Annotated in this window: 63 protein-coding genes (2 of these 63 running past the window's edge); 42 read left to right on the top strand and 21 right to left on the bottom strand. The window is 67.7% G+C overall.

What is annotated here, in order from left to right:
- From WG923_RS14580 to WG923_RS14540, 9 genes are all read left to right on the top strand, one after another.
- Positions 1-1,071, top strand: partial view of a GNAT family N-acetyltransferase gene (locus tag WG923_RS14580; RefSeq protein WP_340351710.1) — the final stretch only. It extends 9,402 nt beyond the left edge of the window; the window shows 1,071 of its 10,473 coding nt (coding positions 9,403-10,473); its start codon lies off the left edge, out of view; it ends in the stop codon at positions 1,069-1,071.
- Positions 1,072-1,178: 107 nt separating this feature from the next.
- Positions 1,179-1,982, top strand: coding sequence for a Mom family adenine methylcarbamoylation protein (locus WG923_RS14575; RefSeq protein WP_340351709.1), 804 nt, complete (start codon positions 1,179-1,181; stop codon positions 1,980-1,982).
- Positions 1,979-2,881, top strand: a complete 903-nt coding sequence (locus WG923_RS14570) for a hypothetical protein (protein ID WP_340351708.1) — start codon at positions 1,979-1,981, stop codon at positions 2,879-2,881. The genes WG923_RS14575 and WG923_RS14570 overlap by 4 nt, the downstream gene beginning before the upstream one ends.
- Positions 2,878-3,414, top strand: coding sequence for a hypothetical protein (locus tag WG923_RS14565; protein WP_340351707.1), 537 nt, complete (start codon positions 2,878-2,880; stop codon positions 3,412-3,414). Before WG923_RS14570 ends, WG923_RS14565 begins: the two co-directional genes overlap by 4 nt.
- Positions 3,411-4,733 carry a hypothetical protein gene (locus WG923_RS14560; RefSeq protein ID WP_340351706.1) on the top strand — a complete coding sequence of 441 codons (1,323 nt, stop codon included), beginning with the start codon at positions 3,411-3,413 and terminating at the stop codon, positions 4,731-4,733. Before WG923_RS14565 ends, WG923_RS14560 begins: the two co-directional genes overlap by 4 nt.
- Positions 4,730-5,218, top strand: a complete 489-nt coding sequence (locus tag WG923_RS14555) for a hypothetical protein (protein WP_340351705.1) — start codon at positions 4,730-4,732, stop codon at positions 5,216-5,218. Before WG923_RS14560 ends, WG923_RS14555 begins: the two co-directional genes overlap by 4 nt.
- Positions 5,219-5,228: 10 nt before the next feature.
- Complete coding sequence (locus WG923_RS14550) at positions 5,229-5,522, top strand: hypothetical protein (RefSeq protein ID WP_340351704.1); 294 nt, start codon at positions 5,229-5,231, stop codon at positions 5,520-5,522.
- Between the two features lie 80 nt (positions 5,523-5,602).
- The gene (locus WG923_RS14545; RefSeq protein WP_340351703.1) at positions 5,603-6,196 is read left to right on the top strand and encodes a hypothetical protein; all 594 of its coding nucleotides are present in this window, start codon (positions 5,603-5,605) and stop codon (positions 6,194-6,196) included.
- Positions 6,181-7,164: a hypothetical protein gene (locus WG923_RS14540; RefSeq protein ID WP_340351702.1), complete on the top strand. Its 984-nt coding sequence runs from the start codon at positions 6,181-6,183 to the stop codon at positions 7,162-7,164. The genes WG923_RS14545 and WG923_RS14540 overlap by 16 nt, the downstream gene beginning before the upstream one ends.
- Positions 7,165-7,216: 52 nt before the next feature.
- Here the strand turns inward: WG923_RS14540 and WG923_RS14535 are convergent, their stop codons facing one another.
- Both WG923_RS14535 and WG923_RS14530 read right to left on the bottom strand, forming a co-directional pair.
- Positions 7,217-8,230 (bottom strand): hypothetical protein, encoded by a 1,014-nt coding sequence (locus tag WG923_RS14535; RefSeq protein WP_340351701.1) that lies wholly within the window; start codon positions 8,228-8,230, stop codon positions 7,217-7,219.
- A 274-nt stretch (positions 8,231-8,504) separates the two neighbouring features.
- The gene (locus WG923_RS14530) at positions 8,505-9,797 is read right to left on the bottom strand and encodes a replication initiation protein (RefSeq protein ID WP_340351700.1); all 1,293 of its coding nucleotides are present in this window, start codon (positions 9,795-9,797) and stop codon (positions 8,505-8,507) included.
- A gap of 1,037 nt (positions 9,798-10,834) precedes the next feature.
- On the opposite strand from WG923_RS14530, the gene WG923_RS14525 reads away from it, so the two are divergent.
- The 3 genes from WG923_RS14525 (at position 10,835) to WG923_RS14515 (ending at position 13,145) form a co-directional block, all read left to right on the top strand.
- Positions 10,835-11,809: a hypothetical protein gene (locus WG923_RS14525; RefSeq protein WP_340351699.1), complete on the top strand. Its 975-nt coding sequence runs from the start codon at positions 10,835-10,837 to the stop codon at positions 11,807-11,809.
- An 80-nt stretch (positions 11,810-11,889) separates the two neighbouring features.
- Positions 11,890-12,714, top strand: a complete 825-nt coding sequence (locus WG923_RS14520; RefSeq protein WP_340351698.1) for a hypothetical protein — start codon at positions 11,890-11,892, stop codon at positions 12,712-12,714.
- Between the two features lie 2 nt (positions 12,715-12,716).
- A complete protein-coding gene (locus tag WG923_RS14515) occupies positions 12,717-13,145 on the top strand; it encodes a hypothetical protein (protein WP_340351697.1) in 429 nt (142 codons plus the stop codon).
- A 20-nt stretch (positions 13,146-13,165) separates the two neighbouring features.
- On the opposite strand, the gene WG923_RS14510 is transcribed toward WG923_RS14515, so the two are convergent.
- The 4 genes from WG923_RS14510 to WG923_RS14495 all read right to left on the bottom strand — a co-directional run bounded on the left by WG923_RS14510 (position 13,166) and on the right by WG923_RS14495 (position 15,206).
- On the bottom strand, positions 13,166-13,651 hold the full coding sequence (locus WG923_RS14510) for a hypothetical protein (protein ID WP_340351696.1): 486 nt from the start codon (positions 13,649-13,651) through the stop codon (positions 13,166-13,168).
- A gap of 7 nt (positions 13,652-13,658) precedes the next feature.
- Entirely contained in the window at positions 13,659-13,916 is a 258-nt protein-coding gene (locus WG923_RS14505) for a hypothetical protein (RefSeq protein WP_340351695.1), read from the bottom strand.
- Between the two features lie 89 nt (positions 13,917-14,005).
- The gene (locus WG923_RS14500) at positions 14,006-14,491 is read right to left on the bottom strand and encodes a helix-turn-helix domain-containing protein (protein WP_340351694.1); all 486 of its coding nucleotides are present in this window, start codon (positions 14,489-14,491) and stop codon (positions 14,006-14,008) included.
- A 193-nt stretch (positions 14,492-14,684) separates the two neighbouring features.
- Entirely contained in the window at positions 14,685-15,206 is a 522-nt protein-coding gene (locus tag WG923_RS14495; RefSeq protein WP_340351693.1) for a hypothetical protein, read from the bottom strand.
- 314 nt (positions 15,207-15,520) lie between these two features.
- Between WG923_RS14495 and WG923_RS14490 the strand changes: the two genes are divergently transcribed.
- Positions 15,521-16,192, top strand: a complete 672-nt coding sequence (locus WG923_RS14490) for a hypothetical protein (RefSeq protein ID WP_340351692.1) — start codon at positions 15,521-15,523, stop codon at positions 16,190-16,192.
- A 634-nt stretch (positions 16,193-16,826) separates the two neighbouring features.
- Here the strand turns inward: WG923_RS14490 and WG923_RS14485 are convergent.
- The 10 genes from WG923_RS14485 to WG923_RS14440 form a co-directional block, all read right to left on the bottom strand.
- Entirely contained in the window at positions 16,827-18,068 is a 1,242-nt protein-coding gene (locus tag WG923_RS14485; RefSeq protein ID WP_340351691.1) for a hypothetical protein, read from the bottom strand.
- The gene (locus WG923_RS14480; protein ID WP_340351690.1) at positions 18,061-18,687 is read right to left on the bottom strand and encodes a hypothetical protein; all 627 of its coding nucleotides are present in this window, start codon (positions 18,685-18,687) and stop codon (positions 18,061-18,063) included. The genes WG923_RS14485 and WG923_RS14480 overlap by 8 nt, the downstream gene beginning before the upstream one ends.
- Entirely contained in the window at positions 18,680-19,525 is an 846-nt protein-coding gene (locus WG923_RS14475; RefSeq protein ID WP_340351689.1) for a hypothetical protein, read from the bottom strand. Before WG923_RS14475 ends, WG923_RS14480 begins: the two co-directional genes overlap by 8 nt.
- Positions 19,518-20,780, bottom strand: coding sequence for a hypothetical protein (locus tag WG923_RS14470; protein ID WP_340351688.1), 1,263 nt, complete (start codon positions 20,778-20,780; stop codon positions 19,518-19,520). The genes WG923_RS14475 and WG923_RS14470 overlap by 8 nt, the downstream gene beginning before the upstream one ends.
- A complete protein-coding gene (locus WG923_RS14465; protein ID WP_340351687.1) occupies positions 20,777-21,070 on the bottom strand; it encodes a hypothetical protein in 294 nt (97 codons plus the stop codon). The genes WG923_RS14470 and WG923_RS14465 overlap by 4 nt, the downstream gene beginning before the upstream one ends.
- Positions 21,063-21,284, bottom strand: coding sequence for a hypothetical protein (locus WG923_RS14460; protein WP_340351686.1), 222 nt, complete (start codon positions 21,282-21,284; stop codon positions 21,063-21,065). The genes WG923_RS14465 and WG923_RS14460 overlap by 8 nt, the downstream gene beginning before the upstream one ends.
- Complete coding sequence (locus WG923_RS14455) at positions 21,284-21,703, bottom strand: hypothetical protein (RefSeq protein ID WP_340351685.1); 420 nt, start codon at positions 21,701-21,703, stop codon at positions 21,284-21,286. Before WG923_RS14455 ends, WG923_RS14460 begins: the two co-directional genes overlap by 1 nt.
- Positions 21,690-22,391 (bottom strand): hypothetical protein, encoded by a 702-nt coding sequence (locus WG923_RS14450; RefSeq protein WP_340351684.1) that lies wholly within the window; start codon positions 22,389-22,391, stop codon positions 21,690-21,692. Before WG923_RS14450 ends, WG923_RS14455 begins: the two co-directional genes overlap by 14 nt.
- An 11-nt stretch (positions 22,392-22,402) precedes the next feature.
- Positions 22,403-22,579: a hypothetical protein gene (locus tag WG923_RS14445; RefSeq protein ID WP_340351683.1), complete on the bottom strand. Its 177-nt coding sequence runs from the start codon at positions 22,577-22,579 to the stop codon at positions 22,403-22,405.
- Between the two features lie 73 nt (positions 22,580-22,652).
- Positions 22,653-23,351 (bottom strand): hypothetical protein, encoded by a 699-nt coding sequence (locus WG923_RS14440; RefSeq protein ID WP_340351682.1) that lies wholly within the window; start codon positions 23,349-23,351, stop codon positions 22,653-22,655.
- Between the two features lie 111 nt (positions 23,352-23,462).
- Between WG923_RS14440 and WG923_RS14435 the strand changes: the two genes are divergently transcribed.
- The 15 genes from WG923_RS14435 (at position 23,463) to WG923_RS14365 (ending at position 35,599) form a co-directional block, all read left to right on the top strand.
- Positions 23,463-24,362, top strand: a complete 900-nt coding sequence (locus tag WG923_RS14435; RefSeq protein WP_340351681.1) for a hypothetical protein — start codon at positions 23,463-23,465, stop codon at positions 24,360-24,362.
- Positions 24,359-25,027: a hypothetical protein gene (locus WG923_RS14430; protein ID WP_340351680.1), complete on the top strand. Its 669-nt coding sequence runs from the start codon at positions 24,359-24,361 to the stop codon at positions 25,025-25,027. Before WG923_RS14435 ends, WG923_RS14430 begins: the two co-directional genes overlap by 4 nt.
- A gap of 232 nt (positions 25,028-25,259) precedes the next feature.
- Entirely contained in the window at positions 25,260-26,114 is an 855-nt protein-coding gene (locus tag WG923_RS14425) for a hypothetical protein (RefSeq protein ID WP_340351679.1), read from the top strand.
- Between the two features lie 23 nt (positions 26,115-26,137).
- Entirely contained in the window at positions 26,138-26,887 is a 750-nt protein-coding gene (locus tag WG923_RS14420) for a hypothetical protein (RefSeq protein WP_340351678.1), read from the top strand.
- Positions 26,887-27,264, top strand: coding sequence for a hypothetical protein (locus tag WG923_RS14415; RefSeq protein WP_340351677.1), 378 nt, complete (start codon positions 26,887-26,889; stop codon positions 27,262-27,264). The genes WG923_RS14420 and WG923_RS14415 overlap by 1 nt, the downstream gene beginning before the upstream one ends.
- Positions 27,240-29,366: a phosphoadenosine phosphosulfate reductase domain-containing protein gene (locus WG923_RS14410; protein WP_340351676.1), complete on the top strand. Its 2,127-nt coding sequence runs from the start codon at positions 27,240-27,242 to the stop codon at positions 29,364-29,366. The genes WG923_RS14415 and WG923_RS14410 overlap by 25 nt, the downstream gene beginning before the upstream one ends.
- 254 nt (positions 29,367-29,620) lie before the next feature.
- Positions 29,621-30,340 (top strand): hypothetical protein, encoded by a 720-nt coding sequence (locus WG923_RS14405; protein ID WP_340351675.1) that lies wholly within the window; start codon positions 29,621-29,623, stop codon positions 30,338-30,340.
- Positions 30,337-31,794, top strand: coding sequence for a hypothetical protein (locus tag WG923_RS14400; RefSeq protein ID WP_340351674.1), 1,458 nt, complete (start codon positions 30,337-30,339; stop codon positions 31,792-31,794). Before WG923_RS14405 ends, WG923_RS14400 begins: the two co-directional genes overlap by 4 nt.
- Positions 31,795-31,807: 13 nt before the next feature.
- Complete coding sequence (locus tag WG923_RS14395; protein ID WP_340351673.1) at positions 31,808-32,413, top strand: hypothetical protein; 606 nt, start codon at positions 31,808-31,810, stop codon at positions 32,411-32,413.
- Positions 32,414-32,415: 2 nt separating this feature from the next.
- Positions 32,416-32,781: a hypothetical protein gene (locus WG923_RS14390; RefSeq protein WP_340351672.1), complete on the top strand. Its 366-nt coding sequence runs from the start codon at positions 32,416-32,418 to the stop codon at positions 32,779-32,781.
- 8 nt (positions 32,782-32,789) lie between these two features.
- Entirely contained in the window at positions 32,790-33,206 is a 417-nt protein-coding gene (locus tag WG923_RS14385) for a hypothetical protein (protein WP_340351671.1), read from the top strand.
- Entirely contained in the window at positions 33,199-33,651 is a 453-nt protein-coding gene (locus tag WG923_RS14380) for a hypothetical protein (protein ID WP_340351670.1), read from the top strand. Before WG923_RS14385 ends, WG923_RS14380 begins: the two co-directional genes overlap by 8 nt.
- A gap of 194 nt (positions 33,652-33,845) precedes the next feature.
- The gene (locus WG923_RS14375) at positions 33,846-34,448 is read left to right on the top strand and encodes a hypothetical protein (protein WP_340351669.1); all 603 of its coding nucleotides are present in this window, start codon (positions 33,846-33,848) and stop codon (positions 34,446-34,448) included.
- Between the two features lie 211 nt (positions 34,449-34,659).
- Positions 34,660-35,187, top strand: coding sequence for a hypothetical protein (locus WG923_RS14370; RefSeq protein ID WP_340351668.1), 528 nt, complete (start codon positions 34,660-34,662; stop codon positions 35,185-35,187).
- Positions 35,180-35,599 carry a hypothetical protein gene (locus WG923_RS14365; RefSeq protein WP_340351667.1) on the top strand — a complete coding sequence of 140 codons (420 nt, stop codon included), beginning with the start codon at positions 35,180-35,182 and terminating at the stop codon, positions 35,597-35,599. The genes WG923_RS14370 and WG923_RS14365 overlap by 8 nt, the downstream gene beginning before the upstream one ends.
- Positions 35,600-35,641: 42 nt before the next feature.
- Here the strand turns inward: WG923_RS14365 and WG923_RS14360 are convergent, their stop codons facing one another.
- Entirely contained in the window at positions 35,642-36,220 is a 579-nt protein-coding gene (locus WG923_RS14360; protein WP_340351666.1) for a hypothetical protein, read from the bottom strand.
- 134 nt (positions 36,221-36,354) lie between these two features.
- Between WG923_RS14360 and WG923_RS14355 the strand changes: the two genes are divergently transcribed.
- Positions 36,355-37,767 carry a hypothetical protein gene (locus WG923_RS14355; RefSeq protein WP_340351665.1) on the top strand — a complete coding sequence of 471 codons (1,413 nt, stop codon included), beginning with the start codon at positions 36,355-36,357 and terminating at the stop codon, positions 37,765-37,767.
- Positions 37,768-38,006: 239 nt separating this feature from the next.
- On the opposite strand, the gene WG923_RS14350 is transcribed toward WG923_RS14355, so the two are convergent.
- Together WG923_RS14350 and WG923_RS14345 are read right to left on the bottom strand one after the other, a co-directional pair.
- Positions 38,007-40,079 (bottom strand): helicase-related protein, encoded by a 2,073-nt coding sequence (locus WG923_RS14350; RefSeq protein WP_340351664.1) that lies wholly within the window; start codon positions 40,077-40,079, stop codon positions 38,007-38,009.
- 145 nt (positions 40,080-40,224) lie between these two features.
- Entirely contained in the window at positions 40,225-40,989 is a 765-nt protein-coding gene (locus WG923_RS14345) for a hypothetical protein (protein WP_340351663.1), read from the bottom strand.
- A 162-nt stretch (positions 40,990-41,151) separates the two neighbouring features.
- Here WG923_RS14345 and WG923_RS14340 point away from each other — a divergent pair, with 162 nt between their 5' ends.
- On the top strand, positions 41,152-42,801 hold the full coding sequence (locus WG923_RS14340) for a hypothetical protein (RefSeq protein WP_340351662.1): 1,650 nt from the start codon (positions 41,152-41,154) through the stop codon (positions 42,799-42,801).
- A gap of 26 nt (positions 42,802-42,827) precedes the next feature.
- Here WG923_RS14340 and WG923_RS14335 read toward each other — a convergent pair whose 3' ends face one another.
- Both WG923_RS14335 and WG923_RS14330 read right to left on the bottom strand, forming a co-directional pair.
- Positions 42,828-43,031 carry a hypothetical protein gene (locus WG923_RS14335; protein WP_340351661.1) on the bottom strand — a complete coding sequence of 68 codons (204 nt, stop codon included), beginning with the start codon at positions 43,029-43,031 and terminating at the stop codon, positions 42,828-42,830.
- 79 nt (positions 43,032-43,110) lie between these two features.
- Positions 43,111-45,588 (bottom strand): DnaB-like helicase C-terminal domain-containing protein, encoded by a 2,478-nt coding sequence (locus WG923_RS14330; RefSeq protein WP_340351660.1) that lies wholly within the window; start codon positions 45,586-45,588, stop codon positions 43,111-43,113.
- Positions 45,589-46,373: 785 nt separating this feature from the next.
- On the opposite strand from WG923_RS14330, the gene WG923_RS14325 reads away from it, so the two are divergent.
- The 12 genes from WG923_RS14325 to WG923_RS14270 form a co-directional block, all read left to right on the top strand.
- The gene (locus WG923_RS14325) at positions 46,374-47,147 is read left to right on the top strand and encodes a hypothetical protein (RefSeq protein ID WP_340351659.1); all 774 of its coding nucleotides are present in this window, start codon (positions 46,374-46,376) and stop codon (positions 47,145-47,147) included.
- 25 nt (positions 47,148-47,172) lie between these two features.
- Positions 47,173-47,775 (top strand): hypothetical protein, encoded by a 603-nt coding sequence (locus WG923_RS14320; RefSeq protein WP_340351658.1) that lies wholly within the window; start codon positions 47,173-47,175, stop codon positions 47,773-47,775.
- A gap of 62 nt (positions 47,776-47,837) precedes the next feature.
- A complete protein-coding gene (locus WG923_RS14315; protein WP_340351657.1) occupies positions 47,838-48,395 on the top strand; it encodes a DotI/IcmL family type IV secretion protein in 558 nt (185 codons plus the stop codon).
- Between the two features lie 20 nt (positions 48,396-48,415).
- Entirely contained in the window at positions 48,416-48,697 is a 282-nt protein-coding gene (locus tag WG923_RS14310; RefSeq protein ID WP_340351656.1) for a hypothetical protein, read from the top strand.
- A complete protein-coding gene (locus tag WG923_RS14305) occupies positions 48,697-49,755 on the top strand; it encodes a DotH/IcmK family type IV secretion protein (RefSeq protein ID WP_340351655.1) in 1,059 nt (352 codons plus the stop codon). Before WG923_RS14310 ends, WG923_RS14305 begins: the two co-directional genes overlap by 1 nt.
- Positions 49,755-50,957, top strand: coding sequence for a hypothetical protein (locus WG923_RS14300; protein WP_340351654.1), 1,203 nt, complete (start codon positions 49,755-49,757; stop codon positions 50,955-50,957). Before WG923_RS14305 ends, WG923_RS14300 begins: the two co-directional genes overlap by 1 nt.
- Positions 50,954-51,922, top strand: a complete 969-nt coding sequence (locus WG923_RS14295; RefSeq protein ID WP_340351653.1) for a hypothetical protein — start codon at positions 50,954-50,956, stop codon at positions 51,920-51,922. The genes WG923_RS14300 and WG923_RS14295 overlap by 4 nt, the downstream gene beginning before the upstream one ends.
- Positions 51,922-52,455, top strand: a complete 534-nt coding sequence (locus WG923_RS14290) for a hypothetical protein (RefSeq protein WP_340351652.1) — start codon at positions 51,922-51,924, stop codon at positions 52,453-52,455. Before WG923_RS14295 ends, WG923_RS14290 begins: the two co-directional genes overlap by 1 nt.
- 33 nt (positions 52,456-52,488) lie before the next feature.
- On the top strand, positions 52,489-52,914 hold the full coding sequence (locus WG923_RS14285; RefSeq protein WP_340351651.1) for a hypothetical protein: 426 nt from the start codon (positions 52,489-52,491) through the stop codon (positions 52,912-52,914).
- A 263-nt stretch (positions 52,915-53,177) separates the two neighbouring features.
- The gene (locus tag WG923_RS14280) at positions 53,178-53,864 is read left to right on the top strand and encodes a hypothetical protein (RefSeq protein WP_340351650.1); all 687 of its coding nucleotides are present in this window, start codon (positions 53,178-53,180) and stop codon (positions 53,862-53,864) included.
- Positions 53,830-55,104: a hypothetical protein gene (locus tag WG923_RS14275; protein WP_340351649.1), complete on the top strand. Its 1,275-nt coding sequence runs from the start codon at positions 53,830-53,832 to the stop codon at positions 55,102-55,104. The genes WG923_RS14280 and WG923_RS14275 overlap by 35 nt, the downstream gene beginning before the upstream one ends.
- 10 nt (positions 55,105-55,114) lie before the next feature.
- Positions 55,115-55,382: the 5' portion of a hypothetical protein gene (locus tag WG923_RS14270; protein WP_340351648.1), read on the top strand. The gene runs 50 nt beyond the window's last position; 268 of the gene's 318 nt are visible here — the first part of the coding sequence; it begins with the start codon at positions 55,115-55,117; the stop codon falls past the right edge of the window.

The raw sequence follows: 55,382 nt of genomic DNA, 5'->3' as shown, positions 1-55,382 counted from the left end.
GCGTCCGGACGGGAGCACCGGGTGCGGGACGTCGCCCAGGGGCTCCGCGCCGGGGAGGCGGCCGCCATCGAGCAGGCCGCGCAGGAAATGGCAGCCATCGTGCCGCCAGGCGTCACGTTGATCCCGGTGCCGGGATCGACGGGCGACACGCACCGCACCGCGGCGCTGGCCCTTCGGATCTCGGAGCTGTGCGGCGCGGCATTCTCCGACATCCTGATCGGTGTTCCTCGCCCGTCGCAGTACGCGTGCAAGAAGGCAGGCGTGCCGCTGTCGGCCGAGCAAATGCCCATGCGGCTGCGCGATGGCCAGACGGTTCCCACGGGTGCTGTGCTCGTGGACAGTGTGGCGGGCACCGGCGAGACGCTGCGCGCCGCGCGACTGGCCCTGCGCTTCAACGCGCCGGCGCTGGTGTACGCCGCGGTGCCCACGCTGCAGGGCGCCTGCCGCGTGCATTACGGCCCCCTGCCGGCGCGCCGGCCGGCTCCGGCTTCCACGGGTGGTCCGACCGATCCGTACGACTTCGCGGCGGACCCCGCGTTCCACCACCTGTTCTTCGGCACGCCGTCGGCGCAGGACATTGCGGAGTTCGCGCGCTGGCTGCGCGAACGGCCAGACTGTTTCGTGCGCCTGTACCACGGGACCGCTGCCAAGCATCCGGTGCAGGAGCAGGGGCTGCTTCCAACGTCCATGCGCCGTCGCAACAGCTACCAGTCGGCCAACGGCTACGTGTGCGCGAGTGTCTACCCCTCCCACGCGCACCAGTTCGGCGTGATGTCCGCCCTCAACAGCGGCGGCGACGTTTCCGGCTACCGAGTGGCGGTGTACCCGGTGACGGTGACGCTACGGCGCCTGTGCGCCGACCTGGACCAGCTTCGAAACAGGCGAATGGGAGGCGTGGACTGCGGCAACTCCCTGGCTGAGAGCCTCATCTTCGGGCATGGCGCGCGCATGCGCGGTCGCGTGGAGCCTTATGCACTCGGCGCGCCCCGGCTGTACCGCACCTGCTCGCACAACGAGGAGGGCGACGCTGCCTCGCTGAACGCCCGGCCGCGCGAGCGCTTGGCCGCCTGACTCTTACCTGGAGCCTTCCATGCAACCAACCACCTACCTGCCTCGGCAGATCCCGCCCGGGGCCCCGACTGTTTGACGCTGTGCAGCTGCTCCGTATCTTGGTTCGTATGAAGGCGAACCTCCAATCGATCGCAAGCTCCCAGGAGGCGCTGCTGTCGTCGCTCACCCAGCGGTGTCTGCGCTGGAACGGCCGGCGCCACAGCTACCGGCCTGCGGGCGAGCCGCTGAAGACGGACAGCTACGGCGTGGAGCCGATTGACGAGGAGCAGGCGAAGGCGTTCGTGACGCGCCACCACTACTCGGGCAGCTATCCGGCGGCGCGCTTTCGTGCGGGCCTGTTCGAGCACCGTGCCTTCCAGGGAGGGCGCCTGGTTGGCGTGGCGGTCTTCTCCGTCCCCATGACGCAGGCGGTGATCCCGAAGTACCTGGGCGTGGGCGCCGATGCCGGGGTCGAGCTGGGTCGCTTCGTCCTGCTCGATGATGTGCCTGCCAACGCCGAGACCTGGTTCCTGGCGCGCGCCTTCAAGGCTATGCGCAGGCACCTCAGCGTCGACGGCGTCGTGTCATTCTGCGACCCGGTCGCCCGCTTCGACACGGAAGGCCGCGAAGTAAAGCGCACCCACACCGGCGTCATCTACCGCGCCCACAACGCGACGCCGGCGGGCCGCACGCTGGCGCGCACGCTGCTGCTCATGCCCAACGGGCTATGCGCTTCCGACCGCACCCTCTCGAAGATCCGCAACGAGGAAGTCGGCATGGACTACGCCATGCGGCAGCTCCTGTCCGCCGGCGCGCCGACCCGCTGGGTGGGCGAGACCGGCTGCGATTGGGTGCGCAGGCTGCGCCGGGACGGCTTCTTCCGCTCCGTGCGCCACCCCGGCAACCTCGCCTTCACTTGGAAATGGAAGTGAGCACACCGCCGCCCGCCCGGCAATCGGCCGACCTGGCGCACGCCGAGAAGCTGCACTCCCTCTACTGCGACTGGCTCCAGCGGGAGAGCAAGGACGTGTTGCGCATGGTGCAGTTGGGGCACCCGGGTGCGGCTGGGTACCGTCGGCTGCGCGACTTCTTCGAGTCGCTGAAGTACGCGTGCAACGGCGGCGCGCGCCTTTTCACCTGCGCGGGTCCCACGGAGAAGAGCGAATACTGGACGCCGGACTTGCAACTGAGCTGGTACCCCAGCGGGAGGTCCCTCCGGGAATTTGGCCATGTCTACCCGGCCCACGCATCGTGGACGAAGTACGTCGAGGCCGCCGCGCACGCGCACTGGCCCTCTGGCTGTGAGCCGCGCCTGTGGGTGGGCTCGTGGCTGGTGCACACGCAAGACCTCGAGCTGATCGCGGCGCTCACGCGCGTGAACCCCGACGCGGTACGGGTCCACTCGTCCCAAGGCTGCCAGCAACTCACGTTCAACGGGCTGCATCAGGGAGTGAGCCCTGAGCAGATCGAGGCCTGCGCGCAGGTGCTGCGCGAATTCCACCGCGAGGCCTTGCTTCCCAAGCGCACCTTCGAGGACGACGCGCTGGACCGCGCCGCGGTGCCGCTGGCCCACAAGACCTTTCACTACGCCAACGTGACGCAAGTGACCGTTACCGACCGGCACGTGCTCATGCCGCTGCTTGTGCTCGGCGGGGGTGACCCGGCGGCGCACGCCAGCCTGGCCAACCGCCTGGCGCAGCTGATCGACCAAGGCTTTCCCTTCGAGCAAGCGCGGGACTGGCTGGAAAAGTTTGCTCCGCCCGATGTGCTTCGCCGACTCACCTTCCAAGCCGACACGCCGCGCGATCGCGGCCAAGGAGAACGTCCATGATGACCCGGCTCACGTCCGACCAGCGCATCCACCTGCTGGCCCTGGGCTTGCGCGAGCTCTACCCGTACGTCCTGAAGTACGACGGGCCGGGCGAGCGCTGGCCACGCCTGTGCATCGCGCAGACGCTGCAGGCCGCGGGCCTGGCCCTGCAGCACAACGACCCCGAGCCGCCGGCGCCGGGGGCGCCGGCGCTGGCAGGCTGGCTCCGCCAGGAGATGGGGGAGACCTCGTTTCGAGCGCACGGCGAGGAGGCCCCCGGCTGGGAGCCGGTCTTCAAGGGCACGCCCGACCAGCTGGAACTCCTGCGCGAGTTCGCTCGCCTGGCACACACCTGTCAGGCGCTGAAGACAGCCCTCGTGCAGTCCGACGACTACCTGCGCTCCATCCGCTCGGAGGAACTGGATGGCAGCGAGCCGGCGCTCGGGGAGATGCTGCACGAGAACCTGGTGCTGTTGCACAAGCGCGGACTCGGTGCAGACCCGGGCGAACCACAGGATGACACGCGACGGAGCAGCGAAGGAGTACGGGCATGAGCGCCAGGGGAATGATGCAGTCGGTCTTGGCCACGCAGCTGGCAGAGGCGATCGCGAAGGACGCTGCCAAGGGGCAAATCGGCCTGGTGGCCAAGGAGTTCGGGCCGGCAGTGCGCAACTGGCTCAAGGAAGTGGCAGATGCGGCGGTCACGGCCACGCAAGAGGCCGCGGGGGGCCGGGACAACGCGCGCACCCTCGCCGAGGGCATCGCCGCGGCCGCCCAGAAGGCGGGGGTCTACAACGGCCAGGCCGCGCTTTCCGGGCCTCACCTGCTCATGCTCCTGGACAACATGGCGGCAGCGACGCTGCCGCGCGGCAAGGCCCACGCGGACCTGCAGTCGCTGCTGGAGCACCACTACCAGCGTGCCCTGGCCACCACGAGCCCGCTCGCCCCGGAGCACGTGATGCGCTGGTGGTTCTCGCTGGGGTACCGGGCAGCGACGCAGGAAAGCCCCGATGTCTACCACGACGGCGACGAGCTATCGGCCGCCCATGAGGCCCTGGAGCAGGCGCGCTGCCTGGCGCAGGCCGTGCAGCAGGCCTGCGAAGCCGATGCGCCGGGCGCCGCCGCGCGCAAAGCGTTGCAGCTGCAGGCCGCCCGTGTGCAGCAGGCCGTTCAGACGGCCGCGCAAGCCAAGGCGGCCGCCCTGGCGAAGCTGGGCCCCTGGCGCGCCGCCACCGAAGACGACGTGAGCCGCCTGCAGGGCAAGACGGTGCTCACCCCGGCGGGCGAGCGCCGCGTGGCGTGGGTGAACACCGAGGGCGTGGTGCTCATGACCGACGACTCCACCTTCCTTCTCTCGCAGGTGCAGGTGCGGGGCAGCCATGTCATCGACCTGCACGAGCGCTGCTGGAAGCAGGTCCTGGAGGCGGCCGGCCGCTCGACCTGGATGCCGCCCGAATACGTGATGAACGACTGGCTGCTCGACGTGTGCCGCTGGCTGGAGCACGGCCCGCGCGAGGACATCGAGAGCCTGGTCGAGGAGGTGGCCAAGGAGTGGGACGGCTGCCTGTACGACGCGCCCGGCGGTGACATCGACGTCGGGGAAGCGATCCGCCGTGTAGTGCAAAAGAGGCTGCAGCCGCAGGAGGCCTCCGCGATGCCGAGTCTGGAGCTGCGCGAGCTGGAGGCGGCCGACGTGCGCGAAGGCGCCAAGGTGCGCACCCCCCGCGGCAGCGAAGTGGAGATCTGGAACATCAGCGCCGACCAGGGAGTGCGCTGCTCCGATGGCCAGTGGTACTGCGCGTCTCAGCTGCGGGTCGCCACGGGCCTGCCCGCGCCGCAGAAGCCCACCCGCGCGACGGAGCGCCAGTCGTGAGCCGCGGACCCGCCGAACTGGCGCTCGAACATGCCGAGCACCTGTCCCAGGCGGCCGAGGGCCTCCTGGGCGCCCTGCGCGAGGTCCTGCGTGCGCGGGACCGGTGCGAGCAGGACGACAGCGAAGACGCTGCGCGCGCGCTGGACCTGGCCGTCGAGGTCGCAGGCGAGCACGAGGTGGCACTGCGGGAGCGCATCCACGAGTTCCGGGAGCGGCGGGACCGCTGCGGTCCCCCGGGCGAGGACACCGGCGCGGCGGCGGAGCCGGGCTTCCGGCCTTGCTCGCCGTCGGACTTCCAGACCCTCAAGGGCAAGACGGTACGGACCGCCCGCGGAGAGATCACGACCGTCCGCGTGGTCGACTTTGCCTACAGGGTGCACTGCGAGAACGGCCAGACCTATCCGCTGGGCCGGCTGGCGGTCGCCGTGGACCAGGATCCGCCGGCTCCCGCACCGGCACCGGCGCGCGCGCGCTTTCGCGCCTGAGGGGGAGACGATGGCGCCTGAACAACGCACCCGGCAGCAGGAGCTCGCGGCCAAGCGAGCCGCCCTTCTGGACACGGTGGAGGATGCCGAACGTGAGTGGGACGAGGCGCGCGATTGGCTCTTCGATGCGCGCGGCACCCGAGGCGAGGGCAACGCCCAGGGCGAAGCTGCGAGGGCCGAGAGCGCCTACAACGCCGCCAACGACGCGCTCACCGACTGGGAGGCCAGTGCAGAGGGCGAGGAATGGAAGCGCCTGGAGCAGATGGAGCAGCGCGAGCGGCGAGCCGGAGGGCCGGCACGGTGACCCACTCCCCCGGAGCTGCTCTTCTCAGCGGCCGTCGCCTCGCGGTCATCGGCACCGCCGGGCGCGACAAGACCCGCGTCATGGACAGGCCGCTGTGGGATGCCATGTGCGCCGACCTGCAGGCCAGCATCCACCCGAGCGACGAGGCCGTCTCTGGCGGCGCCGCCTGGTCGGATCACCTGGCGGTGCACGCCTTCCTGCAAGGATGGTGCGGCACGCTGCGCCTGTTCCTGCCGGCCCCCCTCGTGCAGGGGAGTGGCTGGCACTTCCAGGAGGCCGGCAAAAGCGCCGGCTCCGCCGCCAACTGGTACCACCAGCGCTTTTCCGCGGCGTGCGGCTTCGATTCCATCGCCCAGATCCGGGAAGCCATCGCGCGCGGCGCCGTGATCGACTTCGAACCGGCCCGGCCGGGCTTTGGCGGCATGTTCGCCCGCAACGCCAAGGTGGCGGGCTACTGCACCGCCGTGCGGGCCTACACCTTCAATGCCGGCGACGAGCCGGCCGACGGCGGGACGATGGACACCTGGCGCAAGGTCGCGGCCGCCGATCGCACCCACGTCGATCTGGGCGCCCTGCAGCAGGCGTGGCTGCAGCAGCACGCCCCCGCCGCACCCGGCGCCGCCGCGCCGCGCCAGATGACGCGGGCAGAGAGATTCCGGTGGCGCAGCCCCTGAACCTCACGACGCAGTGCCTGGACAACTGGGCTGAAAAGCTGCCGCAGATCAGCGATCCCGAGCTGACCCTAGCGATGGTTCGGTTCGCAGAGGTCCTGCAGCGCGTGCCTAAGTTCCTGCTGCCGGAGGGCGGACGGCCCATCGACGATCCGGCCAGTGTCGCCAGGCTGTACCCGGAGCTGCACCTGCCGTTTCCTGCTGTCGCGCTGGAGTACCTGGCCGACGGGCCCATCGGCGAGCACGAGGTGGCCAGCCGCAAACGCATCTCGCTCGCCTGGAGCCTCGATCGCGGCGCGCCGCCGCTCTTTGGCGAGCTGACGGGCGTGGAGCTCGCTCCAAGTCGAGGCATCCTGGTGCAGTCCATCTCGTACATCAACCAGGTGGACATGTGGATGCCGATCTTCGGGATGATCGTGGTGCACTTGGAGCAATACCCCGGGAAGATGCGCGTGCAGGAGTTGCGGCCTCAGATGGCCGAACTGACCCGCCATCGCATGCGGTCTACCAAGGGCAGCACGGAAACCTACTCGGCCACCGCGTACGCCACGGTGAGCCGCATCGTGCAGCAGTACGGCCCCGAGATGGCCGCGGACCTCGTGGCAGCGGATTCCGGCGACGAAGTCCTGGCGGCACTGTCCTTCGCCGCGCTCAGCGCGTGTGCCAACGTCAGCACCGAGGTCCTGCCGGCGCCGGCGGCGCTGAACAAGAAGCGCGAGGCCCGCGGGCGGCCTCCCATCTTCGACACGCGGGTGCTGATGGTCACCTCGAACGGGTACCGCGGCCGCGCGCGTGCGAACGCGGCCGAAGCGGCGACAGGCATTACCTTGCGGGAGCACCTGCGTCGAGGGCACGTTCGGCGCCTGGAGGACAAGATCGTGCTGATTCCGAACGCGGTGGTGAACCCGGGGGTTGCCGACGCGCCGGTACCGCGGTATGCGCTGCAGAGGGAGCGACCGCGCGGAGCTTAGGGACGCGAGGTCTTCGCCCTCGCGTCGCTGGCAGCCGGCCCCTGCGATCGCCCTACAAGGACTGCGTCGGAGCTGGCAGCACCCTGCCGGGCCAGACCGGCACAGAGAGCCCTGGCGGCGGGTAAGGATCTAGGCAGCCGCAAGCAGCGCCGGCGACATCTTTCCACGGCAGGGGGCACGTGCCCCAGGAGACGCGGCAGCTCTGCCCATACGGGCGCGTCACCGCGACGCCAGGGCGCGCGGGTGCGCCGTTGGGATACGACATCGCGCACGCGCGGCCCGGAACCGTGTACGGAATGGAGCGCGCCAACTTGGTCTCGTTGCTCCAGCACGCATTGGCAATGGGCAGCGGTCGGATCTGTTGATACGCGGCGAGTGCCGGCGAGGGTTCCGGGATTCGGATCGGCGAGTCCTTGCGGTCGTACCGCAGCAGCAATTCAACCACCGCGGCTGCATCACCGGAAACGACGTTAGCCCCAGCGACCAAAGCGAGCTCCGGTCGGGTCAGCGTTCTCTTGCCAGGGTCCTGCGCGTCCGGAATCTTCCCGCCCTCCTTCTCCATCTTCTCGCGAGCCTTTTTCGCCTCGATGTCGAGTTCCTGGCGAAGCCGCAGCACCCGCTCATTCCGGTATGCATCGAACTTGTACGTGTCGGGATCTTCCACCGGATGCGCCGGCCCCATCTCTGTCGGCTGGAGCGCGCGCTTTCCCACCTCCCACAGCAGCCACACGAGGCCACTTCCACTCTGCAGCTCGCCCGTCAGCATGTCGACGTTGAAGTAATCGGCGAGGTCGTTGAATTTGCGCAGCCCGTCAGCTGCCTGCTTCGCTTGATCCGCTGCGATCTGCTGCGGCGTGGGGCCCTTGAGTTTCCCCTCCGGTAGGCCATCCGGACCGTTCGGCACCTTTTTCGGCCCCGGGCTGGGCGTCGGGCCGGGAAACAAGTCGATAGGGTCCAGCACCAGTGGATCGCCGGGTGCCCCCGACCCCTTGTACGGCGGTGCCGCCCACGACATCGTTGCCACGAGTATTCCGAACGCAAGTAGCGCACGCTTGAATCTCACCATCGTGCGGCTCCCGGCTGCTGAACTCGGACGGGATGACGCGGTCCCGATGAAAGTCATGACGCAGCGGCCTGCCTGCATAGCCCGCTTCGCCTCCAGTTCGGGGAAAGTCTCATTCTCCATCGCCGTGCTCCGTCATTTCTAGAAGTGAACATTCCAGCCAGCGAGCCGCGAAACACAAATCACCGCGGCCGCGCGCTGCCTCCTCACATCATCGAGCGCCAGAAGCGCCCGCCGCTCCCGCTCTACAACGGCCTCCTGGTCAGCTGCGGCACGGCTACGCGCGCTTGCGCAGCTTCTGCTTCGCAAATTTGAGCAGTTCCTGCGGTGTCGGTTCGCCCCAGGTCTCACGCGCGAGCCACCGGAAAAACGCCGTCTGCGATGCCTTGGACGCCTTCTTGCCCACGCGCAGCTGCGGCACTTCCTGCTGCGCGTTGTATGCGTCGATCATCCGGGTCTGATCGGCCAGCTCCAATTCCTTGAAGTAGCCATCGGCCTCGGCCATCCTGTGCAGCGCGAACTCCTGTTCGAGCTGATCGGGCTCCTCGGCGTGGCTCTCCCCCTTGACCTTCGCTTCTTCGGCCATTCCCCATCCCTGCGCCAACGCCTGACGGAAGTAGGCAGCAGGCTTCTCCAGCTTCGATGCGCGCTTGTCAGCTGCCCGCTTCTTCGTGAAGTCGATCGCTGTGCGTACTTCCTTGGCGGTGTGATTGCGACAAAGCTTCTTGGCCTCGGACTGCGGCACGCCCATGCGCACCATCTCTCCGACGAGCTCAAGGTTCTCTTCATCAGAGATCGCGCCTTCGACTGCGGGCTCAGCCTTGCGTTCAACCGTGAACCTGACTGTGTTGATGCGCCTGCCGATCTTCGTCTCCAGCAGGGTGATCATGTGGTTGGACTCGCTGTTGATCTCGGCGATGCAGGGGTTGAGCACCTTCTGCTTGAAATACTTGTACTCCGCGTAGGCCTTCGCCTCGCTCGTCTCGCCGAGGATCATGTCGCGGAATTCCTGCCACTGCATTTCTGCAGTGAGCTTGATCCGCTCGAAGCGAACGCAATGCTCGTAGATCGGGATGCTGGCGGTCTTGCGGAACCTGCGCACCACGTTCATGTCGATCAGCGCGTAGATTTCGGGATCGAGCACGTGATCACGCAACTGGCGGCTGATCTGGTACCGCAACACGTCGGGCCGGATCTCCACTTCGGGAAAAAGCACCGACGCCTTCCAGAGAACGCGCTTGTTCTGGGGTGCAACAACGTCCCACTCGAAGACGATGCGCATGAGCTGTTCGGCCGACTGCTTCAGGTACTCTCGGTTGTTCGAGTCGAAACCTGCGTCGACGGCCATCACGCGCACCGGGATGGAGTACCACCCCTGTTCGTCTGCGGGATTGGCCATCGCGTTCTTCAGCCAGACGTTCGCCAGCTTGCGCTGCAGCATGGACATCGGCGCCTTGGGCTTGCTGTGAACGACCTGAACAGCCTTGCGAAACGCGTCCGGCGTCTCTGGCAGCTTGAAGAGGCCGATCTGTGCTTCCGTGATTTCCGTTGCGCGCCTTCGAGATGCCATGGTGACTTAGGTGGCCAAGGTGAGAGACGATTTCCACCTATCGTAGCCCAGGGCTGCCCCCGGGCTTAGACTTTTTGGCAAGCACCAAGCCGTTGTGAATTTAAGAAAACACTTTGGTCCCTTTAATACCTTTGGCAGGCTGAAATCACGCAGTGGCGCGGGCTGGCGGCCGATGTGGTGACCAGGTATGGGATGAATGGTCGCCGCCCATGGTCGGCCAGGTGTGTGGATATGGGCGATGTGGCACCCGCTGTGGTTCGTGAGGTGTGTGGACATGGGACCACAGGTGGAAAGCTCTGGGACCGAAACGTCAGGTGCCTCTCTATGGGACGTCGCAGCTCCCCGCCAATGATGCGAGCGTCCGTTAGGCAACTCGCGTCGTGGTCGCGACCCCCGCGAAAGGTGTCGCTCTGTGGGACACCAGCCTAGGGCACCAGCTGTGGGATGCGGCCTAGATCACAGAGCTGAATGGTCCGCTCCTGGGGGCACCATCCATGGGACGGCGCTCAGGTGACCAGATATGGGATTTCCGTACCAGAAGGGCCTCTTGGTGGCTGGTTGATCGGCCATGGATGTCGCTGGGGATGCATGCGCGATAGGTGGCCACTTATGGGATGTGCGACAGGTCGCCGCCTATGGGATGCGGTGTCCCGCCGTGGCGACTTCAGGGGCCCCTGAAAGGTGGCCATTTGTGGGACGCAGGTGAAGTCGCCGTTTATGGGAGCGAACTGGGCCCTTTGGGGTGGCGGATCCGTATTCGCAGGCGGCACTTCGTGGGGAGTACGGTGACCGTCTATGGGATCGCGCGAGCCACTCGGCCTGGTGCGACGCGCACAGGTCGCCACTTATGGGACGCTGGCGACCCGTTGTGAGGGGAAAGAGGCGACTGATGGTGGAATCCGTCCCATAGGCGGCGACCTATCGGCCCCGCCCATCCACGCTGTCCCATAGCCGGTCACCTTTGTTGATGAAGCTCAACGCACCTGCAGCGACGGTGCGCCCAACGTGTCACGGAGCCCTGTTGAAGGAGGATGGAGATGGAGACGCAGAAGCAACGCCCCACGCGCCTGTTTCGCTCGGTGGAGGACTTCCTGAATCTGCCTCCCGCGGAGATCGTCCCTTGCCTTCGCGCCTTTCAGGACTGGATCACCCGAAGCCAGGAACTGCGGGCCAGCGCGCAGCGTCAGGGCCTGCCGGCGGCCTCACTGAACTTGGGCGAATTCACATGGCATGCCCGAGAGGAGCCGTCCGCACAGCGCCCTGCCGCGCCCTATGCAGGAAGCACGGCGATCGCAGACCTGGGCCTGCGCCCGAGCGCGGTGCGCAAGCTGCGTGAGATGAATCTCTATGCGCTGGAGGACTTCACCCAGAGCAGCGAGGACGAGCTCAAGGGGGTCCCCGATGTGGGCGCCGCGACGGTCGCCCAGATCCGCAGTCTCCTGCACGCCGCGGGCCTGGACTTCCGAGAGAGTGCGAACCCCATTCGGCGGGCGATGGAGCGAGCCAAGCTTGCCCGGCTGCTGCCGCCCGGGGAGAGGCGCGTCGCCGACGATGCGCCCATCTCGGAGCTGGGGCTTCGGCCGCCCACCGCCTACAGGTGTATGGAGAAGGGCATCACCACGATCGGCGTGCTGCGGGACAAGCCGCTGCGGGAACTCTGGCTCGCGTTCGGCGAGAAGACGGTGCTGGAGATCATGCAGACGCTTGACAGCGTCGGCCTGGAACTGACTTCGCGACCGACCCAGCTTGAACGGTGGCGAAGCAAGGCGATTGCCAAAGAGGCGCTGGTCCCTCCCCGTGATGAGGAGCCCGTGACAGAACTGGAGCCATGGCTTGGCGACATCTGTGGCCACCTGCAACGTGATGGCGTGGCCACCGTGGGCCAGGCGCACGCCCTTGCGGCCGCCGGTGGCCGCAAGGTCAGAGGGATGGGCCCTCATGCCTGGGAGAAGCTCCTGAGGCACTTCGGCGTCGGCCAGTCTGGAGCGAACCTGCCGCCCTCGCTGCGCTGAAGCAGCCCGGCGGGGTTGGCGTTTGAGTTTGCAGCTGTGTCTACCTAAGATCGGAGTAACTCATCCATACGCACCCGATCATGACTTTGACAGCCGCCCCGGTCGACACCGCCCAGCTCCGTGCCAGCGGCATGCTTGCGTTCGCGCTCGCCCACATGCGCCAGGCGTACGCGCAGCAGGCCATGGATTCGCCCGAGGCGGCGCAGGCCCTGTCGATCGCTGCGGGCCGCCTGGAGGAGGCGCTCCACGTGCCCGCGGTGGACACGGCGGTGGTGGTGGAGTCTCTGATCGAAGTTGCGCAGCGGCACGGCGAGGACAGCGACCCGGACCACGAGGTCGGCGATCTGCAGGACTTCCTGCGTGCCACCTGGGAGGTGCTCGCCCCGGGCCAGCGTGCAGCGCTCCTGTGCTCAGCGGAGATCTCCTCGGTGGTGGAGGGCGCGACCGGCGAAGGGTTGGCCACCCACACCGACGAGGCAACGGACTGGACGCGCGTCATGAAGCGGCTCGGGCTGGATCCCTCGAAGCCCTACGATGGGAAGACGGTGCTGGAGCACACGAACATGCACCGCCTCAAGCGCCTCGCTGCCGGCGAGGAAGCCGATGCCGTGCCCCGCTACGTGCACGGAGCCTGGGACCACATCTTTCAGGAAGGCCGCCCCGCCGTTCCCGTGCGCTTCGTCTACGACCGCCAGGGCGGCGAACTGGTCGCCCTCGAATGCCAGATCAACCAGGGCTGGTCTTCGGCGTCGGAGGCCGAGATGGGCGACGTCGAGGACAGCCTGAAGAACGGCAACGAGGACGCCATCGACGATCCGGACTCCTATGGCCTTGAGGAGGGGGATGTCCTGCCGGACTGGGCTGCCAGCGAGAACGCGCGGGCGGTCGAGCGCGCTCGGGGCTGAACGTGCCCGCCAGCGCCGCGCAGTTTCTCTTGGAGCAGGCGCTGCGCCGCTATGCCGCGGATTGCCGCGACGCGATGACGCGCTTACGGGGGAGCCGCACGATCGAAGAGGTCAAGCGAGCAGCAGATGTCCACGCGCAGCCGATCGCGCGTGCGGTGCATCGGACCGTGCCGGAGCATCGAGCACTTGCAGCGGCCGCGCAGCAGCGCGCCGAGGAGATCTGTCGCGGTCATCTGCAGCACCTGGAGCAACTGGCGAAGCAGGACGAGGCGGAAGCGTTCAGCTTGGCGCTGGAGCGGTATCGCCGGCGTGACTGGCAACTGCTGCGAGGTGATTTTCCACGCGTGGCTGGGCTCGTCGACCGGGAATCCCGGAGCATCGAGCATGCATTTGGCGAGGAGCGGCCGCGCGTCGCCCGGCCGCGCCCCTGAGGCGAGCGCCCCCCGGTAGCTCAGATCTTGTTCCAGCGCGGGTGCAAGGTCGCAATGGCCTGGCGCTCCGCCGCGTCCAGTGGTACGCCGGCAGCAACCCATCCGGCGCGCCTCAGTTCATCCAGCGCGGTGTAGCGCAGTTGGAAGCGGCGACCCTGCCGCAGGCCCTCCGCGATGCGGAACACTGCGCCTCCGCTCTTCGTCGAGTGCGTCCAGTAATGGCGCGCCGGGCCGCCGGTGCCCGTGCGAATCCAGCGCTTGAGCACCGTCTGCTCCTGCGACTTGCCGACGTAGCAGACTGCCCCTCGGTCGTCGACGACGAAGTACAGGAATGGTCCCTCAAGTGGCGAGGACTCGAGCGGACGTGTCTGCGGCCCTTGTGCCGGCAGCGGCCCCAGGATCGGGTACTCATGGTGGGCAAATTCGACCTTGTTGCGCCGGAAGGTACCAGGCAGCAGGTGCGTGAATTCCCAGGCGAGGTGAGTGGGTACGGCGGAGATGTCCATGGGCGACTCACTGCGCTTCGCCGCGGGAAGCGATCTCGGGCTTGACGGTGGAGGGGGCGTGCCCTACCTCCGGGTTGCTCATTCGCACGTGGTAACCGAGGCGAACCAAGTCGATGAGTTCGGCTTCGGTGCGGCAGCGTCGGCCTTCGGGGTCGTTGCGGCTGTTCGTTCGGTGCGCACGGAAAAAGCCGTCTGCGAAGCGATGTGGCCTGAGCGCAGTGCCGGCGCGCTTGCCGCGAGGGACGATGTAGACGAGCGTTTGCATGAGGCTCCTGAGTTGGTGCAGGCCCTGAGGCCGGCTGGAAGGCAGACTGTGCTGCTCCGATTTAGGCCGGCGCTCCAAGGCAAGCGGCATTAATTGCGGCGCTTCGCCGGCGACCGCCAGAAGTCCAATTCCGCTTCCGCTTTGTAGACCTCCGCGAGCCTGGCGCTCCAGCGTTCCACCTCTCGGGCATTGCCGTTCGAAAGCAACCTCGGCGCGGTGCGTTCCAGGATCGCGGTGATGGTCGAGGGCGACGGGTCAGTCCCGCGTTGCTTCACCAGAAGTTCGCGCATCTGCTGCCGAACGCTGCGACCCGTGTCTGCAGACTTGAGGATCGCCTCCTTCACGAGGGAGACCTCCATCTCCAGGGATGCCATCATCCCGCCGCGACGGCCGCCTCGAGCTTCCAACCCTGCGAAGTGCGCCTGGCCCTCCATGTAGGCGTTGCGAGTTCGGGAGACCCACGTCGGGTTGCGCCCCAGCGCCGCTGCCGTCTGGGTCAGGCTCAGCCCCTGCTGAGCCGGTAGCAGGACGGCGAGTGCGGCGCGCAGTTGCGCTGCACTGTCGGTCACCTTCACGTCCCTTAGCGCCCGCTCAAGGGCCGCGTCATTGGTCCTCACTGGCCGCCCCATGTCCCCGGTCCTTCCTCGCAATGTCCGAGGATTATTGCTGTTTGCCCAAGAGACTCGAGCCGGAAGGGCTTTGACGTGCGGCGTGGAGGTACGGCGGGCGCTGTGTGCCCCGCGACCGCTCCTGCGATTCGCGCCCCTCTCAGCGCGCTTTCACCAGGACGACCGTGTCGCCGTCCACCGCGAGGGGCTTGAATCGCGTCCCCGGGGCGGCCGCACGCAGATGCCTGATGATTTCGATCTCCCAGTCCTCCAGTCCGCCCAGCGGAAGCAACTTCTCGATGGAGGACCACAGGAGCGGCGCCTCCAGTTTCTGGAGCAAGTCGCGCTGCGCGAGCTGCAGCACCGCGGCGAGAAGAGAACTTTCCTGATCCAGACCGTCCCTGCCGACGCGGCGCGCTACGTCAATGACCTGCGCCGCAATCCGCGGGCTGAACTCCTGGATGCCGCACCCAAGACCTGTTGCGAAGCCACGCGCTGCATTGATGCTCAGAGGAGTTTCCCCGCGCAGGAACTGGCTCACCGCACCCTGGTTGCCAATGCCATACAGCTCACCGAACTCAGCCTGAGAGGGGTGCTTACGGGAATCCCAGAGCACCAGCAGTCGCCGCGCCTCTTCCTTGTGCTCGGGTGTGACTTTGGCTGCTCGGTTCTCGGCTCGCATGAGCGCCATGCTAGCCGCAAGCGCAATAGGTGGTGCTGCGCTCACAAGCGGCAGTACAGTCGGTGATGGCCTGCAACGCGTGGAATCACCCTCCTGATTGCACCTGCGACTTTCGGGGTGGGTGGCACGGCGGCCTGGGCTCGTTCGAATCCGGGTTCGACCAGAGATTCTTCAGCCGCCACCTTCGTGACCGTTCCGAGGCACGCCAGAAAGAAACCTGGTCGAGCCTTTCGGAAGGCTTCACGAACCCAAACGCGCATTGCCCGGTGTGCGGGTCCCCCGTGTTCTTCTACCAGTCCCCGTATGGGGGCCGCGTGTTCTTCGACGACCTCGGCCCTCCGTGGCCGAAGCACTGGTGCACGGATTCGTCGCGGTTCGACGAGGCAGCCGTCGCCTGGAGCGCGCCGGTGCCAGGCGCGAGCACCCCGCGATGGTATGAGGACGGGTGGCGGTCGCTGACGCGGGTGTATGTCGACCGCGTGTCCGACAGCGTGTGCAAGATCAGGAGCGCCAACACGGAGCTGATATTCCGCTGCTCGGATCCTCCGGCCATCTCCGCCGCGCGGGTGCGGCGCCGCGCTGACGGATCCTATGAGCTATCGCTGCTGGAATACGACGAGCGTGTCGGCCTGTGGGTAACGCACGAGGGGATTGCACGGCTGCACTATGCCGGGATGAAACGAGGGGATCTCCCGCTGGTGCGAAAACCTGTTGTCGCGCCATCTCACGCAGAAGCCCCCGGCCCCCACGAAGCGGTTGCCTGTGCCGCGTCCGGCGAGGACCAGGTTGAGCCGGGGTCAGCGACGCCAGTGAACGGTCAGGAGACTGACGGAGCCTTGGCCCCTCTGGCGAAGAAGGCGCGTTTTTTTGTCAGATTGGCATCCCGGGACAAATCGGGAACGGCGCCGGCTGAAATGCCGCCCGCGATTCAGGTGGAAGTCCGCAAGAGGATCACCCTCGTGAAGCGCGCTCCCAAGGAGAAGTGATCTTCGGGGTCGGGCGCGCAATCTCTCCTCGATCGCACCTGCAGCCAGGAGGTCGCCGCAGCCTCGGCCCAGGTCAACACCGGGGGGCAGGGTAGCTCCACTCCTCGGCGACCGGATCGAAGGTCGCAGTCACCTTCACGCGGACGCTGCAGCCGTTGTCGTAGGTGAGCACGCAGCTTCCATCGGTGCACAGCGCGCTGCAACGCATGGGTGTGGAGGTAGGGCGGCAACTGTTCGCGCTTGCATCATCATGGTGTCTTGTCCGCTCAGGATCCAAGGCGAGTTTTTCAGAAACGATCAGACTGCCTTCCGCGGGAGATGCCGGCGGAGTAGCTTGAGTGAAAGCCGGCAGGGCGGTGAGAAAGATGAGAGCGGTGAGTGCGCGCGTGACGGTGGGGCGGATCAACGGAGGTCCTCTGGTCGGTGGTGGTGTTGCCGGCCTGGCGGCGGGCAGCGCCATGCACCGTACCTGCCAGGGTGCGCGCGGAGCTTGACAGGCCTCAACGACCGCAATCCTTTGGAGTAGCGAGTCCCGCAGTTACGGGTCGGGCATTTCCTTACTTGCGCGTCGCAGGGGCGAGCGCTAGCGGGCTGCCGGCGGATGTCGTTGACCGCCCTCAGGGGTTCGCGACAATCAACTCGCCACAACGGGCGGCTGTGGAGCGAGCGCTTCAGCCGCATCCAGCGCAGCCATCTCCAACTCCGTGAACACGCGCGAGTGCTGCACCACGAAGTGGGCGTGCACGGCATTTGGAAAGCGCTTTTGGTGGTCCTCCAGCCATTCCTTGGCTTCGCTCTCCGGGGTCAGGCAGTCCTTGCGGGTGAACTCCAAGCAGTAGGCGCCAGTCACGGGATCGGCCACGCGCCAGACCTCGGTTCCACGCGCAAGCCGACGGACCCGCGCCGCGATCTCTTCAGCGTTGGGCATCGCGGCAGCCACGTTCATGCGTGGTGCAAGCCACCCGCCTTGCGTGCCTTCAAGCTCGCCGCCGGCGGCAGGCTCCGTTGCGCGGGCCTGGTCCGTGCCGCAGGCCTCGACGGGGGCGCCTTGCGCCGGCGGCGAATCGTTCCAGCATTCCGGGTCACCGCAACGCTGGCCGCCATGGTTGCCGTCGCACCTGGGCGCAGGCCCGCGCTGGGCGGGGCCGGTTGCCCGCGCTTGGGCGGCAGCGTCCCGCGGCGCGCCCTCCAGGATCCGGCGGGCGAGCTTGCGTGCCTGCGTGCCGCGGGCCAGGGCGCGCGGGCCCTTCAGCGGCGGCAACTCCATCTCCAGCACCATCTGGGCGAGCTCGCGCCCTGCGGTGCCGTGCAGCTGCGAGAACTCGAGCACCCCCTCTCGAATCTTCTCCTCGAACAGGGCCGCGTCGACGGTGGGCGCGTTGTAGCCGCCCACGCCCAACCAGCACGCGAGCGAGCGCAGCGCCGCCTCCGCCGGCGATTCCTCAGGCTGGGTGTCGGGCGCCGGCGCGCCGCGGGCCTGGCACTGCGCGGCCGCCTGGGAGTAAACGGTGTGCCAGGACGCGGCGAGATCCTCCCAGGCGTCGGGATGCTGCTGCGGATCGTGGGTGCGCAGGGCTTCGTAGAAGCGCCGGCCGGCTTCGTTGCTTAATCCGGACGCTCCTTCGGGGCGTTCTGCGCCGCCGCCGGCGCCCCGGCTCAATCCGGTGAGGTCGCTCGACGCGAGCAGGGCGCGCAGTCCCTCGAGCCCGGCGCGCGCGATCGGGTCCTGGATCTCGGGGAGGGCTGCCGCCAGGGCACCGGCGTAGAAGAAGGCGTTGTCCCCGCGGATGAAAACGCCGGGCCAGTCGGGGCCGAACTGCACCGGTCCGGATTCGACCCTTTCGCGCTGCTCGGGAAGCTGCCGGATGTCAGGCATGGGAGCCTCCCTGGTCACGGGGAATCACGCCCAGTTCGCGGGTTTCGTAGTCCGATTGCTGGTTGGCCCAGGCGTACATGGCCGCATCAGCATGCCACCACTGCTGGCCCGTGGCCGGGCCCTTGTACTGGTAGGCGACGGTTTGTGGGGACGCGCCGCGCGAGGCAGCCCGGAATGCCGCCTCGTAGCCGGCCGCGGCGCAAGCGCTCGGCGCCACAGGCCACGCCCGTTGCTCCATCACGGCGTCGATTAGGGCCTTTGCCGCCTTCGTGTCGCTTCGAGGTAGCGGCAAGGCGGCGCCGGTGCGATCCGCAGTCCACCTTCCGTCCGCGCCCCCGCGCCACCTGGTGCCGTCCGCTTCGTTCAGGAGCACGTAGTCCTGGGGGTGCCGGGTGTGCACGTGCAGGTGCACGAGCGCGGCCTCGCTCGGGACGAGGGAGAAGCCGGTGCGCCGTGCTTTGCCGTCGGTGAAGATCCGCACGCGCTGGATCTGCGTGGAGGTCCCGGTGGCGGACGTGGCCACCACGAATCGGCCCTGGAGACGCTCGACCAAGAGGGTGCGTCCGTTCTTGCGGGGGTCGTTGTCCTTGATGCTGCAGCCGGGGAGCACTTCAGGCATGTGCTGAGTCCTTTTCGGTGGTGGCGACGGGGGCGAGGGCAGCTTCCAGCCGCTCCAGCGCCAGGTCGAAGGCGTCGAACGCCGTGCAAGGCTCGTGGAGCAGCCAGATCGTGTCGGTGATGGGGCCGCCGGGGCTGTCGTTGGCGAATTGCAGCGCCTCGCGCACGGCACGCAGCTCCGACGCCACCGCGGCCAGCGGATGCGGCAGCTGGGGCAGTTGCGGCGTCACCGCAGGCGCTGGCGTGCGAAGAGGCGAGCCCTGCAACCCGTGCGTGCTCAGCACCTCGGTTGCGCCCTTGCGCAGCGGATCTTCCGGCTTGAGCCGGAAGGCGAGCTTGCGCACCAGCATGGCGAGATCCAGCTCTGCGCGCGTAGGCCCGTGCTGCGTCGGCGCGGTACCGGTGTCCGGAGGGCGGCAGGGGTAAAGGCGGTAGTTCCCGGGCGGCAGCTTCGGAGCGTCCTTGGTGAGGCTGTAGTGCATGACGCCCTCGATTGGGATCTCCAGCGTGGCCACGGCAAGCGGCGCCTCATCACCCTGGCCGGCGGCGATCGCCGCGTCGTCCGGGAATCTGTGGCCGTCCGCCAGGCCGCGCGCGTAGCCCTGCTCCTCCTGGCGTCGCAGTGCGAGGCGATGATCAGAGCGCATGCGCTCGGCCTCCCGGAGCAGTTCGGTGTCCCCCTCCTGGTATCGGCGCAGCGTGGCTTCCAGGGCGCGCAGCTGCTCCGCGCTGACCTGGCAGGAAGGAACGCAGTGCTCGGAGGGGCCGAAGTTGAGAGCGGCCAGTTCGCGCTCGGTGAACGACGAGTCGCAGTGGAAGCAGCGCCATCCTTCAGCCACAGGCGATCTCCTCGGTTTCAGGCGCCCTGGCGCCGCACAGGACGCACTCGCGCTGGGTTGCGGGTAGGGTGGTTGTCCACTCGCCGGACTGGGCGCAGTCGTGCTCCCACGTGCCGCAGGCCCGCGCTTGCGAGCAGCCGGGCCGGCTCGCGGACGAGCGCATCGCGAGGCACAGCTCCCACCCGGTCCGCATCTGCGCCTTGGCCGCCGCGTCCAGGTGGTACCCGCGCGCGGCGAGATGCTCGAATGCTTGCTCGAAGGTGATCTCGCCGGCTGGCGAAAGGCCGCTTGGGGTGACCGGCAGGATGGGAATGACCGGTGCTGCCGAAGTGGCACCCTCCGCCGGGCCCGGGGCAGGCCTGCCGTTGCGGAATTCCAGCTCGCCAGTCTCGAAGCCCGCCTTCTGGGCGGCTGCGCGGGTCACGACCATCCGCACGGCGGCCGCGTGATCCTCATAGCCGTCCTGTCCGAGGTATTCGTTGTCGTCGATGCGCGCTGTGGCCTCGGCGCGTTCGCAACGCGTGTCCAGGGCGATGCCCACAGCGATCGCGAGGCGCAGGGTGTCCCCGTCGTCTGTGAGCGAATTCCAGCGGAAGGTTGCGGTCCCACCGCGCCGGCGCGCCAGGTAGCAGTCGCCCAGCCACTCCAGCACCTCGATGTCACCGGCGAGTGCAGCCGCCGCCAGCAACTTTCGCCGGTCAACCATGCTGTTCCTCCACGTCCGGGGGCAGCGTTGCCAGCCCTCGAACCAGTCGTCGGGAAAGCCGCCGCAGCCGAAGGGGCCCGCCAGGCTCCAGTGCATGAGGTCGCCTCGGTTTTGGCCCACGATCCAGCGGCGCGCGTACAGCTCGCTCATGTCCGGCCGCGACGGGATCTCCGCGCGAAAACGCAGAAGCACCGGGGTGTTGCGCGGCGCGTGCGCCATCGGCCACATTGGGCCGGCCACTCCGCGCGCAGCAAGCTCTCGCGGGGGACCCCCGCTCCCCTCCTTCATGGTGGCCTCCAACCAGGCGCAGGCCTCGCCCACGAAGGTGCGCTTCCAGCCGCGACCTTTATAGGGGTGCTGCTGGAAGTCCCTGGGAAAGAAATGCGGGCGTCCGTAGCCGGGCGAGAACACCCTACGCCTGAAGTCCATGGTGGTCATGCCGCCGCCGAGCTCACGGGGGCGGTTGATCACCACGATGTCGGGGTCCCCCATGAACACTTCCAGCGTCCACCCCTGTGGCAGCCACGCGTGGTCCACGTTGCGATTCATGCGGTCGCCTGCACTTTCGTTGGGGTCGCCACGATCTCGGCGAGATAAGCCGGTACGCGATGCTTCGGGCCGCCAGGCTTGATCGTCACGAAGAGGCTGTGGCCGTAGAGGCTGTCGACGACACCTTCGCGTTTCAATGGGGCGTTGGAGCTGCGCTCGAAGGTGTGTGTCCAGCGCACGCGAGTGCCTGGGGGAAATTCCTCGGCCGCCAACTTGTCCAGCGCCTCGAACATCTCTTGGCGCTGCGCCTGCTGCTCGCGCCAGAGCGCGCACGTTCTCGTTTCACCCACGACGGCCCTCCTGCACGGGTTGGGAGGCTGCGGCGTCGCGTCGCAGCAGAATGTCGAAGCGCTGCTTCCATTCGGCCGCTTCCCGCTCTGCGCTGGTGGCGCGAGCGCGATAGGCATCAGCCTCCTTCTGCACCCGCTCGAGGGACCGCGTTGCTCGGTTGAGCTCCGCGCGGGTGGCTTTGAGCTGGGTCTCGACGCTGGCGACACGCGGCATCACGCAGCTCCCTGCTGAGGATGCGCTGCGGCCGCCGAGCCATGGTGTCCCGGGGCGACGAACAGCTGGTAGAACAGCGTGTCCGGCTGCGCGCCGGGCTGCACGTGCATCAGCGCGACCGGCTCAGGCTTCGGCGCGGGCGCGGGATACCCGCCGTGCGCTGGCTTGCGACGGGCCGCGAGGCTTTTCCTGTCGTTCCAGACCTCCCACCGCCCGTAGCAGGGATCACAGGCGGTGGCGTAGCCACCGTCGCTGCGCCCCTCGCGCACGGCGCGTTCGTAGAAGGGCACGCAAAGGCGGCTGAAGGTCGGCTGGCCGCACATGCAGCAATCCACGGGCTGCTCGGCGAAGAGGTGTCGCACGGAACGCACCACGTTGCCGCTTGCCGCTTCGATCACGTCGTAGTTACGCCCGAACATGCTCTTGTCCTTTATCGGAAGCGGCAACACGGTGGGCAGCGACGACCCGATCAAGCTGCCGCTGCAAGCCTTCTTCGACAGGCAGGCCCATGACCTGGCGCCGCAGGGCCTCGGCAGCGCCCGTTTCGAATTCGGCCTCGCCCTGCTCGGCGCAGAACTTGCGCACCTGCGCGAGCAGGTCCAGCAGCACGGCTTCGGCGGAGGTGCTCGGGCCTCGGGTATCGGCGGGCGGCCGGGCGGGCTCGAGATAGGCTGTCGTCGCCGGCGAGCCCGCAGCGAAACGTGCCCGCAGCGCATCCAGGACCTTGCCAATCCTGGGGTGATACGAGTGGCACTGCCACGCCTCGTTCATCTCGGCCTCCAGCGCCTCCAGTGCCTGGCGCAGCAGCGCGTCATCTGCCCCTTGCGGTGCGCGGTCGTACAGAGCCATGTACGTGGCGGACCAAGCCCCTGCCACGGCTTCTCCCAGCACGAACAGCGGACTGCCATCGGGTCCCGGGCCGCTGATACGCACCCACCCGTAGGGGCGGGGGGGCGACGAGTGCTTGTCGATCGTCGCCTTCAGCTCCACTCGCAAGTTGCCGAGCGTGGTGCTCCCCGCGAGCTTGCCGGCCATTCCGGGTCTTTCCCGCAAGAGCGCTTCGATTGCCGCAAGCGATTCGCGGCAGGCCATCACGAGATCATCCATGTCGATCCCTCCTATGCGCCGTAGTCGCGGGCGTAGGCGTGGGCGACGGAGGCCACGTAGCGCATGGCCTGCGAGTGCACGATCGCCTGGGCGACCTGCAGGGCGTCGTTGCCGGCGAAGCGGCACAGGGCGGCGAGCTCGCGCACGCGACCATCCCGCAGGATGCCCGTGCGCTCGAGCTCGACCATCTCGTCGCAGCATGCGGGAAGGTGAAGACGGCAGAACTCCCCAGCGAAGTCGCGCCTTTGGATTTCGGCCGCTTCAGGCACGGACGCTCCCGGAAGTGCGTACCGCCGCCACGAATCGATCCAGGCGCGCGGGGTCGAACGTGTGCTCGTCGTGCGAGATGCCCGTGGCCACCAGGATGTGGGAGACGAAGGGTACGTAGGCGGAGACGTTCTCCGGGTTCATGCCGCTCGCCACCGCCAGGCGCCCTTTGACCGCCGCGCTCATGGACTGGATCTTCGAGAGCTCCGGCGCCATCCCCGTTGCGTCGCCGCTGGTGGTGGGCAGCATCCCCAGCTTGAGGGCCTCGCGGGACGCGCCGGCGGGATCCGGCTCGTCCGGCTGGTACTTGAAGGCCACCGAGCCGAAGACGGTCACGTCCGGGTAGCGCTGGATGTCCTCGACGAGCTTCTTCGTGCGCGGCGTGGCTCCGTGGGAGTTCACCCCCGGCGAGTCGAACCACACTCCGTCCAGCCGCAGGCGTGCCGCCATCTCCAGGGCGCCGGGGTTGTTGGTCTGTAGCAGGTTCACGCCCACGAAGGGCAACTCCCCCGTGGCGGCAACGGGCTGGCTCCACGCGTGGCGAAGCCGTGCCGCGACCTGCAGTACGGCCTGGTCGAGACCCTGGTGGGAGATGAGGAACACCCCGTCGGCGCCGTGCTCCAGCGCAAGTCGGGCCTGCGTGAGCGACAGCTCGGAGTTCAGGTGGTGGACGACCGGAAGGATCAGTGTCATGGTGAGATCAAGCTAGCACGGCGTTTCAGCAGCACCAAACAGGCCGCGGAGTCCCCGACGGGCGGCGGGGGCTCCGCTTGAAAGGCGTCTGTAACTGTGCATCATTGCGGAATGACGATGGATGTAAACACCATTCCGGTCCGCAATTCCCCGGCCGCGGCGGCGGCCGAAGCCGCCCGGGCCCGCCAGGCAGACGTCGACCGCGCGATCCGGATCCTGGAGAACACCCATGACGGTGACGATCTTGCCCGGCGCGACCTGGCGCTGCTGCAGCACGTGGTCAATCATGGGCGTGCAGCGCTCACTGAGCTGGGCCTGAAGCGCTGGGAGGACGTGGTCAACGCGGTCGCCGACGGCAGCTATGTCAAGCCCTGGCTGCACGGCGTGGAGAACCTGAGCAAGGACCACGACGGTTACGTGAAGTGGCGCGGGCGCGTCGTGGAGCACTACAGCTTCCGCGACGACGAAGGCGAGCGCGCCGCCGCCCAGCAGCTGGGGGAGTGCTGTCGCTTCCTGGAGGCCAAGGGCCGCCCTGTGCGCTCGATGGAGGTCATGAAAGCCTACGACGAAGCCAACCACGGCCAGGGGCTGGGACTGGGGCGCTGGCTGGTGGTCTGGCACACGGGCACCCAGGGTGCCCGTACGGCCGTGATGCGCCTGAGAGAGGAAAACGCCAATGACAGCTCCGCGGAGATCTACGGCGCGCTCCCAGTCCTGACGGCCGACTGGGGTGCCGAGCCCGACGCCATCCGCCACTTCAAGGTGATCACCCGCGAGGACTTTGAAAGCGCCAAGCAACAGCTGGAGCAGTCCTGCAGCTGGGCCCGGCACGCGGTGAGCTGGCTGCAATACTGCACCCGCAGCAATCTGAACTCCATGCTCGACACGGTCACGGACGCCATCCGGGAAGCCGAGCTGCCCTCGCGCGCCGAGATCATGCGCCGCTACTTCGCCGAAGGCGATAACGCCCGCGAGGGCGACCGCCCGGGCCGGATGCAGCAGCGGGCATGACGGAACTCGAGGGCCTGACCTTCGCCACGGCCACGGGCTTCTCGCCGGGCCCCGTGCGCGAGATGCTCAAAGCTGGCGGCGGCCGGTACCAGGACATCTGCGGGCCGGACATCGGCAGCATCATGGCCAGCCTCGGCTGGTCTTTTCTGACCACGCCGCTGTGCGTCACGGCGCTCGACGAGCATGGGCACGCGGTCGCGGCCGGGTGGGCCGCCCCCAGCAGCCATGGCGAGGCTGGAGGCATCAATCTCAGCTACGCGGCGGCGCCGCAGGCGGAAGGCCGCGGCCTCGCGCTCCTGACGACCAGCTTGGCGATCGTAGAGATCTCCCGCCGACTCGAGATCCCTGAACCTGCACGGGTACATGCGCAGTACCGGGTTGAGAACGCCCGCAGCGCCGCCCTGGCCGCCCGCCTGGGCCTTTCGGCCGATCCTGGCCTCACGGTGGACTGCGAGTTGCCTGGCGAGAGGATGCTGGGTAGCGACAAACCCGGCGCCTGGATTCCGGACTTGAATGCCCCGACTCGCCAGCAGCGGATTGTCGGGTCGTCCGGCAGCTGGCCCGAGGTGCTGGAGCGTGCACGCAATCGTGTCGGTGAGCTGGAGGCCTCCTGGGTGGACTTCGCCGCCGGGCGGCATGTCGCGCGGGCCCGCGAGCGCGTCTGACCGCTGCATGTGGCGGGACCCTACAGGCCCGTGACTAGACCTCCGAGGGATGCAGTGCGATGTCCGCCGGCGTCAGCCGGCGCGCTCCCGCTCGCAGCAGTCGAAAGCCTTTACCCGGCTGCCTCTGCACCACCACCACCGCCGCTCGGACCGGACTTTCCCAGAGGGCGGGGCGTTTGCAATCTGAAATGCGCCCGTGTACCGTTGCAGAACATAAAACCTGCGGCGGCTCATGTACCTCGACTTCCTCACACCGGACGTGAATGAACCGCAGAAGCCGGAGCAGACGCTAGGCGCTGAGGCTCCGGAACTCGAGGCCTCTGCTCTCGATGACGCTTTCGAGCACCCGCCGGATGACGAGCTCTGCTCCTACCAGCCGCTGTTTCGGCCGATCAACGATCGCCACTCGGATCCCGTGCTCGACCAGATCGCCACCCGTGCCTATGAGGCCGAGCGGCTGCGCGGAATCGCGAACCTCTCCCGCGATCGGCATGGGCGCGTGCACTGGCGCGGTGCCTACGTGCAGACGCAAGCCTTTCCCGACGATGGGACGCCCGAGGCAACGGAGGCGGCGCACCGCTTGGCCGCCTGCTGCCGCACGCTGGAGGCCGCAGGCGAGCTGCCCAGCTACGAGAGCGTACAGCTCGCATACCGGCAGGCGGAGTTCGGAGAAGGGCTGGACCTGCCCCGGGCCGTGGTCCTGTACTTCGTGGAGCGAGGCGGCGCGCACATCGAGGTGCGGGCGCTCGCGGCGCAAAGCGTGCTCGCAGCCGATGCGGAAATCGGGCGCCTGAGCGCCGAGTTCCTTGAACAGCACAACCCGCGCCTGCAGCACCGTTGCATGCGCCTGGTCAACGCCGAAGACCTGCAGGAGGTCCTCAGGGCCATCGGGCAGGACTGCCAGTTCGCGCGCTTCACGTTCAACTGGCCGGTCTTCTACGACGACACCCAGCAGCAGCGCATGGAAGCAGCCCTCGCGGCCTGGGTTCCAGCGGGCGGCCTGCCCACGACGCTGGAGCTGCAGGACGTCCATTTCTCCAGTGCCGTCCGCGACGCATGCGCCGAACGGATTCGAGAGCGGTGCTGAACCGCGACGAACGAAAGAGCCTAGTGACCACCAACAAGACCGAAGTGGGCGTCTTTGCCCGCAATGCCTCCGGCGCGTCGGAAGTCGTGTTCCTGCATGTGCAGGCTTCGCCCGACGATATCCGCAACGGCCACCACTACGAGCGTGCGCTGGATCTCGCAGCGGACCAGGGCTACGAGCCGCTGGGGGCCTTCGACCGGTCCGACCCCGCCTGGAAGGTGTTCGGTGATCGCCAGAAGTACCAGGCGTTCTTCGACGACGCGGTGGAGTGCCTGCAGGGCGCCTGGGTCGACGGCCGCTCGTGCAGCGGGGCAGACACCATCGACGAGGTCACCCAGCTGTTCGCGCGCCACCAGGATGGCCAGCACGCATACATCGCCTGCTCCGCCGACGGCTACTGGACCCACGACGGATGGATGTCGGATGCCGAGAACGCCTTCGTGACGCGTGATTCGGCCGGCTTGGCCAAGCTGGCCTGCGCGGGCGCGCTCACGGTCCTCGCCGTGCCCATGGCGGACTTCGACAAGGTGCAACACCTTCCGGAGACGAGCGAACTGGAGGACGCGGCCGATGCTGCCATGGAGCGGGCGCGACAGCACGGGTTCACCGTGGGCGGCGAAAACGCCGGCGAGGTGCTGGCGGAGGAACTGGGCCTCGCCGGGCACGCCCTGGCCGCCTGGGTGGCGCCCTTCCTGCAGGCCTACATGCTCCATGCGCAGGAGCAGGCGGAAACCAACGCCAGCTCCGAGCGCGACAGCCAGAGGGGCGCCTGATGCCCTTTCTGCTGGTGTCCGACGAGTTCGGCGTCTACCTGGGCGAGTCGCATCAACCCTTCTTCACCTACTGGAGCGGCATTCAGCCGGCCCCCGTCGACGAGGCCCCCTGCTTCGACACGCAGGACGAAGTGGCAGCGGTGATCCGCAACTGGGGCCCGCAGGCCGTCCCGATGCTCGTGGGGCTGCGCACCGTGCCGGTGATGCCGGACATGGTGTTGGAAGGGTTCAAGTACGCCTCCCCCGAGGCGTGCGCCCGCGCCGGCGCGCCCGCCTGGCTGAACCAGCGCCCCAACGTGCCGGAGCCGCTGGAGGTGGGTGCGGACGGTTTCTCGGGCGAGGAGGAGCAGCGGTGGCAGCGTCCGACGATGAACTGATCGGCTACCAGGTCGAACTGCCCTTCGAATTCGGCACGCTCTTCGTTCCTGATGCTCCGGAGCCGCCGCCGCCGGGGCTGGTCGACGAGGTCCTCGCGCAACTCATGGAGCGGCCCGCGCCGCGGCCGCTGCAGCCAGGCGAAGCGGCCCCTACTCCGGCCGCGCAGGTGGTGCAGCGGCCGGTGACCTTCGTCCGCGATCTGGCGCGCCTGCTGGACGAGCCCGCCGAAGCGGAGATTCACGTCCTGCCGGACGACATCGATGGGAAGATCGCGCGCGCCGAGGCGGCGATCACGGAACTCCTGCGCCGCGGACACCCCATATGCTGTGCATGGTCGGCCGGGAAGGACTCTTCAACGGTACTGAACCTTTTGCTAAGCGCAGCGGCAAAATTGAAGGCCGCTGGTGAAGACGTGCCGCCGATTGTGGTGACGCACGCGGACACCGGAATCGAAAACCCCGAAATGTCCGCGTACGCCAGGAACGAGATGGTTCAGGTCCGTGAATTCGCGCGCCGTAGGGGACTGGAAGTGGAGATCCACGTCTCGCACCCGAACCTGTCTGACCAATGGGCAACGCGCGTCATCGGAGGCCGGGCGCTGCCTCCATTTCCTGGAACTAACCGTGACTGCTCAACGTCTTGGAAGGTTAAGCCGCAGGCAAAACTACGCAAGAAGGTTCTCACGGCGCTAAGAAAGCAGTGTAGCAGTGCCGGTGCGGAGCCGGTAGTTCTCATCGGTACGAGATACGAAGAATCGGACGAGCGTGCGCGGCGAATGCGAGAGCGCGGAGAAAGCGATGTGGAGGTGAGGCGAGGTAAGGATGCGGCTGGAAACCCATCCCATCTGTTCCTCTCGCCTGTGGCATTCTGGAGCGCCGACGACGTCTGGGAGTACCTTGGCACGGCGCGCGCCGGGGGCATCGAAAGCTATTCGGACTTCGAGGAGACCTTCCGGGTCTACGCGGATGCCATGGCTACCTCTTGCGCGGTGGTAGCCGAGGACATGGCAAAGCTCGCCAAGGCGTCCAAGGCTTGTGGCGCGCGTCATGGCTGCTCGCTGTGCACGGCAGTAGGTTGCGATCAGAGCATGGAGAACATGCTCACGCAGGAGCGATACCACTATATGCGCGGTCTTAACCAATTGCGCAACTTTCTGAGCAACACGCGCTGGGACATGGGGCGGCGCTCATGGCTCGGTCGCACCATCAACGAGGGCTACATCCGGATCGCCCCCGACGCCTACTCGCCGGCAATGATGGAGGAGCTGCTGCGCTACTCTCTCACGATCGACGTCGAGGAGCGGGAGGCGGCCTCCCGCCTGGGCATCCGTCCGCGCTTCCAGCTGGTGACGATCGAACACCTCTTCGCCATCGACGCGATGTGGAGCCTGCAGGGCTTCCACCGACCCTTCCACGCGCTCGCAATCTACGACGAGATCTGCAACCGGGGCGCGAGGCACCCCGTGCCGGAGGTACCGGTGTGCCAGCGGCCTAAGGAGTTCCCGGAGCGCTTCCTCTTCGTGGGGGCGGACTGGGAGGATGGCTGGGCCTACCAGTACACGGGGCTGCGCAGCGCGGTGCACGAACTCACCGCCATGGATTCCGAGGGCTGCATGGGCAACAAGCTGCTCCCGGACGGCACCCAGGTGATGGACATCAACACGGAGAAGATGCTCGAAGTGGAGGCGGAGACTGCCTACTTCGTGCTCGACGAACTGCCGCGCGTGCTTCGGCAGCACGACGACCCGAGGGTGTCGCCCACCGAGGCCTACTTCTACTACCTGCGCCTGGGCGTGATCTCCGTGAAGGCCGGCCAGGAGAAGGAGATCGACGCCATGCTCCGACGGACGAATTGGAAGTTCCGCCAGGGACTCGCCGGCGAAATCGATCACCGCGTGCTGCTTGATCGCTGCGTCGGTGCAGCAGAAGCTGGCCGGACCCGTTCGCGCAACGGAGCCGCGCGCGAGCGGGCGCAGGCCGGCAGCAGGTCGGAGGCGTTCCTTCGGCTGGACATCGGAGAAGCCGGCGCTTCGCCAGCTGGTGACCAAGCGCCGCACAGCCCAGTGCAGATGCAGCCGCGGCAGCGCACCGCGCCTGATTGAGCGATTGCGTCTCGGGGGGAATAGCGAAGACGTCCCAAGCGGGGGGGCAGCCTCGCGGCGGGGCGTACCGCGCCAATGGCAGTTGATATGCCTGTTTGAGTCTTACGCTGCCGCGTCTTATGCGGTGCGTAGCTAAGTCCAATCGCAGACGCCCAAATCAGGGGGAGTGGGCGGCCGCGCCGCTGCTTCGGCCAACCATTGGCTTTTCGCTCAACGGTTTGCAAGAATACATCAGCGCAAACCAAAGAAAAGCGATGGTCCCCGATCCGATCCTTCCTCGCCAGCTCAATCGTAGCGTCCTGGTCCTGTGGGACCTCACGGACCCAGCAGCCTTGGCGCGCATGGGATGGCGCGCTCCGGTGCTGGCCTGCATCGGGCTGGAGAAGGGTGCTCTCGTCGGGGCCGACTTCAGCTACCTGGCTTCGGCTGTCGACGTAGCGGGAACCCTGCGCGCGCGCCAGGAACTGCGGGTTACGTCGCAGGCGGCGCGCGAGATGCAGCGGGAGGGAAAGCAGTTGCCCTGGGAGGCCGCGCTGGGCGGGATCACCAGCCTCGACGCGCAGGACCTGACCCACATTCGCCGGCACCTGACCAAGCGCGGAGACGAGGCTGGCCCGAACGTGTTCGCCGCGCTCTGTGCGGTGATGGACCGATACACGGCCGGCACCGAATCCTCCTGGCAGGACTTCCTGGCGCGCCTGGAGAAGGACCGGTACACGGCCAGCGCGTGGTTCGAGCGCGATCGCGCGCAGCTTGGGCTTCGTGACGAGGTCCTCGACCGCGACGTCCTGAGCCTCTGGGACGACGACGTCCGCGACGCGATCGACAGCGGCTTCTTGGCCACGCCGGGCCGTCCCCGGCCTAGCGAGTCGGAATGGCTGGAGCCTTTGCTGGCCTACGCCAACGAACAAGGCCTGACCACTTCGCTGCGTGCTCCCGAGGCGCAGCCAATCCGCGAAAGGAACCGTCCGTGAACACGCCCTCCAGCAACGCCTGGCGCACCTATGTTTTCGCCCTGCCGGGGCAGAAGGCCGGGCCGCTGGCCATGGGCACGGGCACGACCCGGGCCGAGGCGCTGCGCGACGCGTACGAGCGTCTCGTCCAGCGCCGCGTGGCGCAAGCACCCGGGCCCGGGCGTGTCGCCGCGGGGCGCTTGCAGGCGGCCGTCGCAGCCGCTACCCGGCGTCTGGACGCCGCCAACGGGGCTCCGGCCGACCTCCGTGACGACCTGACGGTGCTGCACGAAGCACCAGGACGATACCGCGCAGTCGCCCAGATGGGCCACAGCTATGTGAACGACGAGACGTACTCGATCGCCGTGGCGCTGTCCAACGACAGCACGCTCGCACAGCACATGGCGAAAGTGGGGTACGACCCGCAGAAGGCGCAGCAACTGCTCGAACCTGCCGCCAGGCGGGAGGCGAGGCAAACGAAGGTTGACCTGCGGATGGTGGACTGGTGCGAGGTCACCGCGGAATTCTTCCCCGATCTCGACACCGAAAGCGACCCGCAGGGAGCGCCGCGAGCGTCCCCTGTGCCGGACGAGGGTCGGCTGGCCGGCGGCTTAGCCGCAGCTGCTTCGCCGGTCGTGGAGCGGGCGGCGCCGGACCTCGCGACGCGCCGCATCGACGCCGACGTGCTCGAGGTGCTGGGCCTCTGCCGGGCGGAGGAGAACGTGGTCCGTCTGCCGCCGCGGCAACTCCCGCGCGAGCTCTACGAGCGTCTGAACAAGGTGCTGACGGCGCTGGGTGGCAAGTGGAAGGGCGGCAAGGTCCAGGGATTCCAGTTCGCGGAGGAGTCCGGTCCCATCCTGGAGGTGGCTGTGGCCACGGGCAGCTTCGTGCGGCCGCAGGACTTCGGTTTCTTCTGGACGCCCGAGCCGCTCGTGCGGCGCGTCATCGAGTTGGCAGACCTGGAGGAGGGCATGACGGTGCTGGAGCCCAGCGCTGGGCGCGGTGCCCTGGCGCTGGCCGCGGCGAAGATCGTCGGCAAGGAGAACGTCGCGTGTGTGGAACTGCTGCCGAAGAACGCGGGCTTTCTCACCGCGCAGGGCTTCCACCACGTGGGCATGCAGGACTTCCTGACGCTGGAACCCGGGCAGATGCCGAAATTCGACCGGGTGCTGATGAACCCCCCGTTCTCGCGGCTGGCCGACGTGGAGCACGTGATGCACGCCGCGCGGTTCCTGAAGCCGGACGGCCGGCTGGTGGCGATCACATCGACGTCGTGGGTCCACCAGAAGGCTGCCAGGGCGGCCGAGTTTCGGGACTTCTTCCAGGAAAGCGACGGCGACTGCTACGAGATCGCCGCCGGCGCCTTTCGCGAAGCCGGCACCGATGTGGCCACGCGCATCGTGCGCATGTTCGCGGAGCGCTTCCCCGAAAACCAGGTGCTACGCCAGGCCCAGCGCGAGCGCCAATACGCATAAAGGAGCATGCCCCATGCACGCCATGAGTTCGAACCCGCATGTGCTGGAAAAGCAGGAGGACCGGGGGATCTACATCACGCCGGCGGCCACGCCGAACACCTACCGCGCGGTCGGCTGGGTGTCGCGCGGCTTCAAGGACCAGAACGCGGCGATCGCCTTCGGGCGCGAGACCGCGAACTTCTTTTCCGGCAACGGGCTGAACCAGCCGGTCTTCGTGGTGCGCGGTCCCACGTCGACCTGCCGCGAGCCATTCGAAGTGACCGATGGCTGCTCCACCTACTCCGTGGTCGCGCGCATCCAGACCGAGCCCGCCACGCAGCCGCGCCCCGGGATGGCGCTGCGCACCGCGATCATCAACTTCGGGCTGGAGTCGCTTCGAGGGGTCCCGCTGGACGACGGATGCGGCGAGCAGGTCTACATCCACCAGAAATGCCTGGATTCCGACATCGACCTCTACAAGGACGAGCCCACGCAAGCGTTCCGGCTCTCGCGCTTCTACGGCGGCGACTCCCCCGACGCCCAGATGACGCGGTGGATCTACACGGGCACGACCCGTATCGGCCACGCCCATACGGAGGCGGAGCGCGAGCGGCCGGCCGCCGAGCGGGAGCGAGCCTGAGCATGGTGGACTTCAACAAGCTGCTGGAAGAGATGCGCACGCGCACGCCGGAGCAGGCCGCCCAGGCGCGCGAGGAAGTGGAGGCCTCCTACGAGCGCCAGACGCAGGCCCAGATCGACACGCTCACCGAGCAGGTGCGCAAGGCCGAAACCCTCCTGCCAGTGCTCACCCCTGACGAGCGGCGCTTCGTGGCGTCCATGCAGCTGCGCGCGGATCGCCCGGGCAGGTACACGAAGCGCGCTGGTGGCGATCTGCTGTCGCTCTCCGACGGGCAGAAGGAATATCTGCAACGCCTGGCTCTCCGGGCGCAGCAGCCCCGGCCTGCTCCGGGCAGCCGGGCCGAACGCTATGGAAGGCAAAGAGGATGAACCAGCCCATGACCGCCATCGACACCGCGAAGCTGGAGGGCATCGCTCTCCTGTGGGCGTTTTCCCGGGTGCTCGGCCGAGACGACCCCATCTACCGCTACGACGACGGCAGCATCGGTTACATCGGCGGGCCCGACCGGATGGGGCCGCTGAAACCGGACCTTCAGGCAACCGTCGAACGCTTCCGCCTGCACCTGTGCCCGGTCACCTACAACGACGAGCCCGCCTTCGAAGCCTGGGTGGACGATCAGCCGAAAGCACGAACGTCCGCCTTCGGGATCAACGCGATGGATGCAGCCATGCGCAGCGTGGTGCTGGACCGGTTCGGGGACACCGCGGAGGTACCCAGCGAGGTGCTGGAGTTCGCCAGACGGCGCAGCGAGTCCAACGGCGAGCAGCCTGCGCGGGAGCGGTGCGGTGGCTGACCGCGCCCCTGCCGCGGCGCCGGACTCCTTCCTGAGACACCTGCGACACCTGCATGCCTACGCGGCGCGCTACGGCTGGAGCACATCGGAGCTGGCCGATCCGCAGCAGATCATCCTCAAACGCGAGGACGGAGACGGGCGATTCGTTCAGCTTAGGGCCTCGCGCGTCACTGGCGGCCAGTACCACGTGGAGGTGGCCCAGGGGCTGCGCGGCCCCAAGCGCGGCGTCAACGCCCTGAACCTGGAGGGCCAGGTGGCGCACTTCACGGGCCACCGGTTGCTGGTGTGGGACGGCGCGCGCTCGTTCGCCAGCAACGAGATCTTCGAAGTGTTGCGCGGCTACGCGCACGCCAACCCCAAAGCGGCTTCGCGGCCGGCTGCCCAGCTCCACGAGGGAGGCGACGTGCGAAGGGATCGATCGTTCCGGCCTGGCGGCCAATTCTAGGAAGTCACCATGCTGAGAATTGACGGTTCCGCTCGCGCGACGCTCCTTGCAGCGCTGCACTTCTGGAACGAGGAGGGCAAAGGCGACCCTTCCAACCGCACGGACCGGGAGCACCACCTGGCCACCGCCGGTGACAGCGAGATCTCGTTGGACGAGGAGGGAGTCGACGAGCTCTCCGAGGCGCTGCACTTCGGGTGCGAGAGGCCGCAGCCGGCGCCCACCGACGAGAGGGCTGGGCCGCGCTGGCGGCGCGGCGCGGCTGGAGCGACGCCTCCCTTGCTCACGCCCGCGGCGCCGGCGACGCGACCTATGGCGACGAGACGGTGATCGAGCTGCCGGGGGACATCTCCATGAAGGTGCCGGCCTACCCGAGCGAGTGCGACTACGTGCGCGTGGTGGATCGATCGGTCCGGGGCGGTGCCGAGCTCGCCTACTGGACAAGCTCCGAGTGGCGCGATGCGCCCGCCGAAGTCATGGGCGCGCTCATGGGGTTGCTCAAGCAGTACCAGCCGAACCTGGCGCTCGAACTCGCATGCCTGCGCGATGCACCGGTCGCCTACGAGCGCACGGCCGACGAGAACCAGATGGCGCTCTACATCGCCGAGATCACCGAGGGCGAATTCATCGCAGATCCCGAAGTCGCGCGATCGCTGGTGAAGGAGCGCTACCCGCGCGAAGTCTGGGTCCTGGACGCGCAGCGCGGTGACAGCGACCTGGGCTACTGGGAATGGGCGCTGCACCAGGCGGAATCTGCGCTGGACGTGGAACGGGTAACCGCGGCGCCGCGGCAGGCATGAACCAGCCCGTCACGCAGTCGTGCCTGTCGTTCGTCAGGGTGAACGCCAGCGGTGAGGACGCGAGCTTGACGGCCAGCCAGCACAGGTTCTTCGCGGCGATGCAGGGCGACGCGCGAGTGATCAGGCCGCCCCTGGATTCGAGGCATCCCTGCGAGCGGAGGTTGGCGTGAGCCCGCAAGCGGCGGCCGGCCGGCTGGATGAGAGGTAGTTCATGAAGGAGGAAACGATGGACGCGAAAGTGCAAGTGCCCGGCCCCGAGGAGCTGGTGGTCGTGCGCGGATCCGATCTTGGGGAGCTGCGGCGGCTGCTGGAGCAGCTGAGCAACAGCTCGTCCGATGAGGGATGCAGCGACGGGCTCACGGTCGTGGATGGCCGCCCGCTGGAACTCCTGGTGAAGCGGATGAAGCAGGTCGCCACGCGCCCGGTGATGCAGTCCTTGCGAATGGTGAACACGACCTCGGAGCACCTGGAGAGCTTCTTGGTGATCGTGCCCCCCGACTGCTCGATGGAAGAAGCGCGCGCCGCGGTGCTCGCCGCATCCGAGGAGGTCACGGCGGGCCTCGGTGGCGCGGGCGAGCCGGACCAGGACAAGTTCATGTCGGCCCTGGAAGCGCGGGGCGTGCCGGTGCACACCAGCATCGAGGACTTCGGCATCGGGGACTGGGACGACCCCAACGTCGACGCCGGAGAGGAATCGGAAGAGAGTGCTCCGCAGGAGCGAGGAGATCGTGGTGGCTGAGAAATCCGTGGACCAGATGGTCGAGGACCTTCGCGCGGTGAACGCGCGGCATCGGCAGGTGCTCCAGGCGCTGTGCGACGGCAGCCAACTCGTGTTGCGCTTCAGGAAGTGGGAGGCGTACGGCGAGCTGGAAGGCAAGGTGCGACCACTGGGCCTGGCGCTGGAGCATGGCGACTTGCAGACGCTGGTCGAGATGCTTCCCGAAGGCGCGATCGTGGTGAGGCCCGGCCGGCCGGCAACCGACGGCTACTTCGAAGATGCGCGGCCCACCTTCGCGTATGCGCCGGCGCAGCACCGCACGGGGCTACGTGAGCTGCTCACGCTCTCCATGCCCACCCAGCACCTGGCGGAATGCTGCGACCAGCCGGGCGACTCGACGACCGCGGGGCGACGGGAGCGAATGGGCGCGTGAATTTCGGCCGGGACAGCGACCCCGTCCCGGCTCCTTTGCAGATCAGCTGGCCGCGCGGTCCCTGAGCATCTTCACGACCTGCAGCGGCACGGTGAAGCCCTGGGCCTTCTGGTAGGTCCTGCTGGTGCTGTCGTACACAGGGGTGAGGAGAGCCTCGGCGTCCTCCTCCAGTTCCTGTTGCTCCTGCAGCTGCTCCATGAGCCGGTTCACCGGCTTGGTGAAGCCCTTGAGGGATTGGTCCGCAGGCCGCCCGAGCACCTCATAGACCTCGGCGCGGGAGATCTGGCCGCCGTTTTCGATCGCCTTGAGGACCACGCGGCGCGTCTCGCCAGGCAGCTTGTTGATCGCGCCGTGGATGTCCTTGACGCCGCCCCAGCCGCGGTCGGGAACCGTGCCTTCGCGCATCAACTTCCCGTTCGCTTCAGCGATACTCTTGAGGACGGCGCCAGCCTTGGCGAGGCCGGGAAGCTGCTGCTCGACGGCCGCCACACCGGGCTGAGGGAAGAGGGCCAGCAGCTTGGCCAGGGTGGCCGGTGCGTCGGTCACGGAAAGCTGGAAAGAGGCGTTGACGCTAATAGTGATGGTGCTGCTGGGCATGTCATTAACGGCGGGACTGGTCATGAGAGGCTCCTACGTTGGTGTAGGCGTTATTGTGTGCCGTTGAATGCCGTAAGGCAACACTTCCACGCCGTCTGACAATTTATGCTGTAAATATCGGGCTATACCGCGTAAAGTCTTTGGAGGACGATTCCTCCATGCCTGCACCGACGCCCACCACCAGCACGAGAAGATCCTCCAAGCGCGGGCGTGCCGACGGCATCCAGCTTGCTCCTGACCGGGTCAAGGGCTTGCGCGAAGAGGCTGATCTGACTCAGGAACGGGCAGCAACCGGACTGCACCGCCTGGTGAACCCCAGCTGGTCGCCGACGTCGGACAAGGCGCAGCTCACGACGTACCAGCGCATCGAAAGCACCGGAAAGACCTCCCGAAAGCGCGCTGTTGCACTGGCGCAGTTGTTCAGAACTACGCTGGCCGTGCTCCAGGGTGACACACCGGACGACGGACCAAGCTTGGCGCAGCGTGTCGAGGCGCAGTTGCGCGACCAGCTGGCCAAAGGCGCAAACCCCGCCCTCCAGGCCCGGCTCCACCAGCTCCAGCGCGAAGGCGTGGGCGATCGGGTGGAGTGGCTTGCCGGCGACCTTGCGCACGAGATCGAGGAGGCGCAACTCGCGCAAGATCAGGGCGAGCTCAATCGCCTTTCGCGGATCACCGGATGGTCGCAGCAAGACCTCCAAAGCGCTGGGGTTCAGCTGGGCCACTGGATGGTGGTCTCGGGCCTCAACCGGACGTCGCGCATCACCACCGGGCTGCAATCGGCGATTGAGATCGTGAAGGAGGAGGGCGCGGAACTCCTGCGGCTCGCGGGCGACGAAGCTGCGATCACGTTCACGGAGGACCTCCCGTGGTTGCGAATCGAGATCACGAGCGCGCGGTGGGTGATGAGCGGCAGGATGCGGCTCGTGATCAGCGTGGTGAGATGCTTGCCCACTGTCCGCGGGATCCAGTGGCAGAACCCCACATGGCGGGACCGCTCTTGGATCGACCTGCAGTTGCCACGCTGGGCCTATTCCCAGGCCGAATTCGTGACGTGGCAAGGTGTGCGCCACCCCAAGGATATTCGCCAGCTTCGCTTGTTGATCGAGCGGCGCATCGGCGGCGCGGAACCGGAGCAGGTTTCGCTGCACCAGGGCGCGCTCGCCGAGCTGAGCGAAGACCACGCGCAGAGATTCGCCGACGGCGCTTTCACCCATGCTGAGGTGCTGAGGATCGTGCGGCTCGAACTGTTCGATGCTCTGAGTCCGCACCTCGCGGATTGGCCCTTGCAGCACTGGCGTGTGCACCCGGGCGAATCAGGCATCGCAATTACGCTGGACCTGACCGGTGGGACTTACCGCGATCGTTCGCGCCGCGACATCCCAGCCTTCGCAATTCGTCTCGTTGAAGTCGAACAGGACAAACTGATTCCCGCGCCATGGCGGCACAGCAGCCTTGAAGCGACCGCGAAGCTGTTGGCAGAGCAACTGGTCCGGGCACAAGCGCTGCAGGGTCAGGCGCAGGCGCAGGTCGCGACCGGGGCACCGCGCCCGGACCTCTGGCAAACCGGGTAGAGCTCTCTACCCTCCCCTGATCACACGAGTTGCGCGGGCGTTGGTCCCGGGCCGGCGCAGCTCGCCCCATTTTCCGGGACCAGGAGCAAAGTCATGAACGCAACCCTCGAAAACGCACCCAGCAAGGTTCCCGGTCACAAGTCCGGGGAAGGCCGCGGCAACAATCCGCCGAAGAAGTAGGCGAGATGAGGGCATAAGCCGCTCTCGCTGCGGCTGCCCGTAGTCCCGTGCAGCAGCTCCTACAGCAGGCGCTGCTGCACGGGCTGCGGCGTGGGAACGGCGGTCTCCTGCGCAAGCGTGCGTGTGGGAGCCCGCGCCGGCGCGGCTGCCACCGCAGCCTCCACCTGCGCGGGCGACAGCTTGCGCTTCATGAAGTCCTGAACGCGCAAGCGGATCAGGCGGAACAGCGTCTGCGACTCGCCGGTCTGCGCCTCCCCGTCGACGTCGCCGAAGCCACGCTGCACCAGGTCGATCTCCGCGAGCTCGTAGCCGTCGCTGGTGCGCTTCACGGCGCGCAGGCGTTCCAGCGTCTCCGGCTGCAGCGCGGACAGGTCATCGACGTACATGAAGAAGTCGCCTTCGCCGCCGTTGCGCACCAACCGGCCGCGCAGCTGGTGCAGCTGCGAGATGCCGAAGCAGTCCGCATCGCGCACCACCATCACGGACACGCTCGGAATGTCGATGCCGATCTCCAGCACCGTCGAAGCGACCACCAGGCGCCTGGCGCCGCTGCGGAAGGTGTCGATGCTGCGCTTGATCTCGTCGTCGCCCATCTGCCCATGCAACATCACGACCTGGCCGGGGAAGGCGGCCTCCATCACCTGGAAGGCCTTCTCCACCGACTGGGTGTCTTCCTCGTCGGTCGTCACGCGCGGGTAGATCATGGCGGCGCGTTCGCCGCGGGCAAGAGCCTGTCGGATGGCGGCGACCGACTGGCCGCGCGTTTCCAGGTCGATCAGGTGCGAGTGGATGGTCTTTTGCACCGGACATTCGCGCAGGTTCAGGATCTCCATGCCTTCGTAGAGCGTCGCCGCCAAGCTTCGCGGGACGGGCGTGGCTGAGACCTCGAGCACGTGCGTGCCGGGGCCGACCAAGGCCTCGCGCGTGCTGGTGCTTTGCTTGTGCTGCTCGTCGCAGATGAGGAACTGTGGGACGTAGCCGGCCTTGCGGGCCGCGCTCACGAGCCCGGTGGTGCCCACGAGGATGGCCTGTGGATCGTTGATGCGGTCGCCAGCCTCGATGCGCTCCACGTTACTCACGAAAGCGCCGAACTTGTCCAGCGCCTCGCGAGCGATCTGGTCCGCCAGCAGCTTCATCGGGGAGATGATGGCCACGCGCGCGCCAGCGAGGTGCGCCGCGATCGCGGGCACCAGGAAGGCGAGCGTCTTGCCGGTACCCACATCGCCGGAGAGCAGCCCGGACAGGGGCACGGGCTCGGTGAGGCGGTGCGCGATCTTGTGGACCACCTCGCGCTGGCCGCCCGTGAGGGGATGCGGCAGGCCCGCCGCAACGCGCTGGATCTCTTCCGGGTCGACCGGCAGCGGCGCCGATGGGTGAGCAGGGCGGCGGTGATGCCGGAGCGCCGCGGACTGCACCGCCAAGGCACTTATGCGTCGCGCGCACTCCAGCGCGGCGTGGCCTTCGCCGACGCTGGTGGGCTTGTGCAAGGCGCGCAGCAGCTCCGAGAAGGTGGGAAATACGGTCCCGCTTGCGCTCGCACAGGCCTGCATCAGGTTCTGCTCGCGCAGTCCGGTAGCCCCCATGGCCAGCGCAGCGCAGTGTCTCGCCGCGCTGGCGTCCAGGCTCGCCTGGGCGACCAGCAGCTGCACGCGCTCTCCGGCAATCTTTCCCGGGATGCCGGCATACCGGGTCCAGATCCCGTCATGCGCCACGTCGGGAACACGCAGCTCCAGTGACACCGTGAGGTCTCGGCCGAACTTGCGCAGTTGCCCGGTCACCAACACCTGCTGGCCGGCTTGCACGTCCAGCCACGGGGCGGGGCCGGTGAACATGGACAGCTGCACCAGCTCGCCGCGCGCATCCGTCATCTCCAGCTGGGTGCGGCGCGTCTTGAACTGCAGGTTGCGCGGAATGGCCGCCGGGTGCGGGAACGCGTCGCTTGGCACCTCGAACACCAGCCTCTTGCCGCCGTCGAAGCCGCGCATGCGCCCGGTGAAGCAGAGGCGGAACAACTGGCCAGGCTGGTCGAGGAGGTGATAGCCCACCGTGTCGTGCGCGGTGCGGCAGTCGACGTAGGTGGCCGGCGCGCACAGCAGCGCGTGTCGCGGATCCTGCAGTCCCAAAGCCCTCAACGGGTCACGCGGCTTTCTGGGCGCCGGCTTGGCCGTGGGCGGCTTCGGATTGGAGCGAGCGACGGTGACGCCGCCGCGCGGCAGCGCCGGCGGTCGCCCGCCAGGCGCCGTCGCTCCAGTGCGCGCGGGCGGAGCCGGCGGAGCGCTAATCCGCAGGCCCATTGCTCAGGCGCTTGGCGGCCACGGGGCCGATGACCTTGCAGCTCTTGACCGTGCGGGCGATGCCGCGCAGCAGGTCGCCCTCGCCCAGTTCGAGAGCGAATTCGGTCAGGGTCGGGCCGAGCTTCTTGGAAAGCATGCCCAACGCGCCGCCTGCCAGACCGACGCGGCCGACCAGGGCGAGCTCGATCTGCTCGGCGAGCGTGTCGCCGGCGGCTGAAGCGTGAAAGACATCGCCGAGGGCTGCGAGGTCCAGGGGGCGCCCGAGCGCGATCTGCTGCTCCACCGCGATGTGGATTCCTTCGGTGACGTTGCCGCTGCCCAGAGCCAGGCTCTTGTCGCGAACGGGCGTGCGCAGGCGCACACTGGTGCGGTGGCGTTCATGGCCCGGCGCAGCTTCCGCATCGTCCCGTGCGGTGCTGTCGGGCGCGTCACCGGCGAGCGCGTTGCCGCTGGCTGCCGGGCCGGCCGCCGCAGGTTCCGAGTCAGGCTCGGTGCCGGCCTGCGCAGTGGCGGTCGAAGTCGGACCGAGATCGGCCTGGAAGGGGGAGGGTTGGACGCCAGGCGCCGTTGCTGCCGGAGCCTGGCGATCTGCCGGCGGCGAGCTGCCGGCGCTCTCGGAGGCGGGCTGCCCGCCGGCCACCGGCTGGCAGGGCTGCTGCTCGAACTGCGCCGAGGTAGCCATACCGAGCGCACCGGTCATGTCGCTGGTGCCCATCTCCCAACCCGTACTCACCTCGCCGTTCGTCATTGCATGTGCCTTCTGCCGCGTTTCAATCTACCAGCGGGCGCGAGCGTGGGCAAACAGGTTCGCCTGCCAGCTCCCTCCAGCCAGCGCACTCGCACGCCCCATTGTTCTTTCCGATGCTGAATTGCTAGACTTTGTAGAAATACACAGCCGGAGATTCGAATTATGGCGGAAGACGTCGTTCTTTACCTCAACCGCCCGCCGGCGTGGCAGCACTTGAGCGGAGGCCTCGTCAAGGCCCTGGAGGATCTGCCCGCCAAGCTGCAGAAGGCGCCCGCCATCCAGTGGGTCGCCACGGTGAAATCCCTCGTGAGCAAGGGCGCCGCAAAACAGGCGGAGGTGGACGACTGCGAGCTCGTGAAGTGGCTGGAGGACCCGCTGCTGGGGGAGAAGCGGCCGGTGACCCGGGAGGATCTGATCACCCGGGTGAAGGAACGCCAGGTGACGCTCAAGGAGGTCACCCTCGGCAACCCGCGGTACGAGAGCTGGTCGCACATGGGGCTGGTTCGCAACGACCGCACGGCGCGGTACGCGGAGGTCCTGTTCATCGCCAACGACCAGAAGGCGAACATCCAGGACCGGCTGGAGGCGATCGAGTGGGAGATGGACCAGTTCAACTTCGACCTGGAGCGGCTCTCCAGCAACCCGGAGGCCGTGTTGCAGTTGGAGAAGGAGCGTCGGCAGCTGCTCACGGATTTGCCCAAGGCGTGGGAGTACAAGGCTCCGCACTTCACCGAAAGCGCGGGGCGCCACGGCAAGAACCTGCTTGCCCATGGCCGCGAGTTGGTCTGGGGCGACACCTACCTGATCGAGGAAGTCCAGAGCGACTGGGGCCAGCGCGGGCGCATCAACGACTGGAAGACCATTCCCAGGGGCCCCTTCGTCACGGACACGAAGCTCTGGGCGGGCCTGGTGGTGCGGCGCATGCTGCAGCGCGCGGCGATGATCCCGCAAGTCAAGAAGGTGGCCTGGATCCGCGGCTCGATGCGCAACGGCGGCAAGCAGGTCCAGGAGGACAACCTCGACGACTTCTACCTGAAGGTCGTGCGCAGCATCGTGGACAAGGCGATCGCCAAGGGCAACGGGAAGACGGCGATCGCCAACCTGCGCCTCGGCGACACCGTGTGCGCCGACGTGCCGTGTTTCGAGATGACCGATTCGGTGCGCGAGCAGCTACGCGGCACGCAGCCGATGTACTCCCTGACGAGCGTGCGCCACGAGCCGCACGTCTTCACGGACGACAGGCGAGCTGCGTTCTTCGCGCGGGCCAAGCACATGCTCGGCTCAGTCAAGCATGTGATGCTGGTTGACCGCCTCTACGACATTGCGACCGGCCGCGCCGTGCCGGGGCGGCTCGTCAACCGCGTGATGCAGATCGCCCTGAACGCGGAGGATCCGGAATTCGTTCTCGATCACGAGTGCTTCCACTACGCGATGCGGAACCTGTTCATCGAGAGCGAGCGTCATGTCGTGCTGCGCGAGTTCGTCCCGGGCTCGGAGCTGAACCGGCGCACCTACGACACCCTGGTGGAGCGGGGCGAGAAGGATGCGAGCGCGCAGTGCCTCGCCAGCGCGGAGGAGGCAGCGGCCCACGGCTTCGCGCTCTGGGCTCGCGGCACGCTCGACATGGGCCAGAGCCCCGCCCGTGGCTTCTTCGAGGAGGTCCGTGTGCTGTTCTGCGACCTGGTGGCGTGGTTCAACCGCACCATCCAGCAGGAGCAGTGCACGACCTCGGAGGACGTCTTCAAGGCGCTGCTTAACGGCGAGCGCGCGCATCGGGAGGACGGCGTGCAGCGCTGGCGGCAGGCGGCCTAGCACCGACGGCGAGGCTCACTCGCCTGTCACGCGGAGACCTCGAACCAGGGCTGCTTCACCAGTACGTATTCCCCGAGACGTACTCGATCGCCCAGGTCCTCGACCGGAACACTCAGGCCGCCGCTGCCTTGTTGCAGCTGATGCCACTCCTCGAGAAATCCTTCCACACTGACGTCTTGCTGGTCGAGGTCCTCCTCGGTGGGTAGACCCTTGAGTGTCATCGTTGCCATGGCGGTCCTTTTCGGGGTTAAGTCCGCCAGCATACCCGGCCTCTCTCCCCCGCTGCGACCCCAGGTTTGACTCCTGCTGCTACTCGTGGCCGCCTGACCCAGCGCCCATGTCGTAGAACCGGCCAATGGTCTTCTCGAACCCGAGCTTCACGATGCCGATGGCGCCGTCGCGCTGCTTGGCCACGATCCACTCGCAGATGCCGGGCTCCTTCGTGTCCGGGTTGTAGACCTCGTCGCGGTACAGGAACATGATCACATCGGCGTCCTGCTCGATCTGGCCTGACTCGCGCAAGTCGCTCATCACGGGGCGCTTGTTCGCCCGCTGCTCCAGCCCGCGACTGAGCTGGGACAGGGCCACCACGGGCACCCCCAGCTCACGGGCCAGGAGCTTGAGGCCGTTGGAGACCTGGCCGACGTGCACGCGCTGGTCCACACCGTCGGGAGCCTTCACGTTCTGCAGGTAGTCCACGATGATGACGCACTTGCCGTGCTCGGCCACGAACGCCCGGGCGCGGGCCCGAATCTCCGGCAGGCTCAGCCCCGGCGTGTCGTCGATGTAGATGCCGCTTGCCTCGAGCAGGCCCGCGGCTTCGGCGATCCGGCTGATGTCCTCGCCGCTCAGCTCGCCGCTGCGCAGCTTGCTCAGGTCCACCCGGCCCGCGCGGGCGAGGGCGCGCCGCGCGAGAGCTTCCTTGAGCATTTCGGTGCTGAAGATCAGCACCTTGCGCTCCTGGCTCGTGCCCATGCGGTCGGCGATGTTCGCCGCGACGTCCATCGCGGCAGCGGTGTTGTGCGTCACGACGTAGTCGTCGGTGACGTACAGATGCGACGGGTGGCTCACTGCGATGCACTGGCATGGCGCCGTGCGGGTGGGTTCCACCGACACGATGACTGCGTGCTTGTTGCGCTCGCGTTCCGCCGGGGCCCTTGCCAGCTTTTCGGACATCGCAAACAGTGACCTCGGCTCAGGGTGGGCGATGTTGCACACGAAGGCTGGTAGGCCGGGCACGCGTCGCTCCCCCTGGGTGCTGGTGAAATGCGGCTGCTTGTGGTTGATCGAGCACCAGCCGCCCAGCGACCTGACGAGGGTCGCGACATCGCGCGCTAACTGCTCGCTGCAGGTGCTGAAGCGAATTGAGCCCCAAGTCTCCACCCATCCATCCGTGTCCAGCAACCCGCGAAGCAATTCCAGGCGCGCCTCGCGACATGCTTCGAGATAGACGGCTGGAATAAACTTCGCCGAGCTACCCACTCGGTAGAGTCCGAGTCTCTCGATCTGCGCGCGCAGAGGGTTGGGGACCATCCCTTGATGGCCTTTCCTTGTAGGCGCTACGTTGCTCAGACGGTAGTCGCATCCGCCGGCGTAGACCAGATGCACCCCTTCGGGTACGCGCGTGCGCATGTTCTGCAGGACATCCTCGGCCACGTTCGAAAAGCGGAGGGTTTCTCCGCACAGATCCCCGTCCCCGAGCAGTGCCCCCAGAACCCATGGGTCGACGGGAAGTGGGTCGGTGTGGCCAAATGCACCGGTGTGCGCCGTGATCCAAAGGCGTCGGCGGTACCGCTGTCGGGCCAGCATCCTCATCACTGCAGCGGTGCTGAGCACTCGCGGCGCTGCCCACTCGCGGTAGTGGACTTGCCAGAGGTGTTCTGCGCAGCACTCGGCGGAACGGCCGTCAGACAGGGTGAGCCGAAACACCTGGCGCTCCCCTTGGGGAAAGACTCCCGTCACCTGCGAGGGAGCCCCGTCGACGGACGCGAGCCGATCGCCCACTTCGACCTCTCCCATGCGCTTCCACCCGGTGAGGGTCTTTACCTTCGCATCCAACGGCTGCGCCTTCCCCATGGACGGTCGCGCCGCCAGGACGATCAGGTCGCCATCCTGCAAGCCGTCCGTGAGGCGGTCGAAGTCCTCGTGGCCCGTGGGAACAGACGAACCAACGACCTCGCCGTCCATCCTGCGCTGCAGGGTGTCCAGCACGCTGGAGATCGCGCCTTTGATGTGCTCGGGGCCGCTACGGTGGCTCTCGGACATCTTGCGGATATTGCGAATGTCGTCTTCCACCACGCCCATGAGCTGCAGTGCGTCTCCGCCCGACTCGCACATGGCCAGTCCTTGGCGCAGCACCGCGGCGTATCGCCTCAGGAGCGACTGGCTCTTCACCCGCTTGGCGGCAGCCTCGGTCGCAGCATCGTCCGCATTGCATGCCAGGGTGTCGTTGCAGAGAGCGACGATGTACTCCACGCCGCCCGCAAACAAGTTGCGGCTGGTGCAGTAGTCAAGCACTGCGGAAGGGTCATGCGGCAGGCTGTTGTCGTTGAGCGTGCGCACGCTTGACCAGAGCACCTTGTGCTGGTCCAGGTAGAAGTCGTCGTTCGACAGCAACGCCAGCAGGCGGCTGACCAGGGGGGTGTTGGACTGCCGCAGCACGCAGGCAAGCAGGATGCGCTCGCTCGTGTCGGAATACTGGGTCGCCGCGGCGGCGACGCCGGAGGATGTGGGCGCAGCGGCGGAGCTCGCGCCGGGGGCCGAGTTGACGACGGCTTCGGTGGTCATGGTTCGGCGCGCCTAATACTGCACCTTCTCGTCCGCGGAGTTGGGCGTGAAGCGCGGACGGTCATGCGCTGCAGAAGCTGCGCCGGAGGCGCCCGGGCGGCTGGCGGCCCGCGCCGCACCAGCGCCATAGCGTGCGCCGCGGCTGAGGGCAGGCTGACCTCCACCGGCAGGACCGGACGAATGGACCGCGCCCGGAGCGGGGCCCGGTGCCGCCGGCCCTGCGGCGCCCGACGAGCCTTGGTCCGCGCTGGCAGCCGTTCCGGCCGCGCCCGTCTCTGTGGGGGCTCCGCCGCCGGGCAGCGAGGCGTCTGCGGCAGGTCGCGCCGCGGCTGCAGGGGGCCGGGAATCGGACTCGTCCTCCGCTGCCGGCGGTGTGGCGACCGCGCCACCCTCGGCGCCGAGCAATGTGGCAGCAAGCGCGCCCGCTCGGCCCGATCCGATCTGGACGAAGTGGGACTTGATTCGGCCGCTCCACTGGCGATCCGTACCCAGTGCGGCGTCCACCTCCACGAAGTCCCCTACGCCGACGACGGCGCCGTGTTCCATGTGGATCCGCAGCCCGGCAAGCTGGATGGTGCCGTCCAACGGGCTCACCCCCTCGACGTGTCCGGTGAGGCTCGGCGCGCGTGCAAGAATTTTCATTGCGGTCTGTAGTTGACTAATGACACGAAATATAATGGAATCACTCGGCAGCGCCAAACAAGAGGGCGCAGACTATCCGCAAAGATGTACAGCCGCAAACGGTATCGCGTGAAAATCGGATCGCAAGAAGCTAAGCTGAACGAATGACCGCTTCCCCCGTGTCCATGCAGGGCTTGGCCCTCGTTCCGTTCGATCCCGCCTGGCTGTTGGAGAACCGGGCCTTCCTGGCTGGAGATCCAAAGCTGGTGCGCGCCGTGCCCAAGCTTCTGATCCACGCCTGGCGCGCGACGCCCGCGGGGTCGATCCCGGCGGACTTCCAGCGCATCGGATCGCTGTGCGACTTGAGCGATACGCAGGTGGGAGAGCACTTCGATGACCTGCTGGAAGGCTGGGAGCTGCGGGACGGCCGCTTCTTTCACATCGCCATGAGTGCCCTGTGCGAGAAGGTGGCAGCCAAGTTCGGCGAGGTGCTGTCAGACCTGCAGGCACAGGCTGCGGCAATGCCCCAGGCGCCCGAGGAGTTCGAACTCACGGCGCCGACGGTGGAAGCACGCACGAAGGGGCGACGCTTGCTGCCAAAGGACTTCATGCTCACCGACGAGCGGCGCCTCTGGCTGAAGGCCCACGGCTTCGAGACTTCCGAGGACCAGGACTGGATCCTGGAGAAGTTCGTCACCTGGGCACGCAAGGACTCCGAGAAGATGAGCAACTGGGAGGCCGGGTTCCACAACTTCTGCCTCAAGGAGAACAAGCGTTTTCTGCCGAGCCGCCAGACGGCGGTGGTGCCGTTGGCGCCTCCGAACGGGGCTCTGTCTCGCTCGCAGCGTTATGGCGGCTCCGCGTATGGCTCTGCAAACCGTGGTGAGCAGGCGGTGGATCACAACATGCAGATGCTCAGGGGAGGACGCGGTGGCTGAAGGACGTGTCCCCCCCGAGGAATCCATGCTCGCCCTGTCCGAGGTCATGGGCATGACGCGCCACGAGATGACCCAGTTCGAGGCGGAAGCCTGGAAGACCATCATGTGCGCGGTGCCGCCGGAGCAGTTCAAGGCCTACCTGCAGCAGCACGTCTTCACCGGCTCCGGCTTCACGCCCAAGCCCAGCGAGGCCGCCAAGATGCTCGGGCTGGCCGCGGACCCCGACACCGCGTATGCGTCGGTGGAGCGCCTGGTGACGCAGTGCGGCCCTTACCAGCAACCGCCGATCTCCGATCCGGTGCTGGTGAGCGCCATCCAGCACATGGGCGGATGGCTCAACGTGTGCGAGCAGTGGCCCGCCCCGACCGAGAGCTTCGCCGTCAAGGCGATGCGAGAGCGCTTCGCCGCGTGCTTCAACCAGGCCATGGTGGCCGTGAACATCCGCGGCGAGCTGCCCAAGCAGCCGCTCATGAGCCTGACCAGCAAACGCGAACTGCCGTCGGAGCGCATTGCCCACCAGCCCACCGCTCGCCTGGCGGCCCCATCTCCGCGGCCCGCGGACTCCTCCGAGGACCAGTCGGCCGCACCCTTGCCCTCCCGGGCCCAACGCTACGGACCACTCCATTGAGCCCCGAAGAACTCCCTCAAATCAAGGCCGAAGCCCTGCCGCGGCTCGTGCGCATCTGCGTCATGCAGTCCATCACCATCGTGGTGCTGATCATTCTCCTCGGCGTGTCCATGGTGATGGGCATGGCCAAGCGGCCGCAGCTGCTGGGGATCACCGAGTCGGGTCGGGTGGTCCCGCTCGTGCCGCTGGACAAACCCTACGTGAGCGACTCCCGGGTGCTCGGCTTCGCCGACGAGTGCACTCGCCAGGCGTTCTCGCACGACTTCGTGAACTTCCGCCTCACGCAGGCAGAAGCGGGCCAGTGCTTCACGGCCTCCGGTGCTGAGAGCTTCGCCCGCGCGATGGCGCCCCTGCTGGAAGACCTGGAGCAGCGGCGCATGGTGATGTCCATCACCCCCATTGCGCCCCCCACGGTGGTGCGCACCTTCAAGCGCGGTGGCGAGGTTTACAGCTGGGCGGTGCAGTCCGTGATCACCCTGAACCGGGAGGGCACACGCGAGCGCATGACCCCGACCAGCTATGTCGTGGATCTGGTCATCGAGCGTGTGCCGCTGGAGGAGTCGGTGCGCGGCATCAGCGTGGCCCAGATCAACATGCGCCCGGGTGGCGCCAAGAGCTGAAAGGCGGAGGTTTCAAAGCGATGAACGCACAAGCGCACGTGAGCGCCACCATGCTCCAGGGGCTCCCCGCGAGCAGCAAGGAACTGCTGTTCCTGCGTGCCGTGGACGAGGAACTGGCCAGCGTGAAGGAAAGCCATCCCGCCTGGTACGCCGACTACGAGGACATCGACCCGTTCACCGCCGACCGGGACCTGGTGGAGCACCTGCTGCAGACGGCGCCCGACGGATACACCCGCGGCTTGATCACCGGGATGTTGCTCATTCGCCAGCAGATCGCCGCGATTTCCGGAAGGGGCTTCTGATGCGCGCACGCCATCTGGTGACCTTCGTGGCCCTGGCGCTGGCCGCTGGCGGGCCCTTCGCTCAAACGGGCATCAGCCGATCGGCGGCGTCGCCCGCCGGCGCGGTACCCGCCACGCCTGCTCCCGTGCAGGCGGCCCCCGCTCCGGTGTTGCCCGCCTCGGCGCCCTCCCAGCAGCCGGCCAGCATGATGCCCGCGCCCATTGGCAGCGGTGGTGGCGCTGCGCCCATGCCGGGTGGCCCGCTACCCGGTGCCGCAGCTCCGAAGCCGCTGGACCTGACTAAGGAGGCGCTGGACCGCACCGCGCCTCTGACGGCCGATGAGATCCTGCAGCTGCGCAAGGAACTGGTGAAGCGCAGCCAGGCGGCGCAGCAGCCGCTGGTGCCCGTGGCCAAGCCGACCCGCCGCGTTGTGCGTCTGGACCTGAGCCCCGGGGCTTCGCCGGAAGTGGTTCGCACGGCTTTCGCGCAGGGCACCGTCGTGTCGTTCGTCGACGCAGCGGGCCGCCCGTGGCCGGTGCTCACCGCGGACAACTACAACCCCGAAGGCTTCGACCAAGCGCTCTTCGGCACCAGTGCCGTATCCATCGGCGTGAAGAAAGAGGGCTCGCGCGCGGGCAGCGTGGCCGTTCTTCTCGAGGGACTGAACACGCCCATCACCTTTTCGATGGTCACCGGCCAACAGGAAGTGGACTACACGGTCGAAATGCAGCTGCCCCGGTACCTGCCCGGCGCGCCGGCACCCGTCGGAGCGGTGGAGCAGATGAAGTCGCTCGGCGCTGCCGACCTCATGAACTACTTGCTGAACACCCCGCCACGGGAGGCGCGGCAGCTGGTGTCCGACAGCCCCAACGTGACGGCCTGGCAAATCTCCGCCGAGCGAATGATCGTGCGCACCGATGCACTGGTTGCCGCGCCCGCGTGGCAGCGTAGGCAGTCCTCCACCAGCGGGGTGAACGTGTACGACCTGCCGATCACGCCCGCGCTCGTGGTGAGCGCGCAAAGCCAGCTCATGACAGTGCGCCTGAGTGGGTTCATCGGAACGAAGGAGCAGCGCTGATGACGCAGCAGATCATCGAGCCCACCGAAGTGGCAGGCGAGAGCATGGAAGTGGCCGGCGGCGAGGCGCCGCAAACGGGCAAGCGCAGCTTCGATCCGTCCTTCAAGCGCAACATGAAGATCCTGGGTGGGATCTTCGGCCTGTGCATCGCGGCGGTGCTGTTCGTCGTGCTGCGAGGCGGCCCCAAGGCGCAGCCGCAGGGACCAGAGTCGAATCTCACGCTCGGAACCACTCAGCGGCAGCAGGTGGACGGCGTCACACCCGACATGGCGCAGAAGCTCGAGCGCAAGCAGCTGGAGGAGGCTGCCGCTGCCAAGAGCCGCGGGGAGACCTACATCCCGCCCGACACGGTGGGCTCCGTGCAGCCGGTGCAGCCCGGCGGCGCTGGCGGAGCGGGCCCGTCGTCCTACGCCGTCGGTGCCGCCCCGGTGAACGCGTACGCGGCGAACAGTCCGGAGGACCAGACCCGGCGCGAAGGTCTTGCGCGGCAACTGGAAGCCATGCTGCGTGACACGTCGACGTCCGGCGCCATCCGCCAGCGCGTGCAGATGGACGCACCGGCCGCCGGAACGGGCCAGGCGACTGCTCAGGCCACCGCCACTTCGGTGTCCGGCGCTGGTGCAGCGCCGCCGGCCAAGCGCGAGGTGGTGGGCGGGCTCACGGTCCACGCCGGCGAACTCACGAGCGACCTGAATATTCCGGCGAACGCGACCGGCTTTGCGACCGGTCGTATCACTGCGGGCCCGGCCGCCGGCGCGTTCCTGACCGGGACGGCCAGGGTGGTCGACGAGGCGCTGGAGATCACCTTCTCCAAGATGCGCCTGAACGGGAAGGTCTACTCCGTCGACGCGAAGGTGCTGGACGTGACCACCGCGGGCGCCGCGATCGCCGGCAACGTCGATCGCCGCATCCTGCAGCGCTACGTCTACCCGATCACCCTGGCCATGGCCCAGGGCTTCTACACCGCCAAGTCGCAGACCGGCACCACCGTAGTCGTGGTCGGCGGTTCAGGCTCCGCAGCGACCGGTCTGCAGCAGCCGGCGCCGACCACGGAACAGGCCGTCGCTGCCGGCGTCTCCAAGGGCCTGGAACTCGGCTCGGCCGAGGTGCAGCGCCAGGCGCAGGTGCCCATCGTGGTCAGCCGCAGCCGAGGCGTGCCGGTGGGGCTGCTGTTCAACGCCGCTGTCACGGAGGACCAATGAGCCAGACGCATGACAGTCCGGTGGCCGACGACGACGGCACGCATGACGATCCGTGGGGTACGTTGAACGCCACGCGCCAGACGAGCGCGACGGAGAACTTGGGCGCGGCCGGCGGGGAGCCGTTCCATGATGGGGAGCACGTCGTCGATACGACCGCGACGGAAGTGCCCACGCCTGCCAAGAATTCGATCGTGCCGAAGCTCGTGATCGGGCTGGTGATGGTCGCGGTGCTGGGGGCCACCGGCAGCGGCCTGTACAAGCTGTACCGCGGGATGTTTCCCCCACCGGAGATCGCCGCGGCGGAGCCGCAGGTGGAGGTCCCGCGGCAGCCGCCCTCCGCGGCTGCCGCTCTTCCCGGCGTCGCGCAGCCTGCCGGCGTTGCCAGCACGATCGGAGCTGCGCCGGCTACTCCGCAGATCGATCCCACGGCGGTGGCGGCCGCGCCTTCTGCGGCCACGGTGGCGAGCACGCCCTCCCTGGTGGCGCCTGCTGCGAAGCCAGTGGATGCGCCAGTCGTGGCGGCGCCGAAGGCGAGCACTGCCGCACCGGTTGCCACGCCGCCAGCGGCGGCGGAGCCGCTCGCAGTTGCCGAGGCAAAGCCCGCCCACCAGGCTGCTGCGCTGCGGGCCTCCAAGCCGCACACCGCGCCGAAGCCCGGCCGCGCAGCGACTCAGGTTGCGAGCAGCCAGCACGTGAAGGCGAAGCCCGCAAGGCGCGCCGCGCCGGCGACGAGCACGCCGCCTGATGTGGCGTCTGACGTGGAGCAGTCGGCGTCAGCCGTACTCGTGGGCTACCGCGTCGAGTCGATCGAGCCGCGCTTCGGAGAGCACCAGAACGCGTGGGTACGCCGCCGTGATGGCCGCCTCGTGGTCCTGAGCGCCGGTGACGCGTTCGAGGGTGGCCGCGTCACGAGGGTCGATGGCGCTGCCTTCCAGGTGCAGACCACCAATGGGGTGATTCGGTAGTGCCTGACATCTCCAGCTCGCTCAACGGGTTTCGGGCCCTCTCGGACAACCTGATCCCGTTCCTGCTTACGTCTGCCTCTGTGGTGGCGGGGCTGGTGATGATCTACACGGCCATCCGCAAGCTCTACTCGCTGGGCAAGCAGGGTCACTACAACGCGCAAGGCCCGACGATGTTCGGCATCGGGGCGCAACTGCTCCTGGGCGGGCTGATGTTGCGCCTCGGCGCAACCATGCAAGACGTCTCCGTGATGCTGTTCGGCTCGCAGATCCAGGACATCCGGGGCGTGATGGCGTACGCGCCGCTGCCGGCGCAGGCGGGCTTCTGGAAGCAGGTGCTCGAGGTGGTGCTGCTGTGGGTGCTGATGCTCGGATGGATGGGCGCATTCCAGGGGCTTCTGCTTTGGCACAAGGGCGCGCGCGGCGGCGATTCGGGACAGAGCGGCGACTACTACTGGCGCGGCTTCTGGCACATCTTGGGTGGAGCAGCGGCGGTGAACCTGACCGGGATGCTCCAGAGTTTTTTCGGCAAATAGGGCGAAGGGCCCGCAACTTGTAGGAGAGAGGGAATGAAACACACCATCAACCGCATCCGCCTGTCGGTGTTCGCCGCCACGGCGCACGCTGTCGCATCGCCGGCGACCCCGACGCGCGCCTCTGCGCGCATCGGCTTCATGCTGGGCACGATCGTGGGCCCGAGTCTCGCCGGCGCGCAGGGCTTCATCACCGGGTTCCAGAACCTCAACTCGCTGGGCAGCCAGGTCGTGGCGCTTCTGACGGTCATCGGCCTCGTCGGCGGGCTGGGCATGATCCTGGGCGGCCTGTTCTCGGCCTACAAGAAGTACGACAACCGCGGGGGCGACGACGGCGGCTGGGGCAAGATCGCCGTCCAGATCGGCGCGGGCGGCCTGGGCATGGCGCTCGGGTGGGTGGGCACGAACGTGGTGGCGACGATGGGCGGCAGCGCCAGCGACATCGGCAAGTCCCTGCGGTAGCGCAACGTGTCGTTCCGCCTGGACGCCGAAATCGGTAGCGCCTGCGCCTCAGCGCGCGCGCTACTTGGCCGGGGAAGCGCTGCCCGCCGCGGCGCCTCCGCGACCGCCGGGCGGCTGCACATGTTCTCGCCCGCACTCTCCTGCCGCGTCGCGGCCTCGTCCCTCGTGGGCGCGGCCTGCGCCGCTGCGCGGGCCGTGCAGCGCAAGGACCGTCATCCTGCCAAACAGCCGCGGCCCGAACCGGCCGCGAGGGGAGAGGTGCGGTGAGCAAGCTTCAGCTGGGCGTCATCCGTGACGAGCGCTATTACCGTGCGAACAACGCACAACGCGAGCGCGCCGATGCGGAGTACCGCGCGCGCCGGCCGGCGTCGATGGCGGCCGGGAAGTACCGGTGCATCTACTGCGGCCACGAATCGCAGAAGCACAACGAGTGCCATCACATGGATGGCAACCATGCGAACAACGCGCCCGATAACCACAAGGTGGTGGACACGCTGTGCCACGCGTATCACCACCTCGGCCAGCGCGCCGCCAGCGAGCGCTTCGCGGCGGACAACCTGGGTGACCGCACGATCCTGGCGGCCATCCCGGAGATCTCGGCGGAGGACCTGAACCTGCTGCAGCGCATCGCAGGCGTTGCCCTGCTGGACCCGAAGGAAGCCCCGATGGCCAAGCAGGTGCTGCAGACCCTGGCCAAGCGGCACCGCCCGGTCGGTGAGGCATTCGGCACCTTCCTGCCTGGCGACTTCGCCGCGGCGATGGTGCGGCTGGACGAGGAAGCCTACCAGCACCGGGGCACCACGATGGGCAAGCTGCGCATGCTCTTTCACGAGGACTTCCTCAGAAAGCAGGGCGAGAAGTTCAAGGACGATTACCCGGCGTTGCCGGTACAGACGTGGGAAAGGATCGCGGCAGATGCTGAAGTTCCCGGCGCGCGCGGCGCAGCCTGAGCAGGAGGAGCCTCTCACGCGCGGGCGCCTGCCTCGGTTCGGCGTGGCTCTGTTCGACGAGTCGCGGCAGTCCGGGTGGGCCTGCCTGGTGGACATGCAGCCGTTTCGCTTCCGGCAGCCGCAGGACCTGCCCAACGACTGCGTGTGGGTGTGCTCCGCCACGGGTACGGATTTCCGTCCGTGGGCGCAACTGGCCCACATTCGCTCCGCCGACTACGTGAGCAAGCTGCACTACCTGGCGCACGACTACGGCCTGCGGGTCGAGGGCGAAGGCAAGTTCGGCCAGCTCGCGCAGCAGGCCTGCGCGCAACTGGCGCCCACGATTCACCGAACCATGGTGATTGCCTCGCAGGTGTACGGCTGGACCGATCCGTCCACGATGCTGCGCGGCGTCAGTCTGACCGAGGACATCCGCAAGTGCCTCGTGGCGCCGCCGGCGCCGCGCAACTTCATGCGCGGAATGTTGCAAAGCGCCTACCAGAGCTACTCCAAGCCGGTAGTGCACGCCTTCAACCGCGCCTCCGGTCCCGAGATCACGATCACGATGCGCTACAACCGCCTGGAGTACGCGAAGAGGCTGTTGGCGCAACAGATTCCCGATGGGCACTGGACCTGCGTGTCCGACAGCGCTGGCTATCCGCTGGACAAAGCCCTCGACCCCGCATATCCGTCGCTGGTCACCGCCACGGTGGAATTCGTCGGCAAGGACGCGGAGATCAGCGACCTGTGCGCCTTCGGCGCCGACGCGAGCCGCGGGATGCTGCGATCCCACATTAGCCAGCCAGAGCTGCAGTGGTTGTCCAAGCATGCCCGCATCCACATCACCAGCGCCCACGTGGCGGCCACGGGCAAACCGTTGCCTTCCAATGCGCAGCTGCCCGAGCTGCTGACCTCCGACCCGCTGTTCTCGCTGTCGGTGCCGGCAGGGCTGGTAGCCGAAGCGCACTGGAAGGCGATCGGCACGCCCACCTACAACCCGCGCGCCGCGTCGGGCGACAAGCGCGAGTTCAGCAGCTGGGCTGTGTGGCTGCGCGCGCACGATCGCGCCTTTTCCTTCGAGCTGGCGATGGCCGCTCACCAGGCGGGCTTCCGGGTGCTGGGATACGGCAACGGAGCGGCCACGGTGAGGGTCGAGAAGGAGCGGCTGCCGCAGCTGCTGGATTTCTGCATGGAAAACGAAATCGCGCACCCGGCGTTCCGGTCCATCTTCCAGGACCATGGACTCTGTGCCGACGAATAAGGTGTACCGCATGGCGAACTCTCCTGTCCTGGACCCGGTGGCGCTCGTTCTGAACATGTGCCGGCGCGTGACGCTGATGGAGCCCATCGTGGCCCGGTTCGACGCCCTGCCCATGCTCGATCCCGTCGAGCGGGTGAAGACCTCCGCGCGCGTCGTCATGGAGGCTGCGCAGACCCATGACTACCTGCGGGACTGGGCCGTGAACAACAATGTGGTGGCGGCGCTGCAGCAGCTCGCCACCGAGCGGGCGAAGGGCTTCGTGGAACTGCCGCAACTGC

This window comes from Ramlibacter sp. AN1133 (assembly GCF_037890035.1).
Classification (GTDB): domain Bacteria; phylum Pseudomonadota; class Gammaproteobacteria; order Burkholderiales; family Burkholderiaceae_C; genus Ramlibacter.
Note: the sequence above shows the minus strand (reverse complement) of the source record. Positions and strands in the feature narration are given on the sequence as shown.

Coding starts and splice junctions, on each gene's coding strand:
- WG923_RS14575 (WP_340351709.1), top strand. CDS start 1,179: ATGAAGGCGAACCTCCAATCGATCGCAAGCTCCCAGGAGGCGCTGCTG.
- WG923_RS14565 (WP_340351707.1), top strand. CDS start 2,878: ATGATGACCCGGCTCACGTCCGACCAGCGCATCCACCTGCTGGCCCTG.
- WG923_RS14560 (WP_340351706.1), top strand. CDS start 3,411: ATGAGCGCCAGGGGAATGATGCAGTCGGTCTTGGCCACGCAGCTGGCA.
- WG923_RS14550 (WP_340351704.1), top strand. CDS start 5,229: ATGGCGCCTGAACAACGCACCCGGCAGCAGGAGCTCGCGGCCAAGCGA.
- WG923_RS14545 (WP_340351703.1), top strand. CDS start 5,603: ATGGACAGGCCGCTGTGGGATGCCATGTGCGCCGACCTGCAGGCCAGC.
- WG923_RS14535 (WP_340351701.1), bottom strand. CDS start 8,230: ATGGTGAGATTCAAGCGTGCGCTACTTGCGTTCGGAATACTCGTGGCA.
- WG923_RS14530 (WP_340351700.1), bottom strand. CDS start 9,797: ATGGCATCTCGAAGGCGCGCAACGGAAATCACGGAAGCACAGATCGGC.
- WG923_RS14525 (WP_340351699.1), top strand. CDS start 10,835: ATGGAGACGCAGAAGCAACGCCCCACGCGCCTGTTTCGCTCGGTGGAG.
- WG923_RS14520 (WP_340351698.1), top strand. CDS start 11,890: ATGACTTTGACAGCCGCCCCGGTCGACACCGCCCAGCTCCGTGCCAGC.
- WG923_RS14510 (WP_340351696.1), bottom strand. CDS start 13,651: ATGGACATCTCCGCCGTACCCACTCACCTCGCCTGGGAATTCACGCAC.
- WG923_RS14505 (WP_340351695.1), bottom strand. CDS start 13,916: ATGCAAACGCTCGTCTACATCGTCCCTCGCGGCAAGCGCGCCGGCACT.
- WG923_RS14495 (WP_340351693.1), bottom strand. CDS start 15,206: ATGCGAGCCGAGAACCGAGCAGCCAAAGTCACACCCGAGCACAAGGAA.
- WG923_RS14485 (WP_340351691.1), bottom strand. CDS start 18,068: ATGCCTGACATCCGGCAGCTTCCCGAGCAGCGCGAAAGGGTCGAATCC.
- WG923_RS14480 (WP_340351690.1), bottom strand. CDS start 18,687: ATGCCTGAAGTGCTCCCCGGCTGCAGCATCAAGGACAACGACCCCCGC.
- WG923_RS14470 (WP_340351688.1), bottom strand. CDS start 20,780: ATGAATCGCAACGTGGACCACGCGTGGCTGCCACAGGGGTGGACGCTG.
- WG923_RS14460 (WP_340351686.1), bottom strand. CDS start 21,284: ATGCCGCGTGTCGCCAGCGTCGAGACCCAGCTCAAAGCCACCCGCGCG.
- WG923_RS14455 (WP_340351685.1), bottom strand. CDS start 21,703: ATGTTCGGGCGTAACTACGACGTGATCGAAGCGGCAAGCGGCAACGTG.
- WG923_RS14450 (WP_340351684.1), bottom strand. CDS start 22,391: ATGGATGATCTCGTGATGGCCTGCCGCGAATCGCTTGCGGCAATCGAA.
- WG923_RS14445 (WP_340351683.1), bottom strand. CDS start 22,579: ATGGTCGAGCTCGAGCGCACGGGCATCCTGCGGGATGGTCGCGTGCGC.
- WG923_RS14440 (WP_340351682.1), bottom strand. CDS start 23,351: ATGACACTGATCCTTCCGGTCGTCCACCACCTGAACTCCGAGCTGTCG.
- WG923_RS14435 (WP_340351681.1), top strand. CDS start 23,463: ATGACGATGGATGTAAACACCATTCCGGTCCGCAATTCCCCGGCCGCG.
- WG923_RS14430 (WP_340351680.1), top strand. CDS start 24,359: ATGACGGAACTCGAGGGCCTGACCTTCGCCACGGCCACGGGCTTCTCG.
- WG923_RS14425 (WP_340351679.1), top strand. CDS start 25,260: ATGTACCTCGACTTCCTCACACCGGACGTGAATGAACCGCAGAAGCCG.
- WG923_RS14415 (WP_340351677.1), top strand. CDS start 26,887: ATGCCCTTTCTGCTGGTGTCCGACGAGTTCGGCGTCTACCTGGGCGAG.
- WG923_RS14405 (WP_340351675.1), top strand. CDS start 29,621: ATGGTCCCCGATCCGATCCTTCCTCGCCAGCTCAATCGTAGCGTCCTG.
- WG923_RS14395 (WP_340351673.1), top strand. CDS start 31,808: ATGCACGCCATGAGTTCGAACCCGCATGTGCTGGAAAAGCAGGAGGAC.
- WG923_RS14390 (WP_340351672.1), top strand. CDS start 32,416: ATGGTGGACTTCAACAAGCTGCTGGAAGAGATGCGCACGCGCACGCCG.
- WG923_RS14385 (WP_340351671.1), top strand. CDS start 32,790: ATGACCGCCATCGACACCGCGAAGCTGGAGGGCATCGCTCTCCTGTGG.
- WG923_RS14370 (WP_340351668.1), top strand. CDS start 34,660: ATGAAGGAGGAAACGATGGACGCGAAAGTGCAAGTGCCCGGCCCCGAG.
- WG923_RS14360 (WP_340351666.1), bottom strand. CDS start 36,220: ATGACCAGTCCCGCCGTTAATGACATGCCCAGCAGCACCATCACTATT.
- WG923_RS14355 (WP_340351665.1), top strand. CDS start 36,355: ATGCCTGCACCGACGCCCACCACCAGCACGAGAAGATCCTCCAAGCGC.
- WG923_RS14345 (WP_340351663.1), bottom strand. CDS start 40,989: ATGACGAACGGCGAGGTGAGTACGGGTTGGGAGATGGGCACCAGCGAC.
- WG923_RS14340 (WP_340351662.1), top strand. CDS start 41,152: ATGGCGGAAGACGTCGTTCTTTACCTCAACCGCCCGCCGGCGTGGCAG.
- WG923_RS14335 (WP_340351661.1), bottom strand. CDS start 43,031: ATGGCAACGATGACACTCAAGGGTCTACCCACCGAGGAGGACCTCGAC.
- WG923_RS14330 (WP_340351660.1), bottom strand. CDS start 45,588: ATGACCACCGAAGCCGTCGTCAACTCGGCCCCCGGCGCGAGCTCCGCC.
- WG923_RS14325 (WP_340351659.1), top strand. CDS start 46,374: ATGACCGCTTCCCCCGTGTCCATGCAGGGCTTGGCCCTCGTTCCGTTC.
- WG923_RS14320 (WP_340351658.1), top strand. CDS start 47,173: ATGCTCGCCCTGTCCGAGGTCATGGGCATGACGCGCCACGAGATGACC.
- WG923_RS14315 (WP_340351657.1), top strand. CDS start 47,838: ATGCAGTCCATCACCATCGTGGTGCTGATCATTCTCCTCGGCGTGTCC.
- WG923_RS14310 (WP_340351656.1), top strand. CDS start 48,416: ATGAACGCACAAGCGCACGTGAGCGCCACCATGCTCCAGGGGCTCCCC.
- WG923_RS14305 (WP_340351655.1), top strand. CDS start 48,697: ATGCGCGCACGCCATCTGGTGACCTTCGTGGCCCTGGCGCTGGCCGCT.
- WG923_RS14300 (WP_340351654.1), top strand. CDS start 49,755: ATGACGCAGCAGATCATCGAGCCCACCGAAGTGGCAGGCGAGAGCATG.
- WG923_RS14295 (WP_340351653.1), top strand. CDS start 50,954: ATGAGCCAGACGCATGACAGTCCGGTGGCCGACGACGACGGCACGCAT.
- WG923_RS14285 (WP_340351651.1), top strand. CDS start 52,489: ATGAAACACACCATCAACCGCATCCGCCTGTCGGTGTTCGCCGCCACG.
- WG923_RS14275 (WP_340351649.1), top strand. CDS start 53,830: ATGCTGAAGTTCCCGGCGCGCGCGGCGCAGCCTGAGCAGGAGGAGCCT.